The following is a 57,171-nucleotide window of genomic DNA, read 5'->3' as shown; positions in this document are numbered from 1 at the left end:
GCTCTAACCTTCAGAGATTACCCGGGGGATTCAAATAACTTCCCGTGGTCGGGCTTATAAATGGAATCAGGCCTTTACGTTCAACCTGAACAACAAGGACGGTGTGTTTTTTCAGCGACTCAAGTTGTAGTAAAGAATCGCCTCATAAGCAGGATTCAGACTCTTTTCCATACCCTTGATGTCTTTGCGGGAAACGCGTATCTGCTGCACGTCGGCGTACCAGATCGCAGGCGCGTCCTTGGCCAACAGTTGCTGGGCTTGCACGTACTTTTCAGAGGACTTGGCGCGATCACTGCCCTCTAGCGCCGCCGCGTCCTCGATCAACTGGTCAAAGTCCGGGTTGCTGTAGTGAGACAGATTGAACAGCGTGGTTTTCTCGGTGTGGAACTCACTGAAAAGCCAATCGCTGGGGGTCGGGTACGTTGGCCACCACGCCATGGATTGCATATTCGGTGCAGTTTCCAGCTTCTTCGCCCGATCCCAGATCACCCCCCATTCGCCGGGGCGCAACTCAACTTCTACGCCGACTTGAGCGGCGGTCGCCTGAAAGAGCTCGGCGGCGTTGGCATAAACCCCGCCAATGTATTGCATCGAGATCTTCCAGTCCTTTTCAGGTATCCCGGAGGCCTGCAGTAATTGTCGAGCCTTATCCAGATCGTAAGAAGGCATCGGCACACTGGCGTGCCCCCAGATACTGCTCGGCAGAGGCCCCTTGGGCACGCTGCCGTAACCATGCAGAATATCTTTGGTGACACTTTCATAATCCCAGAGATATTGCAGCGCCTGGCGAAATGCCAAGTTGTCCGTGGGGTATTTCCGGGTATTGAGCAGAAACTGGAAGTTCTTCCAGGAAGGCGCGCTGCTCACGCTGATGGCGGGGTTTTCGCTTAACACTTTGAGTTGATCAAGCGGTACGTCCCAAGCGACGCCAGCCTCGCCGTTTTTGATCATCTGGGTGCGAGTGGAGGCTTCAGAGACGACCTTGACGATGACTCGATCAAACTGTCCCTCTTTCCATCCTCCCCAGTAGTCATTGAAACGCTCAAGCACTACCTGTTGGCCCTGTTCGACCTGCCCGAGTTTATACGGGCCGGTGCCGATAGCGTGGGGAGCCATCATCCAGTCATGCCCGTTATCCACCGCTGCCGGGGCGATGATGTAGGCCGCATACTGCCCAGCCGCGATCAGATTGGCCGGCGTCGGATTCTTGAACTTGAGGACTACCGTATCGTCAGCCAGCGCCTCGACCGTATCCAGACCTTTCCATATAAACGCGGCGCCCTGCTTGAGCTCCCGAACATAATCGATGGATTTTTTCACCGCCGCGGCATTAAAGGCCGAACCGTCATGGAATTTAACGCCATGCCTCAACTTGAAGGTCCAGGTTTTGCCGTTGTCGCTGCTGTCCCAAGCAGTGGCGAGTCCGGGAGCGAACTCCTCAGCACTGCCCGGCGCGTTATAGACCACCAGCGTCTCGTAGATATTACCCAGCAACCGCACTTCTTCGGAAAAAGCCGAAGCCGGATCCCAATCCTTGAAGGAGGCCCGATCAGCGACCACCAGGGTATTGTTTGCCGCACATGCCCAACCACTGGCCAATGATGCAGTGACGGACAGCGCCATCAACCCCGCTATCAAGGTCTTGTTAAATTTCATCGGTGTTCCTCTTATTTTTATGGTGGGCGCAGCAAATCGCGTGTAGTAGCAGGCACGCATTCAACTGGAAGGAGTCGTGGATCTGGCCTCTGGTTGGCATTATTGATCTGCCACACAACCAGCTCAATTTCGCGATTTCGCAAAAAAAAACGCCAAGTGACGCTCGAAAGCGTCACCTGGCGTCTATCCAGAAAAACTAAAACAGCGGTGGGACGAGATTGAACTCACCTTCAGAAGGATGTACCAGCAGTCGCGCTCTGACTTCGACGGGAATCTCAGGCGCATCAATCGCAAAGCAGCTGCAGCTGGTAAGCGCGTTACGCAGATCGATCGACTCGCCCAGATACTCAAAGACGATATGCGCACCAAAAGGACGACGGAAGTTGTCTCCCGAAACGCCGATGACCAAGCCGTTGAGAAAGCGAAAGCGACTACGGTAGGAAGGATAGATCGCCGACCATATGTAGCCCCGGGAAGAGAGATACTCGCGCTCGACGATGTAAATCAGATCCGAGGACGCGAAACAAAAACCACGATATTTGTTGATGCCGAAACTCTTCTGCTGATCGTCGCCCAGCCTCATCCGCTCGTAGGTTTTGCTCAGAATCTTCTCGCCGGAGCGGGTCAGACGGGTGATCGACTTGATCACTTCGCCAGGCGCTGCGGGCGACATCAAATAGACAAAATAGTAGCCCTGGTACTTCGATAGCTCCTGAGCGGAACTCGGGAAAAAATCAGCGGGTATCGCACTTTCTTGCTCTCGCGGCGCTCGTTGGCTGTTGAGCAAAGCGCGGAAGGACTCATGTTCGGAGAATATTTCTTCTTCATCCACCCCGAAAAAAGTGCAGATCTTGCGTAAGGTAAACGACGACGGAGTCGCTTGCGCCCCCAGGTACTTGTTGAACTGCTGGCGATTGATATCAAGCGAGCGGCACACCTTCGCCACCGACTTGTAAAACCCGCACAGAAGACGAAGATTCTGACTGAAGTTGTGCAGCGACTGAGATGAAGCAGAACTGGCCATTGGAGTATTCCTAACGCCACAATTGGCGATGCGTAGACTGATCGTCGCTTGTTATCACGGTTTCAAAAACTGCGGGTGGGTGCGCAGAATCCCGGTATTGCCAACCGGTGATCGATGCGCGCATGGGCCCGACCTTAGCGTTCTGAGGAGGCAATTTTCAACACAGCGGCTAGCCCTGCTCCCGCCGCAGCTCCGCCCATTCGATCAACGCCTGAATCGCCGGCCCGAGTGCATGGCCAATCGGCGTGAGCTGGTATTCCACTTTCGGTGGTACCTGCGGATACACCGTGCGCAGCACGATACCGTCCTTCTCAAGTTGCTTCAGCTGCTGAATCAGCATTTTCTGATTGATCCCTTCAATCAGCTTTTCAAGATCGGAAAAACGCAATGCACCTTTTGCCGCGAACAGCTGGCACAAAATGATGATTTTCCATTTTCCTTCAAGCACCCGCAGCGTCTCAGTCGTCGCCTCAGCCCACTCACGCCGATTTTGCGGATCGCCGCAGTTCCATTCCCGCGCCATTTCTTTCTCTCCAGTGGGTAACCCACCTTTTGGTGTGTACTTACGATTATCTCATGAGCCCTCTAATATCGGTGCAAGACGATCAATTGTAGAGGCTCGACCATGAAAATAGGCATCATTGGAACCGGCAACATTGGCGGCACTATCGCCCGCAAGCTCAGCGCGGCGGGGCATGACATCCGTGTCGCCAATTCTCGCGGTGTCGAAGGTGTTCGTGCGTTCGCCGAAGAGATCGGTGCGCGGCCCACAGACATTCGCGGAGCGGTGGATGGGGTGGATGTGATCGTGCTGTCGATACCGATTCCGGCATTGAGCAAGCTGCCTGCTGACCTGTTCAGCCAAGTACCTGACAGCGTGCCGGTGGTCGATACCAACAATTACTACCCTGGTTTACGTGACCCTCAGATTGATGCGATTGACCAGGGAATGACCGAGAGTGTCTGGGTTGCGCAGCAGATCGGACGGCCGGTGATCAAGGCGTTCAACAATGTGCTGGCCTATACATTGGCAGAGCTGGGTTGTGCGCCGGGCACTGAAGGTCGCCTGGCGGTTGCGGTGGCGGGAGATGATCGCGCGGCCAAAGACACGGTCATGTCTCTGATCAACCAGACGGGCTTCGATCCGGTCGACGCGGGCTCTATTGAAGAATCCTGGCGGCAACAACCGTCCACACCGGGCTACTGCTGTGACTACGCCGCAGAAACCATGCTCAGGGCGCTTTCGTTGGCAGTCAAAGGCCAGGCAGCGGCGAAGCGTAATGAACTGCCACAACACTTCATGAAGCTCGGGCCGAACCCATCCCACGCTGATGTTATCGCCATGAACCGCGCCTTCAACCCGCTGGATTAACCGCCGTCCAACAGGCGTGATTCAGATCATGCCTGTCAGCAGCGCCCGAGCGTGCAGCAATGGCGAGCCATGGTGGAACGCGGCGAGCCGTAATATTGAGGTGAGGAAAAGGCGTTGTTAGCGGCTAATACTGATCACTTAAGTTGTAATGGTCCCCTGTGGTGAGGGGATTTATCCCCGATGGGCTGCGAAGCGGCCCAAAAAAAGTCAAAAGCGGCGACTGCTTCGCAGCCGATCGGGGATAAATCCCCTCGCCACAGGGGTAAGTGAACAGCATTACTGTTACCGGCACGTGCCCGACCGCTAGCTGTTTCTTTCCGCCACTACACCGTTCGTCCATTCCATTGCCCACTCCACTGCCAACGACTGTCTTCCAAGGACACTGCCAAGAGTCCTTATCCCATGCGCCAGCTTCTGCTTCCCCTGACATTGCCGATTACCTGCAGCCTGTTATTGGCCTGCTCCGCTCATGAAACCCGGTCGCCGGTCGAAACGCCTGGCAAGCCCACGTCGGCAACGATGCGAGTGCTGGACGCCGGTGCTGCAACGCTGCAGTCGCGGCCGCCGATCGATGCGCTCAACGCATACCTCGATGGTTTCCATTTCTACAACGGCCATCCGCAGGTTCAGATGGAAGCCCACCACTTCTGCTCCATCCTCAACGACGACGTGATCCAGTGCGTGATTTTCGACGGCAATAGCAAGGACGCCAAACTCATGGGCGTCGAATACATCATTGACGAAAAGTTGTTTGCCACCTTGCCAGCCAAGGAAAAAGCCTTGTGGCACAGCCATGGTTACGAAGTGTCTTCCGGTCAGTTGGTGGCGCCGGGGATTCCCGCGACCGCTGAGCATGCCTTGATGAAACGCCTGGCTCACACCTATGGAAAAACCTGGCACACCTGGCATACCGATCAGGACAAAAGCCTGCCGGTCGGTGTTCCACAGCTGATGATGGGCTTTACCGCTGACGGTCAGGCTGACCCAGCGATGGTCGAACAGCGCAACCGGCGTCTTGACGTCAATCCGCAAGAAAAGAAGGCCCAACGGGCTGACATCGCGATTCCACCGGCAGACCCCGATGCCAATGGCTGGGAGCATGGCAAGGTGATCCAGATCGAGGACCCGACCGGTGCTCATCTGCATCGCCCCGCTACTGCGACGCCAGCGAAAACAAACAGTCGCTCTACCCAATAGCGACGGTCGGGCGTAGCTATCTGGCCCCCTGCTGATACTCACGCGGCGTACAACCCAACTCGCGCCGAAACACCGTGTGCAGATACTGCGCAGATTTGAAGCCGCATGCACGGGCCACGTCGGCAATCGCCGAGTCGCTTTTCTCCAGGCCGCTGGTGGCGGCCGCGAGTTTGAAGCGCAGAATTTCGTCGTGCACGCTGCAGCCGCGCGCCTGACGAAAATGCGCTTCCAGCGAGGAGCGCGAGATACCGACATAAGCCGCGACCTGCGCCGTCTTGATGCCCTGGCAGGCGTATTGGCGGATGAACAGCAGCGCCTGCATGACGTAGGGATTGCCCAAAGGTTGGTGCAGGCTCGACATCTGCACATTGACCGCATCCGGCGCGATCAGGATCTGCTGCCCTGTCGACGGCATGCCGTGCAGCATCTGATGCAGTAAATGCGCAGCGGTACGGCCCATGGTTTCGGTGCCCTGGATCACCGAACTCAACGGCACTCGGGTCAAGCTGCGGGTCAGCGGGTCATTGTCGATGCCGATCAGCGCCACCTGCTCTGGAACGGCGATGCCGGCGGTCAGGCAGGCTTGCAGCAATTGCCGGGCGCGGGCGTCGCTGACAGCGATGATGCCGATCGGCTTGGGCAAGCTGTGCAGCCAGGCGATCAGTTGTTCGACCGCACTGTCCCAAAGCGGCGCGCTGGTGCCCATCCCGCGATAGATTTCCGCGTGCAGGCCGTCACGCTGCATCAATTTGCGAAAGGCCTTTTCCCGCTCCTGCGCCCAGCGATTGGCTTGCGCTTCCGGCAGGCTGAAACAGGCAAAGCGCTGCAGCCCGGCCTCGATCAGGTGGGTGTAAGCCAGGTTGATCAGTGCCGGGTTATCGGTGGCGACGTAAGGGATGGTTTTCGGGTAGGCGCGCTCGTCTTCATAAGAGCCGCCCACCGCCACCACCGGCAGGTTGATCCCGGCCAGCGCCTCGCCAATCAGCGGATCGTCGAAGTCGGCAATGATCCCGTCCCCCTGCCAGCGCTCGATGCCTTTCAGGCGGCAGAGAAAATCCTCTTCGAGAAACAGATCCCAGGAAGCCCGGGTGCTGCTCAGGTAGTTGCCGATGCCGCTGATGATCCCACGGTCATAGATCTTGCTGCCGTTGAACAACAGGGCGATGCGGTGCACAGGCGGTACGGTTTTCATTGTTGTTATGGGTGTCCCGAGGCCTCTTTGGGCAGAGGCGATTGGCACAGACTAGGCGCGCCGGCCGCGAAGCTCAATACGCAAAATCGCACTGCGTGTTGGTGGTTTTCATAATCAGCAGGCCTGACGCCGTTGCTAGTATCGAGACACCGCCAAGAACAACAAGGACAAGGTCCATGCCGTACTTCCCCAAGATCGAGCCGATTCGCTACGAAGGCCCGAACAGTGATTCTGCCCTCGCCTTCCGCCACTACGACGCCAACAAAATCATCCTCGGCAAACCGATGCGCGAACACCTGCGCATGGCCGCCTGCTACTGGCACACGTTTGTCTGGCCGGGTTCCGACGTGTTCGGTGCCGGCACGTTCAAGCGCCCCTGGCAGCACGCCGGCGATCCGCTGGAAGTGGCCATCGGCAAGGCCGACGCGGCCTTTGAATTCTTCAGCAAACTGGGCATCGATTATTACTGCTTTCACGACACGGACGTCGCCCCCGAGGGCAACTCGCTGAAGGAGTATCGGCACAACTTTGCGCAGATGGTCGATCATCTGGAGCGCCACCAGGAAGAAACCGGCGTCAAGCTGCTGTGGGGCACCGCCAACTGCTTCAGTAATCCGCGCTTTGCCGCAGGCGCCGCCACCAACCCCGATCCGGAAATATTCGCCTGCGCCGCTGCCCAGGTGTTCAGCGCGATGAACGCGACGCAGCGCCTCAAAGGCGCCAACTACGTGCTCTGGGGCGGTCGCGAAGGCTACGAAACCCTGCTCAACACCGACCTGAAACGTGAGCGCGAACAGCTTGGCCGTTTCATGCGTATGGTGGTCGAGCACAAGCACAAGATCGGTTTCACCGGCGACTTGCTGATCGAGCCCAAGCCGCAGGAGCCGACCAAACATCAATACGACTATGACAGCGCCACGGTCTTCGGTTTTCTGCAGCAGTTCGGGCTGGAGCGCGAAATCAAGGTCAACATCGAGGCCAACCACGCCACCCTGGCCGGGCACAGCTTTCACCATGAGATCGCCACGGCGGTTTCGCTGGGCATTTTCGGCAGCATCGATGCCAACCGTGGCGATCCGCAAAACGGCTGGGACACCGATCAATTCCCCAACAGCGTCGAAGAAATGACCCTCGCCACCTATGAAATCCTCAAGGCCGGCGGTTTCAGCAATGGCGGTTTCAACTTCGACTCCAAGGTACGCCGGCAGAGCCTCGACGAAGTCGATCTGTTCCATGGCCACGTCGGCGCCATGGACGTGCTCGCCCAAGCGCTGGAACGCGCCGCTGCGATGATCGAGAACGATCAACTGCAAACGCTCAAGGATCAACGTTACGCCGGCTGGCAGCAGCCGTTCGGCAAAGCGCTGCTGGCCGGTGATTTCAACCTGCAGTCCTTGGCCGAGCATGCGTTCGTCAACGAACTCAATCCGCAAGCGGTCAGCGGCCGTCAGGAAATGCTGGAAAATCTGGTGAATCGCTTTATCTATCGCTGATCGGCGATGGCGTCTGCGCGCGTGGCGCTGCTGTGACATTTGCGCGACAAATCTGTCTTCGCCGCGCGCACGGATTCTCTACAGTTCTACCAGCCCGAACGTCAGCGTCAGGCCGTGTCTTTCCAACAAAAATAAAAGGACGCACCACATGAACAACATCAAACGCACGCTCTTGGCCAGCGCCCTGGCGCTGTTGTCCCTGCCGGTCATGGCCGATGCCACCCACCCGAAAATCGGTTTCTCGATTGACGATCTGCGTCTGGAACGCTGGTCGCGTGATCGCGATTACTTCGTGGCGGCAGCGGAAAAAATGGACGCCAAGGTGTTCGTGCAATCGGCGGATGCCAACGAGCAGAAGCAGATTTCGCAGATCGAAAACCTGATTTCCCGTGGCGTCGATGTCATCGTCATCGTGCCGTTCAACGCGACGGTGCTGACCAACGCGGTGGCTGAAGCGAAGAAGGCCGGGATCAAAGTGGTGTCTTATGACCGGCTGATCCTCAACGCCGATATCGACGCCTACATCTCCTTCGATAACGAAAAGGTCGGCGAGATGCAGGCCAGTGGTGTGCTGCAGGCGGCGCCCAAGGGCAATTACTTCCTGCTCGGCGGTGCGCCGACCGACAACAACGCCAAGGTCCTGCGCGAAGGCCAGATGAAAGTCCTGCAGCCAGCCATCGACAAGGGCGATATCAAGATCGTCGGCCAGCAATGGGTCAAGGAATGGAACCCGACCGAAGCGCTGAGCATCGTCGAAAACGCCCTGACCCGTAACGACAACAAAATCGACGGCATCGTCGCCTCCAACGACGCCACGGCGGGCGGTGCGATCCAGGCACTGGCCGCTCAACAGCTGGCCGGCAAGGTGCCGATTTCCGGTCAGGACGCGGATCTTGCCGCGGTCAAACGGGTGATCGCCGGCACACAAACCATGACCGTGTACAAGCCGCTGAAACTGATCGCCTCCGAGGCGGCCAAGCTCTCGGTGCAACTGGCGCGCAACGAAAAACCGGCGTACAGCTCGCAGTACGACAACGGCAGCAAAAAGGTCGACACCATCCTGCTCACCCCGACCCCGTTGACCAAGGACAACATCGATTTGCTGGAGAAGGACGGCTTCTACACCAAGGCGCAGATTGCCGGGCAGTGATCAAAACATAGATCTCTGGTTATGCGAAAACCCTTGTGGGAGCGGGCTTGCTCGCGAAGACGGTGGTTCAGCTTGCATCACTGTTGAATGTGCTGACGCCTTCGCGAGCAAGCTCGCTCCCACAGGTTCGGTGATGTCTGAGCATTGGTTAAAAGAGTCCTACCCATGTCCGACTACTTGCTACAAATGGCAGTGATCACAACGTAGATCTCTGTTTGTGCAAAAAACCTTGTGGGAGCGGGCTTGCTCGCGAAGACGGTGGTTCAGCTTGCATCACTGTTGAATGTGCTGGCGCCTTCGCGAGCAAGCCCGCTCCCACAGGTTCGGTGATGTCTGAGCCCTGGTTATAAGAGTCCTACCCATGTCCGACTACTTGCTACAAATGGCAGTGATCACAACGTAGATCTCTGTTTGTGCAAAAAACCTTGTGGGAGCGGGCTTGCTCGCGAAGACGGTGGTTCAGCTTGCATCACTGTTGAATGTGCTGACGCCTTCGCGAGCAAGCTCGCTCCCACAGGTTCGGTGATGTTCGAGCCCCGGTTATAGGAGCCCTGCCCATGTCCGACTACCTGCTGCAAATGAACGGCATCGTCAAAACCTTTGGCGGTGTCAAAGCCCTCAACGGCATCGACCTCAAGGTCCGGCCCGGCGAGTGCGTGGGCCTGTGCGGTGAGAACGGCGCCGGCAAGTCGACGCTGATGAAAATCCTCTCCGCGGTTTACCCCCACGGCACCTGGGACGGCGAAATTCTCTGGGCCGGCCAGCCGCTGAGGGCGCAGTCGATTAGCGAAACCGAAGCCGCCGGCATCGTCATCATCCATCAGGAACTGACCTTGGTACCCGACCTGTCGGTGGCCGAGAACATTTTCATGGGTTATGAGCTGACGTTGCCCGGCGGACGGATGAATTACCCGGCGATGATCCATCGCGCCGAAGCCTTGATGCGCGAATTGAAAGTCCCGGACATGAACGTCTCGCTGCCGGTTTCGCAGTACGGCGGCGGTTATCAGCAACTGGTGGAAATCGCCAAGGCCCTGAACAAACAGGCGCGTCTGCTGATTCTCGACGAGCCCTCATCAGCCTTGAGCCGTTCGGAAATCGAGGTGCTGCTGGACATCATCCGCGACCTCAAAGCCAAGGGCGTGGCTTGCGTCTATATCTCGCACAAACTCGATGAAGTCGCTGCCGTGTGCGACACCATTTCGGTGATCCGCGATGGCAAACACATCGCCACCACCGCCATGGCGGACATGGACATTACGCAGATCATCACCCAGATGGTCGGGCGCGAAATGAGCAACCTTTACCCCAGCGAACCGCACGCGATTGGCGAAGTAATTTTCGAGGCGCGCCACATCACTTGCTACGACGTCGATAACCCGAAACGCAAACGCGTCGACGATGTTTCCTTCGTGCTCAAACGCGGCGAAATCCTCGGCATCGCCGGGCTGGTCGGTGCCGGGCGCACGGAGCTGGTCACCGCGCTGTTCGGTGCTTATCCCGGGCGCTACGAAGGCGAAGTGTGGCTCGACGGGCAACCGATCGACACGCGCACGCCGCTCAAATCGATCCGCGCCGGCGTGTGCCTGGTGCCGGAAGATCGCAAGCGTCAGGGCATCATTCCGGACCTGGGCGTCGGGCAAAACATCACCCTGGCGGTGCTGGACAACTATTCGAAACTCAGTTGCATCGATGCCGAAGCCGAACTGGGCAGCATCGACCGCGAAGTCTCGCGCCTGCACCTGAAGACCGCGAGTCCGTTCCTGCCGATCACCAGCCTGTCCGGCGGCAATCAGCAGAAAGCCGTGCTGGCGAAAATGCTTTTGACCAAGCCGCGCGTGCTGATTCTCGATGAGCCGACGCGCGGGGTGGATGTCGGCGCCAAATACGAAATCTACAAATTGATGGGCGCGCTGGCGGCCGAAGGCGTGTCGATCATCATGGTTTCCTCCGAGCTGGCTGAAGTGCTCGGCGTCTCCGACCGCGTGCTGGTGATCGGCGAAGGCCAGTTGCGCGGCGACTTCGTCAACGAGCAACTGACCCAGGAGCAAGTCCTTGCCGCCGCCATCAGTCAGCCCGGCAGTCATAACAATAATGATCGGAAAACCGCGTAAATGAATCAGGTCAAACAATTGTTCACCCGCTACAAGATGCTCGCGCTGGTGTTTGCCGTGGTGTTTATCTGGCTGTTCTTCACCTGGCAGACCGAGGGTGGATTTCTCACCCCGCGCAATCTCTCCAATCTGCTGCGGCAGATGTCCATCACCGGAATTCTGGCCTGCGGCATGGTGCTGGTGATTATCAGCGGTGAGATCGATTTATCGGTCGGCTCCCTGCTCGGCCTGCTTGGCGGTCTGGCGGCGATTCTCGACGTGGTTTATCACATACCGCTGTTGGCCAACCTCAGCCTGGTGATCCTGTGCGGGTTGCTGATCGGCCTCGCCAACGGCTACATGGCCGCCTACCTGCGCATTCCCTCGTTTATCGTCGGCCTGGGCGGGATGCTGGCGTTTCGCGGGATTCTGCTCGGCATCACCGGCGGCACCACCATCGCCCCGGTCTCGCCATCCCTCGTCTACATCGGCCAGGGTTATCTGCCCCACGCCATCGGCACCGGCCTCGGTGTGCTGTTGTTCGCGCTGACCGTGTTCCTGACCTGGAAACAACGCCGCAATCGCGCGCTGCATGGGCTCGCCGCGCGGTCGCTGCTGCGTGACGTGATCCGCGTCGTGGCGATCGGCGCGGTGCTTGCCGGTTTCGTCCAGACCCTCAACAGTTATGACGGCATTCCGGTGCCGGTCCTGCTTCTGCTGATGTTGCTGGGGGTGTTCAGCTACGTCGCCAGTCAAACCGTGTTCGGCCGACGCGTGTATGCGGTGGGCAGCAACATGGAAGCAACGCGCTTGTCCGGGATCAACGTGCAGGCGGTCAAGCTGTGGATTTTCGGGATCATGGGCGTGATGTGCGCCCTCGCCGGTGTGGTCAATACCGCACGCCTGGCGGCCGGCTCACCCTCCGCCGGGAGCATGGGCGAACTCGACGCGATTGCCGCCTGCTTCATCGGCGGCACCTCGATGCGCGGCGGCTCCGGCACAGTCTACGGCGCGCTCCTCGGCGCGCTAGTCATCACCAGCCTCGACAACGGCATGTCGATGCTCGACGTCGACAGCTACTGGCAGATGATCGTCAAGGGCAGCATTCTGGTGCTGGCGGTGTGGGTGGATGTGAGTACACGCACAGGGCGCCGCTGAAACGCTGTCAAGCAAGTAGATACGAACTCATAGGGCCAATGTCACCTGGTTGCGGCCCTGATGTTTGCCTTCGTATAACGCCTGGTCTGCGCGATTGAGGGCGCTTTCGAAGGTTTCTCCGTGACGGATTTCGCTCACCGCCAAAGTGGCGGTTACGGTAAGCGGTTGTTCGTTGATTTGTCCGACCCGGTCGCGGATCTGAGCGAGGATTCGCTGAGCCACCGCCTGCCCCTCACGGGCGCTTGTACGGGGCATCAACACCAGAAACTCTTCGCCGCCCCAACGCGAAGCAAAATCGCTGGGGCGTACGCTGCGGTTAATGGTATCGGCCACTTGCTGGAGAATGATGTCGCCCTGATCGTGGCCCATCCGGTCGTTGATCTGTTTGAAATGGTCGATATCCAACAGGATGATCGTTGACGATCCGGACTCGGCCAAGTGCAGCACTTCTTGTAACACGCGCCGTCGGGTGTAGAGGTTGGTCAGGCTGTCGCGATTGGCTGTGTTGAACATTTTCGATTGCATTGAACGCGTGAAGCGCACCGACAACGCCGTGCAATGCAAGAGCACGCCAAGCGCGACCAGCAGATTGAACAGACCCAATGCGTCCAGCAACAGTGGCGTGACGTGGTAGGTGCTGCCGATATGTTCACGCAACGCGAAGCCTGCTGCCGAGACAACGACTATCGCCAGATTGAAAGAAAAGCGCAGCCATCGCGAATTCTGGAAACTGAACGCGACAATCGGCACCAGGCAGTAAAGGTAAAAATAGAAATTGCTCTCCCACCCCAGCAGCCACGTGGCCACCAGGGCATGCAGGACGATTTCCACACTCATCAACAGGCCGGCAAGGCGATAATGCCCGGCACGAATAGCCTTCAGGCACACCACATACAGCAGAACGCTCAGCACATTGATCACTGCAAGCGAAGCGATGTGCAGCAAGCTGCAGATAACAAAAAATACCAGATGGATGGCAAAACCGAGCTGCACTATGGGGACTATGTGTTGCCAGAACTGTGCGGTCGTTTCACGCGTCAGCTGCGCATGGTCGCTTGTCGACAGGTTTTTCATTTGCAGCCTCACGGTGTTGCGTTGCTGGCAGGTGGGCAAAATCCGCGCTGGATTGATGTCCAGCGTATCGGGTGTCATTGGCTTGTATCCCGGATAACAAGGCAGACGCCATGTGACATCAGCCGTACCGAATCTGTCACGTCCCAAATAGCCCTTTCCTTCCCGTTTATTGCCCTTCGTCTCCATGATCTCGTAGCAGCCACCACGAGAGGAGCGCACGTACGCTGTGTCTCGCGTTCATCCTGGTCGTTCGGCAATCGGCAAATGCCTTGACACTTACTGTAGTGGCCGCTATAGAATATACGCAATCTGTAACGACTACTATTTAAATACCTAAAAACGCATTCGCCGATCAAATCCCTGAACAGGAGCTACACCATGAGCAATCCGACCTACGTTCACGACTACAACGCAATCGTAAGCGTGCTGAACCAGTACAACGAAGGTGGCAAGCAGGCGCAAAGCAGCCTGATGAAACCTGCTTTCAGCGAGCAGGCCACCATCTTCGGCGTGGATAACGAAGGACAATTGAGCGGCGGCCCGATCCAGGGGCTGTTCGACACGATCGATAGCGCTTTCCGTCCCTCCCCGGAAGCGAAAGGCGCCATCGTCAACGTCGATATCGTGGGCACTGCAGCAAGCGCGCGTATCGATACCAATGATATTTCCGGCTTCTGCTTCACCGACTTTTTCAACCTGCTCAAGGTTGATGGAAAGTGGACTGTCATCAGCAAGATCTACCACACCCACGTCGCCCCTTGATCCCCCGCCTTGCTCAACGGTGCCAAGCCCAAAGCTAATGCCGCCCGCGAGCACATTTTTTTCACCAGCGAATAGACGACCGGTCTATTTAGCCCGAGATTCAACATGACAGATAATGCTACCCGCACTGACTTATTCACTCCGATCAACCTGGGGGCCATGGAACTTGCCAACCGGATTCTGATGGCCCCTGTCACGCGTAGTCGCTACGGCGAAGATGGCATCCCTAACGAGCTGCACGCAGAGTATTACGCACAGCGTGCCAGCGCCGGTCTGATCATTGCCGAAGCAACCAATATCTCCGCGCAAGGGCGCGGTTACGCGGCAACGCCTGGTATCTGGAGCGAAGAGCAGGTTGCCGGCTGGAAAAAAGTCACGGATGCCGTGCATGCGGCCGGCGGCAAGATCGTCAGTCAGCTATGGCATGTGGGAAGGTTTTCCAGTGTCGAACTGCAACCCGATGGCGCCGCACCGGTTGCACCGTCTGCGATCAAAGCGCAAGGCGACACTTACACCACCAACGGTTTCGTTCCGGTGTCCATGCCACGGGCACTCGAAACCGATGAAATCCCGGGAATCATCGAGCAATACAAACGTGCCGCCGACAATGCCAAACGTGCGGGATTCGACGGCGTAGAGGTGCACTCGGCCAACAGCTATTTACTGGATCAGTTCCTGCGTGACTCGACCAACCATCGCACCGATCAGTATGGCGGTTCAATCGAAAACCGGGCGCGCCTGACACTGGAAGTTACCGAAGCGATCGTCAAGATCTGGGGGAGCCAACGCGTTGGCATTCGTTTGTCGCCAGTGACGCCTGATGCGGGCAACACACCGCCGGACAGTAACGTCATGGCGATGTACGGATACCTGATACAGCAGTTGAACGCATTTGATCTGGCTTATCTGCATTTCGTTGAAGGCGCCACCGCGACCTCGCGGGAAGTGCCAGACGGCGTTGACATGGATGCCCTGAGTGCACAGTTCAACGGCCCCTTCATCGGAAACAATAATTACGACCTGGAAATGGCCATTGAACGTCGCGCCCAAGGCAGGATCGACGCCGTTGCATTCGGGCGTCTGTTTATCTCCAACCCAGACCTGGTTGAGCGCTTTCGGCGAGGCGTCGAACTGACCATCGCCCCTCGCGAGTCCTACTACGGCGGCGGCGCGAAAGGCTATACCGACTGGCCGGTCGGCAACTACTGACTGTCACTTCATAGTTGCAGCAAGCTGGAACCCGTCGAGGCATGAGGTGACGGCCAGCCCGATCAATTGAACTGATATGAACAGGGCGCACTTCCAGCCATGGCGCCCGTCGCATCTTAGAGAAGATCATTTTGTGTATGATTGGCGCAGACACATGTTCCCGGGCACTACTGCCTGGCTAAGGTATTGCGCCCAATGACAACTCCCACGCCAACCTCGGTTTCTCGCGCCAAAGGACGCCCCCGCTCGTTCGACCGTGACCAGGCACTGCTGCAGGCGCTTGCAGTGTTCTGGAAGCGGGGTTACGAGCCGGCCTCTGTCGCAGAACTGTGTTCGGCGATGGGCATCAGCCCTCCCAGCCTTTATGCAGCGTTCGGTAATAAGGCCAAATTATTCCTCGAAGCGGTCACCTATTACGAAGAGACTTTTTGGGATGCCACTTGGGAGCGTATGGGCGACGAGCCGGATATCGTGCGCGCCATCAGCGACTTCTTTCACACTTCGGCGTCGATACTGACAGAGCCCGAGGCGCCATGCGGCTGTATGGTCGTGCTTGCGGCAGTGAATGTTTCTGACGATGCGGAAGAAGTTTCTGCCGCGCTCAAAGCTTTGCGCCAAGAGGGTCGTAACTATTTGCAAGATCGTCTGGATCGCGCAGTGGCGGACGGTCAACTGCGCCACGACACCAATACCCGCCTGCTGGCCTCGGCCTTGAATACGCTTCTCGAAGGTATGTCGCTGCAAGCGCATGACGCGGTCAGCCGGGAAGATCTGCAAGGCATTGGCGCAACAGCCGTAGCGATGTTGACTCCTTCCCTCTCGGCTTGACTGTAATTACTCGCGCATGATCAAAGAACTCAAAACGCTGATAGCAGTGGCAAGTGAAGGCACCTTCGCCGCCGCGGGCAGCAAGATCGGCCTTACCCAAGCGGCCGTCAGCGCACAAATGCAGCGCCTCGAAGCTGAGCTTGGGGTCGAATTATTCGACCGAAAAGGTCGCTCGGCGCAACTCAATCAAATGGGACAGCAGGTGCTAAGGCAGGGCCAGGAACTGGTGCGCCAGTTCAAGAATCTCGGCACCAGCGCGGTAGGCCTTCCAGCCAGTATTCTGGTCACTCTCGGCGCGATTGCGTCGGTACAACGCTCTTACTTGCCGGAGGCTCTTGCGCAATTTCACCATTGCTCTCCGGAATGCCGGACGCGTGTGGTTCCCGGGCTCTCGATGGAATTGGTGAATCAGGTCGACTCAGGTGAAATCGACATGGCCGCAATCATTCGCCCACCCTTTTCGCTGCAAAGCGACCTGCGCTGGACGACGCTGGCGCGTGAACCGTACCGCTTGATCGTACCTGCCGATATGCCGGGTGAGGACTGGGCGGAGCTGGTTTCCACTCAACCGTTCATACGCTACGACCGCTCATCTTTCGGCGGGCGCCAGGTTGACCGGTTCTTGCGCCAGACCCATGTTTCATTACATGAGGTCTGCGAGCTCGATGAACTGGATGCGATCATCAAACTCGTCGCGAACGGCGTTGGTGTAGCACTCGTCCCGGAAACTGCCACGAGCAATGAGTGGCCGCGTGAAGTGCGTGCGATCGACTTGAAAGAACGCACTTTTCACCGTGACATCGGACTGGTTCATCGTACGCGGCGCAGTCTGAGCGAGCCGGTAAAGTTGCTGGCTCAACTCATCATCGAGCAGGCTGCGAAACGGCACTAGCCAGGGTTCTTGGCCAGATAGGCGGATTGCCCACCGCAACGATTCATTATTGATTTATCAGGCAAAAAAAGAGCCTTCGACGCGGTTGGCGTGGAAGGCTCTTATGTCTCACTGGCTAGACGCTCTGCCCGGCAGCTGCACCGTCTTTGCGTACCAAGGGTGCTTTTTCCCACTTGGCAATGACCAGAGGGGCAATTGCATTACCCAGCACGTTCAATGTCGTGGTTCCGCTATCAATGATCCGGAAAATCCCGGCAATCAACGCAACCCCTTCCAGCGGCAGTCCGGCAGACGCCAGGGTCGCCGACAAAATGATAATGGCAAACCCAGGCACACCTGCAGCGCCCTTTGACGTCAGCACCATCGTGACCACCAGCAAAATCTGCTGCGTCAATGACAGATCGATGCCATACAGCTGAGCGATGAAGATCGTTGCCACGCCGAGGAAGATCGAAGCGCCGTCCAGATTGAACGCATACCCCACCGGCACTACGAAGCTGACAATGCGGCGAGGGACGCCATAGGCTTCCAGCTTGGTCATCAACTGCGGCATGACGGCAGCAGAGGCTGCACTGGAGAAAGCCAGAATCAACTCATCGCGAAAGTGTTTGATCAACTTGAAAACATTTTCACCGATCAGATAGCAGACCCCTCCCAACATCGCCAACGCAAAGGTAATCAGCGCCAGATACACAACCCCGATCAACTTGAGCAACGGCAACAAAGAGGCGAATCCAAACGTGGCAACTGTGGCGCCAATCATGCCAAACACACCGATGGGTGCATAAGCCATAACGAAGGACACCACTTTGAACATTGCGTCGGAGAAACCTTGAACCACGGCAATGACCGGTGCGGTCTTCGCTTTAGGCAACGTGTTCAACGCCATTCCGAGCAATACCGCGAAGAACAACACCGACAGCAACTTCGCTTCCGACATCGCCACGATGACGTTATCGGGAACGATATTTTGCAGGATGATCAGCGCGCCTTTCGACGGCTCCATATGCACAGCGGCAGCGCTATGGGATATGCCCGCAATTTCGGTGCCTTTGCCTGGCTCGAAAAGGTTGGCAAAACACAAACCCAGAACAATTGCGAGGCTGGTGATCGCAAAGAAGTAAACCAGTGACTTCGCGCCCATCCGACCGAACGATTTGTTATCACCACCGCCCGCGATACCGAGAATCATGCAACAGAACACAATCGGCACAACCACCATCTTCATCATCTTGATGAAGATATCTCCGAGTGGTTTAAGCACTTCGGTGCTGACCCAAACCTGATTTTCCGGGTGTGTATTGAAATACCAACCCACGAGCACGCCAAGCAATAGCCCGGCAACTATTTGCCAAACCAAAGGGATACGTTTCATGTCTAGCCTTTTATTGGAATGAGAGGGGCTGCTGTAGCGCAGTAGCTAGATTCATGAGCTTCCAGCTCATTTGAGTGTTTCTGGCGCACGTCGAATGTGCGCCAGCTTTACATCACTTGGCGAATAGCTGGCTCATATCCTTGAATGCTTTGAACTCGAGGGCATTGCCGCACGGATCGAACAGGAACATGGTGGCTTGCTCTCCGACCTGTCCCTTGAAGCGAATGTAAGGTTCGATAACAAACCTGGTCGCGCGCGCTTCGAGGCGTTCAGCCAACGCTTCCCATTGTGCCCACTCCAGAATGACGCCGAAGTGCGGAACCGGTACGTCATGGCCATCGACAGGATTGCTGTGAACGCTTTCTTGCGAAGCGGTCTTCGGGTGCTCGTGGATGACCAGTTGATGACCGTAGAAATCGAAATCAACCCACTGAGTGCTGGAACGGCCCTCGGACAGACCGAAAACCTCACCATAAAAGTGACGGGCAGCGGCCAGGTCATATACAGGGATTGCAAGGTGGAAAGGAGAGAGGCTCATCGGAACTCCGAAAACAGTTTTTATTGGTTTGTGAAGCCGGACGTCGCGCTGGATGACCGGCGGTTTTTTTCAAAGCAGAGTCATGCTAAAACGCCTCTGACGTTAAAAAAATCAATATAAATTTTTCACAAACACAATTTTATTTTGTTATTCGCAAGCCTGTTTTGAGTTCTGCGCCGCGCGGTGGCGGCGCGTTGCACTTGATGCGAGCCCAATCCTGGCTTACTCGATCAACGGCACCTTGCTCGCGCGTTCATACGGCCCGTACTCCACCGGCACCCATTCGAAATGCTTGTCCACGGCGCTGATGTGGCCAATACCGGGGAACGGCAAGTGCGCGGCCGCGACCCAGGTCTTGGTGGTGGCAGCGGCAGTGAATACCTGATTGCGGCTCTTGATCGCTTGCTGACTGTTTACGTCGAACCCGATCGACACTTCCGGATGCAGGAACTGCACCGCTAGGTTATGCACCAGGTCACCCATGAACAGAATGCTCTGGCCCTGCGAGGTGAAGCGGTAGGTGGTGCTGCCCGGCGTGTGCCCGGCCTCCAGCGCCGCTTCGGTCACACCCGGCACTGGCAACTGGCCGGGGGCGAAGGTTTTGAAGTGTCCGGCCGCGACGTACGGCGCGGTGGAGTCCTGGGCGATTTTGAAATAACCCTTGGCCGCCTCGGGCGCCTTGGCCAGCGCTTGCGGGTCCAGCCAGTAATCGGCTTCGGCTTTTGCGGCATACACCGTTGCGTTGGCGAAGATCGGTTGTTTGTGATCGTCCACCAAGCCGCAGACATGATCCAGATGCAGGTGGGTCAGCAAAACCACATCGACCTGCTCCGGCTTGTAGCCGGCGGCTCGCATATTGGACGAGAGCTGACCGGCGGTGGCACCGATGCATTGACCCGCGCCGGTGTCGACCAGGATCAGTTGCTTGCCGGTATTGATCAGAAACGCGTTGAACGCGGTTTGCACGCCTGGCGATTCGATCGCACGCCGCGCCAACAGCGCGCGGATCTGATTCTGGCTCATGCCCTGCAACAACTTGGGCGACAGGTCGTTGTAACCGTCGAACAGCGCCGTGACCTCGTAATCACCGACCGCCAACCGATAATAACCGGGCACCTGACTGGCCTGAATCGGCGCCTGGGCCTGAGCGCCGAACGATGCCATGACTAACCCAAGCGCTAATCCGCGCAGCGTGCATGTCTGAGAATGTTGCATGTCTCACCCCTGATCGAGTTGGAAACGCGGCGACTTCTGTCAGCCGCAGTCAATCGATCATGCACGTGTAAGGCATCGCGAAATTGCAGGCTTGTGCTGATTTGCCCCCAGACCGCGTGGGCACGGTTACCCGGCTGTGGCTGACGGCGCCAGAATCTCCCCGAGAAAATCAATGAACACATTGATCCGGCTCGAGCCGCGATGATTGGGCAGGTACAGCGCGTTGATGCAACTGCTGGCACTGCCGGGGTTGGCCTCGTAGTGTTCGAGCAGACGAATCAGGCGGCCGGCGGCCACGTCGTCGCGCACCAGCCAGTCGGCCAGCAGCGCCACCCCGCCGCCACCGATGGCGGCTTCGCGCAGAATGTCAGCGTTGTTGCTTTGCAGGCGTCCCTGAACGTTGAGCTGAATCGCGTCCTCAGCGTCCTGAAAGGTCCAGTGTTGATGACTGCCGCCGTAGTCAAAACGCAGGCATTGGTGCTCCAGCAAATCCTGCGGCTGTGCCGGCGCTGGATGTCGCGCAAGGTAGTCCGGGCTGGCGACTACCCAGCGCTGAAACTGCCCGACGCGTTTGCTGACTACGTCTTCGCTGACCACTGTCGAGCCCAGGCGCACCGAAACGTCGATCTGCTCGCTGAGCAAGTCGCTGACCTGATCGCTGAGGGACAGGCTGATTTCCAGACCTGGGTGACGCTCGAGCAAACGGCTGAGGTGCGGGGCAATGAGGCGCCGGCCGAACTCCACCGGCACGCTGATGCGCAGTCGTCCCTGCGCCTCGCTGCCACGGTCGGCGACCACGGCGTCGGCTTCGTCGATGGCGTCGAGAATGGCCACGGCTTTTTCGAAATAGATCTGCCCGGCGACGGTCACGCTGGTGTTGCGCGTGGTGCGGTTGAGCAGGCTCGCGCCCAGATCGTGTTCCAGCCCCGCCACTTGCCGTGTCACTGAAGACGTCGAGATCCCGAGCTTGCGCGCGGCCGAGGAATAGCCGCCGCAGCGCACGGTTTCAACAAACATTTTCAGGGCCAGCAACTTGTCCATAAGTGAAGTCCGCACGAAGGAAACGGCGTTGATTGTGCAACATCGATCGCCCGTCGTCTTGTATGCCCGTGCTTGAACCAATGGCATTAACAGCGTTGCTTGTCACGCAACGCGCTGTTGCGCGAGCCAGTGATTCTCCGGCGCTCGCGACTTCTCTAGGCTTTAGCTCCTGGCGCGGTGATCTTTGGCGGCGCCCTTCCCAAGTGATTACAAGGAGCGTTTCCATGACTCGTACCTCGTCCGCACGACCACTGCCTGCCCTGTTTCGCGCCCTGCAATGAAGCGCTCATTCCTGCAATCCAGAACACTGTGGATCAGCGTCGCCGTGCTCGCGGTCATCGGACTGATCTGCGCCACGCTGCTGATGTGGCGCCCGGCGATTGCGCCGATCGAACGCCCACTCAGGTTCGATGCCGCACAGGTGCAGCGCGGTGCCCGAGTCGTGGAGGCCGGCGACTGTGCGGTGTGTCATACCCGCCCCGGTGGTGAATATCTGGCCGGCGGGCTGCCGCTGGTGACGCCATTCGGCACGCTGTACAGCACCAATATCACTTCGGATGCGCAAACCGGTATCGGCCAGTGGTCGCTGCCGGCGTTCGAACGGGCGATGCGCCAGGGCATTGCCCGCGACGGGCATTTCCTCTACCCGGCGTTCCCCTACGTGCACTATCGGCGGATGAGCGCCACCGACATCGCCGACGCTTATGCCTACCTGATGAGCGGCCCCGCCGTGCAGGCACCGGCGCGGCAGAACCAGATGAATTTCCCGATGAACATTCGTCCGCTGGTGTCGTTCTGGAATCTGCTGTTTCTGCACGGCGAACCGATCGAGCCTGACGCGCAGCAAAGTGAGACATGGAATCGCGGACGTTATCTGGTTGACGGTCCCGGCCACTGTGCCGGCTGTCACTCGCCGCTGAACCTGATTGGCGCAGAAAAATCGTCGAAGTATCTGCAGGGCGGCAGCGTCGATGGCTGGGACGCGCCTTCGCTGCTCGGTCTGGGACAACGCGCCTTGCCTTGGCACCGCGAGCAGCTGGTGAGTTATCTGCGCGCCGAGGTGGTTGCCGGTCACGGCACGCCGGCCGGGCCAATGCGCCCGGTCAGTCTGAGTCTGGCGCGATTGCCGGCGAGTGAAGCCGAAGCCATCGCCGACTACCTGCTGAGTCTCGACAATCCGCAAACCGTCACCGAAACCACAACCAATCCCGCACCCATCGACCCGGCGACGCAAGCCTCTGGCGTCGTGCTGTTCAGCAGCGCCTGTGCCGGCTGCCATGGCGCTGCCGCACCGATGCGCGAGATCGACGGGCGCCCGTCGCTCAGTCGTACCTCGGCGTTGAACGCCGTCAGTTCACGCAACTTCGTCAAAACCGTGCTTGAAGGACTACCCGCCACGCCCGGTGCACCGGGGCCGGTCATGCCGCCGTTCGCGGCCAGTCTCGACAACACGCAAATCGCCGCGCTCGCCACTTACCTGCGCCAGCGCGCCCGCCCCGATCAACCCTGGGTCGACCTTACTGCCACTCTCGAAGCGTTACGTCAGGAGACGAAATGAGCCAGATCACCCTCAACGTCAACGGCGCCGTCCGGCCGCTGGAACTCGAGCCGGACATGCCGCTGTTGTACGCCCTGCGCAACCACCTGGGCCTGAATGGCGCCAAGTACGGCTGCGGTCTGGGTCAATGCGGCGCCTGCACGGTGATCGTCGACGACCAGCCGGTGTTCGCCTGCCTGACGCCATGCGCCGGGCTCGAAGGCAAAAAAATCCGAACCGTCGAAAGCCTCGGCAGCGCGGAAAATCCCGGTCCGCTGCAAGCCGCATTCATTGAAAAACAGGCGGCCCAGTGCGGCTACTGCATCGCCGGCATGTTGATGCGCGCGCAGTCGCTACTCGAGCGCGATCCGCATCCGGACGAGCAGACCATTCGCGAGCACATGGCTGGCAATCTGTGCCGCTGCGGCACGCACCTGCGCATCATCGACGCCATCAGCGCGGTTGCCGGGCACAGCGGGAGCCGGGCATGAGCACAACGAACGAGTTGAATCCCAGCCGCCGCGCCTTCCTTCGCGGCGGCGCGCTGCTGATGGCCTTCACCCTGATGCCGATGGCGCGCCGGGTTCTCGCCGACAGCGAAGTCGATACCCTCGGCACCGTGGTGCTCGCTCCCGACTTGCCCGGCAGTCTGCGCACCAACCCGTTTCTGGATGCGTGGATTCGCATCGGCGCCGACGGCATCAGCGTGTACACCGGCAAAGTCGAACTGGGGACCGGAGTCAAAACCGCGCTGCTGCAAATCGCCGCCGAACGCTTGCAGGTCGCCCCGTCGGCCATCAACCTGCTCACCGCCGACACCGCGCTGACGCCGAACGAGGGCTACACCGCAGGCAGCCACAGTATTTTCGACAGCGGCACGGCGTTGTTCAACGCTGCCGCGCAGGTGCGCGAGATGTTGCTCGAGGCCGCGGCGCGCAGCTGGCAGGTTGATCCGGCGCTGCTCGGCACGCGTGACGCTACGATCCATGGCCCCGCCGGGCAGCACATGACTTACGCCGAAGCCGTCAGCCATGTCGATGTGCATCTATACGCCAAGGCGCAATCGCCGGTGATGGCGCCGGTGGATTTCAAACTCATCGGGCATTCGCTGCCACGTCTGGACATCCCGGCGAAAGTCAGCGGCGGCGCCGCGTTCGTGCAGGACATGCGCCTACCGGGCATGCTCCACGCCCGAGTGATTCGCCCGCCGCGTCCGGGCTGCACGCTGCAACGCTTCGATGCCGCTGCTATTGAAGCGCTGGCCGGGGTGGTCAAGGTGATCCGTGATGGAAATTATCTGGCGGTGGTCGCCCGTGATGAATGGCAAGCGATCAAGGCCATGCGCCGGGCGACCGAGCTTGCGCAGTGGAGCGGCGGCGATGCGATTCCCGAGGCAACGGAGATTCATGATCTGCTCAGGCGCCTGCCGGCGCGGCGTTATCCGATCAGCAATGACGGCTCGCCCGACAGCGGCGCCGACACACGATTTCGCGCGCGGGTGACCAAGCAATATTTGATGCACGGCTCCATCGGCCCGTCCTGCGCGGTAGCCTGGTTCAAGGATGAAGTGCTGACCGTTTGGACGCACACGCAAGGGGTCTACCCGCTGCGGGCCGGCATTGCGGAGATGCTGCGTCTGCCACCCGAGCGTGTGCGCTGCATTCACACTGAAGGCTCCGGTTGTTACGGGCACAACGGCGCCGACGATGCCGCCGCCGACGCAGCTTTGATCGCTGTGCGCGTGCCCGGCACGCCGGTGCGTGTGCAGTGGATGCGCGAACAGGAAAACCTCTGGGAACCTTACAGCTCGGCGATGGTGGCGGAAGTCGACGCCGGCCTCGCGAACCAGCGTCTGCAGGACTGGCACTACGAACTCTGGACCACCCCGCACAACGAGCGAATCGTCAACGCCGGGCGCCTGCTGCCCGCCCGGCTGCTGGCTAAACCCTTCACCTCGGCGCCGTCGGTGCCGATTGCCCAGCCCGAAGGTGACGGCGATCGCAACGCGGTGCCGCTGTACGAACTGGGCGCCACGCAAATCAACATGAACTTCGTTACCACGATGCCTTTTCGCACCTCGGCAATGCGCTCGCTTGGCGCGCACATCAATATTTTTGCCATTGAAGCGGCGATCGATGAACTGGCCAGGCAAGCCACAATTGACCCGGTGGCGCTGCGTCTGGCGCATCTGACTGACCCGCGCGCCCGTGCGGTGATCGAGCGTGTGCGCGACGCCATCGACTGGCCGCACAAGACTGACGAACCCGGCGCTGGCCTTGGGTTCGCCTTCGCCCGCTACAAAAACATCATGGGTTACTGCGCCATTGCGGTCAGGCTGCGCGTGCATCCGCAGACCGGGGAAGTCCGCGTCGAACATGTGGTCACGGCGGTGGATGTCGGGCAGATCGTCAGTCCGGATGGTCTGCGCAATCAGGTCGAAGGCGGGATTGTGCAGTCGACGAGCTGGACGCTGTACGAAAAAGTCGCCTACGACGCTGGCGGGATTCGCAGTTACGACTGGAGCGGCTATCCGATCTTGCGCTTCACGCAACTGCCGAAAAAAGTCGAAGTGATCCTCCTCGATCAGCCCGGCCAACCGTTTCTGGGCGCCGCCGAAATTGTCCAGGGGCCGATGGCCGCCGCGCTGGGCAACGCCGTCGCCGACGCTACCGGACGGCGCTGGCTGAACCTGCCGCTGACCCGCTCGAATCAACAGATCTGAACGCAGGGGCCGTTGCGCGACGCGCAATGCAGCGTAGCGGCCCCGATGGATTATCACCCCACCCGCCCCCGGTTAAGTTAAGCCCATGACCTGCGCCGCACTGGCGACGCAGCCGAATCTCATTGCTCGAACGCTGGAGTTGCCCATGACCCGCCGCCTGTTCCAACCCATCGCCCTTGGCCCTTACACCCTTGCGCATCGCATTGCGATGGCGCCACTGACGCGTTCGCGCGCCGGCCAGCCGGGGGATGTCCCGACCGCGATGAACGCCGAGTATTACCGCCAGCGCGCCACGGCCGCGTTGATCATCACCGAGGCCACGCAGATCTCCCGTCAGGGTCAGGGTTATGCCTGGACACCGGGCATTTACACCGACGCCCAGGTTCAAGGCTGGCGGCAAGTGAGTGACGCGGTAAAGGACGCCGGCGGCCTGATCTTCATGCAGCTGTGGCATGTCGGCCGCGTGTCGCATCCCAGCTTCCAGCCCGACGCCGGTTTGCCGGTCGCGCCGAGCGCCCTGCCCGTGCCGGGCAAAACCTTCATCGTCGATGAACAGGGAAACGGTGTCTGGGGCGACGTGCCGGTACCACGCGCGCTGGAAACTGCAGAAATCGGCGACATCGTCGCAGACTATCGCCGCGCCGCTCGCAACGCGCTGAACGCCGGCATGCATGGCGTAGAGATTCATGCTGGCAACGGCTACCTGCTCGACCAATTCCTCAACAGCCACAGCAACCAGCGCGAGGACGCCTACGGTGGCAGCGTGGAAAACCGTGCGCGTTTTCTGCTCGAAGTGGTGGCGGCGGTGGCCGAAGAAGTCGGGGCGGAACGGGTCGGCGTGCGCTTGACGCCGATGGGCCGCTTCATGGGCATGGGCGATGACACGCCGCAAGCCACGTTCGGCTATCTGGTCAAGGCGTTGAATCAGTGGAATCTGGCGTACTTGCACCTGGTCGAGCCGGCGATGGTCGGGACGGTCAAGGATGAAAACTTTGACCCGCGCTGGGATGCGATCATCACCCAGCTGCGCCAGACCTGGAACGGCGTGCTGATCCTAGCCGGTGGCTATGACGCAGAGTCCGCTGAACAAGCGTTGCGTTCAGACCGGGCCGACATCATTGCCTTTGGCCGGCCGTTCCTCGCCAACCCGGATCTACCGCGCCGGCTGCACGACGGCCTGACGCTGAACACGCCGGATCCGGCGAGTTTTTTTGGTGGGGATCAGCGGGGGTATATCGATTACCCGGCCCACGCGTGATCGCGCGCGGTCCAGGTCAATGGCTTGAACCGCTCGTTACCGCCGATACGGGGCAACGAGCGGCAGTGCCGGTTCACCGGCGAAACAGACGATTCACCAGCATCAACGCAGCGGCGCCGATGGCCAGTGCAGCAACCGGTCTTTCTTTAACGAAGGTCGACACAGTGTCGAGGGTGTCGCCGTAGGTTTTGGTCAGTTGACCCGCGGCCTGACGACCTGTGCCCTCCGCTTCCAGCGCCGAATCACCGAGCAGTCTGCCGACTGTGCTCTGCGCCTTGCCGGCCAGTTTTTGTGCCACGCCTTCTACTTGTTCACTCTTCATGATTGATCAAACCTCTGTGTGCGAGCGCAAAGCCCAGAACGTCCCTGAGCTGGCAAGTGGAGTACTTGCACGGCGTTAGGGGATCGCGCTCGCGGGTTAGTTCAATTTTCATGAGCGGCGGTGCGAGGCTTTCAGTAACTGAAATCATGGCCCAGTTCTTTCTGCATCCATTCCAGAAACCGTCGGACCCGGGGGAAGTTCGAATGGGCTTTGGGGAACACCAGATGATGCGCGGTGATTGGCGCGCTCAGTTGCGGCGCGACTTCCACCAAGGCGCCGCGCGCCAGATGGTCCTGAGCCAGCAGCGTGCTTTCCAGGGCAAATCCGAGGCCGTGACTGGCAGCTTCGAGCGTCATGTACGAACGGTCGAAACTCAAGGTGTAGGGTTTTTCCGGGCGCGATACGCCGTGCTGGGCAAATAGTTGCGGCCACTTGATCAAGGTCGCTTCGGACAGGATCAACTGGCTGTCCAGCAGATCTGCAGCCGAAGTGATCGGACGTTTCTCCAATAACCGTGGCGAGGCCAGCACCGCGATCCGCTCATTGCGGATCGTGCGCACTTCGTAGCTCGGCCAGTTGGGCATGCCATGGCGGATGTCGACGTCGATCTTGTCGCGGCTGCCCTGCCCCGCATAGCCTTGTCCTGACGCAACTCAGTGCTCCAGCAAGCGCTCCGTCATCGCCATCGAGGTCTGCAACGATTGTCCGGTGCGTTGCAGCTTGTTCAACAGACTCGCGCCTAGCCACAACTGGTAAAGGGTTTCGGCCAGTTGCCGGGCGTCGGTCTTCGGCAGACTTTTATCCAGTTGCCCCTCTTCCAGGCACGTGGTGATGCGCGCGACGATGCGTTCGGCGCCGTCACGCAGGGTCAGGCGCATCGATTCGGAGAGGTCGGCGACTTCTGCGCTCAGCTTCACTACCAGACATTCGTCGCCATGCCCTTCGAGGGTGCAGCGGTTCTGCCAGCCCTGCCAGTAATCCATCAATCGTTCGTAAGCGCTGAGGCCCGGTAGCGTCAGGCGGCGTTCCATGTCGGCGAGATAGCCGACAAAGTAATCCTCCAGCAGCGCCTGGCCGTAGAGCTCCTTGGATTTGAAGTAGTGATAGAACGAGCCCTTGGGCACGCCGGCGGTCTGCAGGATCTCGCTCAGGCCCACGCTGGTGAAGCCCTTTTCGGCCATCATGCGGTGGCCGGTGTCGAGCAGGTGTTGGCGGGTATCGTCGTAGGTCGGTTTCATGGGGCGCAAAATACCAAACAATAGACCAGTCGTATATTTCCAATGAGCAGAAGTTTGCCACAGCAAACGCCCGGAAACACGCCACGAAAAAATTACTAGACGACCGGTCTAATTGGAATCTATGCTGTGCCTCGTCAATCCTTCCAACGGTGTCGAACGCGAACCCATTCGCCGACACCAACCAACCCCAAGGGTGCGCTATGAAAATCTTGATGGTTCTGACTTCCCACGATCAGCTCGGCAACACTGGCAAGAAGACCGGCTTCTGGCTCGAAGAGTTCGCCGCCCCCTACTACGCCTTCAAGGATGCCGGCGCCGAAGTCACGTTGGTTTCCCCTGCTGGCGGCCAGCCACCGCTTGATCCGAAAAGTGATGAACCCGGTGCGCAAACCACTGAAACCGACCGCTTCCGCAAAGACCCTGCCGCCCAACAGGCACTGGCCAACACCGGGCGCCTGGCGGATGTCCGCGCAGACGACTTCGACGCAGTGTTTTATCCAGGCGGCCATGGCCCGCTGTGGGATCTGGCTGAAGACAAGCACTCGATCGCCTTGATCGAAGCCTTCGACCGCAGCAACAAGCCACACGGTTTCGTCTGCCATGCGCCGGGCGTGCTGCGTCATGTCGTGACTGCCGATGGCAAGCCGCTGGTTCAGGGCCGTAAAGTCACCGGTTTCACTAACGCCGAAGAAGCCGCTGTTGGCCTGACGGATGTCGTGCCGTTCCTGATCGAAGACGAATTCCAGCGTCTCGGCGGGCACTACTCCAAGGTCGGCGACTGGCAGGTTCACGTGGTTGCCGACGGGCAACTGGTGACCGGCCAGAACCCGGCCAGTTCGGCAGCGGTGGCTGAACAACTGCTGAAAATGCTCGGCTGATTCATATCGAATCAAGCTCTCGAACACCGTGCGCGGTCTGCACGGTGTTTTTTTTATCCCGCAACTAGTCGACTGGTCTAATAAGCCAGAACAGGAATGTCATGAACAACAGCCCTTTCTTCACCCCGGTCACCCTGGGCCATCACACCTTGAAGAACCGCATCGTCTTGCCGCCCCTCACCCGCCAACGCAGCACCCAGCCGGGCAATATCGCCAACGCGTTGATGGCCGAGTATTACCAGCAGCGCGCCGGTGCCGGTTTGCTGGTGACGGAAGGCACGCAGATCGAGCCGCGCGGTCAGGGCTATGCCTGGACACCGGGCATCCACAGCGCCGAACAGATTGCCGGATGGCGCCTGGTCACCGAGGCCGTACACGCCAAGGGCGGAGTGATTTTCGCGCAGTTGTGGCACGTCGGCCGGGTATCGCACACGGCGCTGCAACCCGAGGGTGCGGCGCCGGTGTCGGCCTCGGCGATTGCTACTGATCGGGTCAGCGTGTTCATCGAAACCGCGCCGGGTGCCGGCGAGCTGGTCCAACCCTCCGCCCCGCGCGCACTGAGCACCGATGAAGTTCAGGAACTGGTTCAGCTGTATATCCAAGCCGCGCGCAATGCCATGGACGCCGGGTTCGACGGCATCGAACTGCACTGCGCCAACGGATATCTGGTGAACCAGTTCATTTCCGCCCACAGCAACGTGCGCACCGATCAGTACGGCGGTTCACTGGACAATCGCCTGCGCTTTCTGCGCGAGGTGGTGATGGGTGTTGCCGAGTGCATCGGCAAGGACAAAGTCGGCGTACGTTTCGCACCGCTGTTCACCACCACCGACGAAGCGCGCACTTACCTCGGCCTGGTCGAGGAAGACCCACACACCACTTACATCGAAGCGATCAAAGTGCTGGAGGCCGTAGGCATTGCCTATCTGTCGATTGCCGAAGCCGATTGGGACAACGCGCCAGAAATGCCGCAGACCTTCCGCCGCGCCGTGCGCGACACTTTCAGCGGCGCGATCATTTACGCCGGGCGCTACACCGCCGAATCCGGCGCGCGGTTGCTCGAATCGGGGCTGGCTGATCTGGTCGCGTTCGGCCGTCCGTTCATGGCCAACCCGGATCTGCCGGCACGTATCGCCAATGGTTGGCCGCTCAATCCTCTGAACCCCGCGACGGTCTATGGTGGTAACGCCGAAGGCTATGTGGATTACCCGGTTTACAGCGAATAAATCCCCCATTCACACCAGCGCTCCCACTCCCTAGGGAGCGCTCCCCTACTTGCCTTCCCCCTTGGCAACCTCCAGCGCTGCGCTGGGAGGTTTGTGCCTCTTGGAAAAAATTTCGCCGATTGATTGTCAGGTAATTTTTTTCAGCCTATCGTGAACAAAACCTATACAACATAAAACGTCGCGTACAACTTTCTGTAGCGACCAAAAGCAAGTCTGAAAGCCTGCTGGCTTGCGCCGAGCGCTCATCAGCCGGCGCCAGACCTGTACAAGGGCCTTTCACCGTACAAGCCCAGGGAGCAAGGTAATGACCCGATTTCTGCTGTTACTGACATTGGTCCTCAGCGTTACGAGCTGCGGCAGCGTGGACGTCAGCCGTTATGCGGACCAGCAACCGGCGTTCGACCTGCAGCGCTTTTTCAGCCAGCCGGTAAAAGCCTGGGGCATGTTCCAGAAACGCAGCGGTGAGGTGGTCAAGCGGTTCGAGGTCAACATCGTCAGCCGTCGCGAGGGCAATAACCTGATTCTCGACGAGCGCTTCCTTTATAGCGACGGCACGCGCCAACGCCGCGTCTGGACCCTCACGCCCGAAGGGCAAGGACGCTGGAGCGGTCGCGCCGATGATGTGGTGGGTGTCGCCCAGGGCCAGCTGGCGGGCAACGCCTTGCACTGGCGTTATCGCCTGAACCTGCCGGTCGATGACTCGACCTACGAAATGAGCATGGACGACTGGATGTACCTGATGGACGAGGACACCCTGATCAATCGCACCAGCATGTCCAAGCTCGGCGTCGAGGTCGGCCAGGTGACCTTGTTCTTCCGCCGTCAGGGCGCTGGCCTGAGCCAATGAATCGCGCTGTGTTTGCCAAACGCCTGCGTGCGCAGGCAAGGAGTGAAGCATGAATCTGCAGACCCTCACCGCACATGCGGCCAACAGCGAAATACGCGAGCTGGAGTTGCTGTCGCTGGAAGGTGGTTTTTACCTGGCGCGCATCCGCCTCGATCACGGCCAGTTCACCTTGCTCGACGAGGCTGCCAAGCCGCTGCACCTGCGCTCGGTCACCCATCTGCGCGACTTGCTGCAGACCGTGCCGCCCTTCCCCTGTGTGCTGGTGCAGCAATGCGTGCACGACGAAATGTGCGGCCGCGACAGCGATCCCGTCGAAGAGCTGCGCATTCCGTTCTCCCTGACCTCACCGTTATGAATTGCCCGATGTCGAGTTTCACTGAATGAACGTGACCCGCCGCTTGTGCCTGGTGCTGGGCGACCAGTTGTCCTTTGATCTGGCTTGCTTAAAGGATCTCGATAACGAGCGCGACTGCGTGCTGTTGGTCGAGGTCATGGAAGAAGCCAGCCATGTGCCGCACCATCCGCAAAAGATCGCGCTGATTTTCAGTGCCATGCGCCATTTCGCCCAGGCCTTGCGCGAGCAAGGCGTTCGGGTCGAATACGTCACCCTGGATGATCCGCACAACAGCGGTTCGGTGCCGGGCGAATTGCAGCGCTGGAAAGCACTGCTGCACGCCAGCGAAGTGCACGTCACCGAGTGCGGCGACTGGCGTCTGGAGCAATCGATCAACGATGCTGCTCTGGCGATTCATTGGCACAGCGATGCGCGTTTTCTCTGCAGTCGGGCGGAATTCGCCGCCTGGGCCGAGGGCAAAAAACAGCTGCGCATGGAGTTCTTCTACCGCGAGATGCGCCGCAAAAGCCGCTTGCTACTCAACGGTGACGGTTCGCCGGTGGGCGGTGCGTGGAATTTCGATGCGCAGAACCGCAAGGCGCTGCCCAAGGGGGTGAAGGCGCCCTACCCGGTTCGCTTCAACAATGACCCGATCACCCTGGAAGTGCTGGCACTGGTCAAGGCACGGTTCAGCAACCATTACGGCGCGCTCGACGACTTCAACTACCCGGTTACCCACGCCGATGCTCAGGCGCTGTGGGCGTACTTTCTCGATTATGGCCTGGCGGGTTTCGGTGATTTTCAGGACGCCATGGCCAGTGACGAACCGTTCCTGTTTCATGCGCGGATCAGCGCTGCGCTGAACATCGGCCTGCTCGATCTGCGGCAGCTGTGCAGCGACGTCGAGTCGGCGTACTGGTCCGGCAGCGTGCCGTTGAACGCCGCCGAAGGCTTCATCCGCCAATTGATCGGCTGGCGCGAATACGTGCGCGGCGTGTACTGGCTGAAAATGCCTGACTACGCGCTGGGCAATTCCTTTGGCAACAGCCGCGCGTTGCCGGAGTTTTACTGGACCGGCGAGACGCAGATGAACTGCATGCGCCAAGCCATCGGCCAGAGTCTGCAGCACGCCTATGCGCATCACATTCAGCGGCTGATGGTCACCGGCAATTTCGCCCTGCTCGCCGGCATCGCGCCGAGCCAGATCTGCGAGTGGTATCTGGCGATCTACATGGACGCATTCGACTGGGTGGAACTGCCCAACACCCTCGGCATGGTCATGCACGCGGACGGCGGCTATCTGGGTTCCAAGCCCTATTGCGCCAGTGGCCAATACATCAATCGCATGTCCGATTACTGCCGCGGCTGCACCTATAAGGTCAGCGAGAGCACGGCGGACAATGCCTGCCCGTTCAACGCGTTGTACTGGCATTTCCTGATGCGCCACGGCGATTTGCTGCGCGGCAATCAGCGCATGGCAATGATGTACAAGAACCTCGATCGCATGCCCGAGGCCAAACAACAAGCGCTGTGGCAACGCGGACAAACGCTGTTGGCCAGGCTCGATAGCGGCCAGGCGATCTGATATTCGGCATCAACCGGGCGCGGACGGTGAAACTTAACGCTGGCCCGCCCTGTCAACGGATCAACGGTGTAACGGCAACCGCGGTGCACGACTGCCCGATGCACAGGCGCGTTACGCAACCCACTCCCGAAAATCAGACAAGCAGGTGTAATGGACAGCCTCAAACATCTTGATCGCGGGGCGCTTGAGTCAGAGGTCAGGCGATTGCGCGCGGCGCTTGAGAATGCCCAGGTCGCCACGCGGACGATCGATATCGAGCGTGACATGGCGGCGCAGCTGCAAGCCAGTCGGGATGCGCTTGCCCGCAGCGAGGCGCGTTTCAGCACCATTCTGGAAACCATCGAGTCGGCGTTTGCCATCGTCAAAGTCAAATTCGATGCCGACGACCAGCCCGTCGACTATTACTTCGTCGAAGCCAACCCGGCGTTCGAACAGCAGTGCGGGGTCAACCTGCGCGGCAAATGGGTGACCGAGTTTGCGCCCAATCTGGAACGCTTCTGGTTCGAAACCTATGGTCACGTGGCCAGGACCGGCGAACCGGCGAATTTCGAGAATTACGCCAACACCTTCGAACGCTGGTTCGACGTACGCGCGGTGCGGGTCGGCGACCCGGCCGACCGGCAGATCGCGATCCTGTTCAACGACGTCACCGAACGCCGCGCCGCACAGGAACGCCTGCGCGCCAGCGAAGCTCTGGCGCGGGAGAACGTCGAACGCGTGCAACTGGCCCTCGCCGCCGGCGCCATTATCGGCACTTGGCATTGGGACCTGCTCACCGACCGCTTTGCCGTGGACGAGGCGTTCGCCCGGGTGTTTGATCTGGCCCCGGAGTTGGGTCGCGAAGGGCTCAGCCTCGAACAAGTGATCACCACCGTGCACCCGGATGACCGCGAAGGCCTGATCACGGCGATCGACGAAGCCATTGGCCGTGGCGGCGCTTACTCGCACCAGTACCGCGTGCGTCGCGCCGACGGCAAATACCGCTGGATCGAGGCCAACGGTCGGGTGGAATGCGCTGACGGCACACCGCTGCGCTTTCCCGGCGTGCTCATCGACGTTGAGGAGCGGCGCAACGTCCAGGCCGAACGGGATCGAGCGCTCGCCGCATTGCGCGCGCTCAACGACACCCTCGAACAACGGGTGTCCGCGCGCACCGCCGAGCTGATGCAAGCCGAGGAAAAACTGCGGCAGTCGCAGAAAATGGAAGCGGTCGGCCAACTGACTGGAGGCCTGGCCCATGACTTCAACAACCTGCTGGCCGGGATTTCCGGCGCGCTGGAGTTGATGGGCGCGCGGATTCAACAGGGGCGCCTGAGCGAAGTCGACAAATACATGGTCACCGCCCAGGGCGCGGTCAAGCGAGCCGCGGCCCTGACCCACCGTTTGCTGGCGTTCTCCCGACGCCAGACCCTTGATCCACGTCCGACCGACGTCAATCTGCTGATGACTGGCATGACTGAACTGATCCAGCGCACCGTGGGCCCGAGTATCCGCCTGGAAACCATTGGCGCACCGCAGCTGTGGCCGACGCTGGTGGACGCCAGTCAACTGGAAAACGCCCTGCTCAATCTGTGCATCAACGCCCGCGACGCGATGCCCGATGGCGGACGCATCACCATCGAAACCACCAACCTGACCATGGACGCCGAGACCGCTCGCGCGCAGGACATGCCCGAGGGCCAGTATCTGTGCCTGAGCGTGACTGATACCGGCACCGGCATGCCGGCCGAAGTGATCGCCAAGGCGTTCGACCCGTTCTTCACCACCAAACCGCTGGGCCAGGGCACCGGGCTGGGGCTGTCGATGATTTACGGTTTCGCCAAACAGTCTGGCGGTCAGGTGCGGGTGCATTCGCAGGTTGGCCAGGGCACGACGATGAGCATCTACCTGCCGCGTCACCTCGGCGAGCCGCTGCCCAGCCACGACGACAAGGACACCGCCCCGACGGCGCTGCCGAAGGCCGGCGAGACGATTCTGGTGGTCGACGACGAACCGACGGTGCGCGCGATGCTGGTCGAAGTGCTCGGCGATCTCGGCTATCGCGTGATCGAGGCGGCCGACAGCGTCGCCGGGCTGAAAGTGTTGCGCTCGCAGGTGCAGATCGACTTGCTGATCACCGATGTCGGCTTGCCGGGCGGCATGAACGGCCGGCAACTGGCCGACGCCGGCCGCGAGATCCGCCCGAACCTGACGACCCTGTTCATCACCGGCTATGCCGAAAACGCAGTGATCGGCGCCGGACAGCTCGGCCCAGGCATGCAGGTGCTGACCAAACCCTTTGCGGTGGACACGTTGGTGGCGCGGGTCAGTGACCTGATGGCGGCCAACCCGGAATAAACAGCCGTTGCGGCGATAAACCCAAGCAGACTGGCTGCGGCCAAGGAGTGATAAATGGTGAATTTTGTGATTTTTCTTATCGCCTGCGGTGCCGCGGCGACCACCGGCGTGATGTTCAAACCCGGGGCCTGGTACCAAGGGCTGAACAAACCCAAATTCACCCCGCCGAACTGGGTGTTCCCGCTGGCCTGGACCACGATTTACCTGCTGTTGGCCTGGGTTGGCTACCGCCTGACCCTGATCGCCGGCAGTCAACAGGTGCTCGCCTTGTGGGCAGCGCAGATCGCCCTGAACACGCTGTGGACGCCGGTGTTCTTCGGCGCAAAACGGATTTTCGCAGCCATGGTGATCCTGGCGCTGCTGTGGCTGGTGGTCGCGGTGATGGTGGTCCTGACGTTGCGCCTGGATGTGATCACTGGGTTGCTGCTGTTTCCTTATCTGGCTTGGTTGTGTGTGGCGGCGGCGTTGAATTTTTCGATTTTGCGTAATAACCGAGGCTGAGCAGGATCAACGTTCAGTGATCTTCAAGGGCCGAAGGGGCGCGGTTTCATCTATGAGAATAGGGACAGCCCCATTCGGCCAATCAGAAACACCAGCAGAATCAGGAAAAAGATTCGAATAAAACCACTTCCATAACGCAAGGCCAAGAACACTCCAGTCAGGGATCCGGCCATATTGCACAGCGCTACGACGCCACCTACAGCCCACAGCACGTTCCCGGTTGGCACAAAAAACATGAGCGCTGCGCTGAAAGTGCCAAGATTAACCAGCTTGGCGGAAGCGGATGCGTTTAGAAAATCAAAACCAAAGTATTTAACGAAGATAAATAACAACAAACTACCGCTGCCCGGACCGAAGACGCCGTCATAAAAACCAATCAATCCACCAAAAAAGATTCCCCACGCAACTTCCTTTGTTCCGCAATGAAAGTCATTGCTGACCATGCCTAAGCGCTTTTCCGCAAAGGTATATATCGCCATGGCGATCAAAATAAAGAAAACAACAAACTCCATTATTTTCTTTGGCACAATTGACACGGAAAACGCGCCCAGAAAAGCAAAAACAAATGCCGAAAGCATTGTCGGAAGCATCAATTTCCAGACAATCCTGATTCTTTTGGTATAGCTGTATATCGAAGAAAGATTACCCGCTAGAACCGCCAGTTTATTGGTCCCGAAAACAGTCGCCAAACTGTACTGAGGCAAGGCATGCAAAAGCGCTGGCAGCTGTACAAGCCCGCCACCACCGACCGCCGCATCGATCAAACCACCGCAGAAAGCAAAAAAGCCCAAGGCGAATAACGCCTGTTCAACATCCATTCAGGAGGTCCTTTCGGAACTGTAACTCTGCGTAAAGCATCACGACGTCCTCTACGCTATTTTTCAGCATTCAGCTTTTGATACATGGCCTCGAAAGCTCTCCCTACACGCTCATTGTAATTGAGCATGATGCCTTTCAGGCGACCGAGCTTAAAGGGCAGGTTCACCGTTCGGCCATACGCTTGAGCAGCGGCCAGAGCGTGCAGGCCGTGTTTGTTTTCAACTTCACCTGAGTGTCCCATCACGTAACCTTTTGCGTTCCGCAGGGTATGAACATTGGTCCTTAATGAAGGATTGATTGCAAGCAGCTTAGCCTCAATGTACTGGGCAATAAAATTATACTCACGACCATTCCAGAGCTCAGAAGCAATGGAGACCATCATGGCGTCCATAATTGAGCTTTTATGCTCAATCGAATTCAGAGCCGATTTATGTTCTGCGACGCCAGTATTATAAAGAAACTCTGAAAACTCATTGCACTCACGAACCTTGTATTGGCTTTCGACCCAAGCAGTCGCACCAAAAGCCGAAGTCATGTAATCGTACATGCCGTCATGCCCCGGATGTCCAAGCCCGAAATCGTCCTTTGCAACCTCATGCATATGCGCCATTACATTGAGATACTCAACGTGTTTTTCAGCAGGTACGGATATGGCGTCTGCTGACAGCCGCATGATTATTTTTGCAGAGACCAAACTGGTGGTTTTATGTGTTTCATTCCACCCATTAAAGAACTTCAGAACAGACGAATCCACGACATCCTTCTGAAGAAACTTTTTAAACGCGTTTTCGGCATGAAGTTGAGCTTCTTGCGTAATGGAATGATTAAGGACTTCTAGCATTGACTCTTGGATTTCAGGAATATGCGTAACATTCGCCAGCACTGACTGTCTGCGTTCTCCTTGCAATATGGCTCGACCAGGTATTTTCAGATTCCTGATATGCTTTGGCAGCCCATCAATAAATACCTCACCAAACTCTTGCATAGTCCTGTAACTGCTAAATTCGTCAAGGCGGCTTTGCAACATAGTCGAACTCATGAGCTTATCCTTTTCCCTAAAGATATATCGAGTTAATTTCCCGATTCAAACTTCCGAAATTAAATCAGGCTTCAAAAGTATGCCAGTTGATGACTTGCAACAAGTGAATTATAATGATCAATTCATTCACTATAAATGAGCAATAGCATGGAGCTTTCTCAACTCATCATGTTCAAGACGGTCGCGGATCACGGAAGTATCATTCGCGCCTCTGAACTACTGCACTGCGTCCCGTCCAATATCACCAATAGAATCAAACTACTGGAAAGCGAACTGGGTGTTTCTCTGTTCATCAGAAAAGGTCGGGGACTGGTTATCAGCCCTTCCGGTAGATTATTTCTTGAATATACAAACAAGATCCTGGCTTTATGCCAGGAATCACAAAGAGCCCTCGATCCTGCGGCGGCGCCATCGGGACTGCTGAAGATCGGGGCCATTGAGTCATCGGCGACCGGCAGATTGCCCAGGCTGCTGTCGAAGTTTCATCAGCTCTACCCGTCTGTAGAAATGCAGTTCAGCACGGGTGACTGGTCGCAGTTGTTAAATGATGTGGCTGAACACAAGCTTGACGGCGCCATCATTGCCGTCAATCAGGACCACCCGGATATTGAGAGTATCGAAATCTACAAAGAGGAGCTGGTATTGATTGCCTCTTCAGCAGCGGGGCAAATACATAAGCCGCAGGACCTGATTGGCACCGCCATTTTCATGTGGCCAGAAGGCTGTCCGTATAGAAAGGCGTTGGAAAACTGGCTGCATGCGCATGGTGTGTCCAGCGCGATAACAAGCATCGCCAGCTACGGCACCATTCTCGGGTGCGTGAGCTCCAAAGCGGGTGTTTCATTAGTGCCCAGAGGGATTTTTGAACAGTTTCGGCGGATCGGTGACATAAACGGCTTTGTATTTGACGACCTGGTTCCCATTCAAAATTATTTTATCGGGAATAAAAACAGTGGGCCTCATCGAGCAAAAGAGAAATTCGCGGCGTTGCTCGTAGAGGAATTCAAGAACGTTTGACGGCATTTTCAAAGTTTTGCGCGTTCAATGACGTCACTCGCTGCCAATCGGGCTCCCATTACCACGTCGGTTGATGGCTGGCATTTTCCAATCTTCGCTTTTTCGATCCCCTCCCTCTTGCAGGCTAGCGCCTGTCAAAAATTCCATTTATTCCAACAGTAACCCGACTTTTTTCCAACCCATAGCCCACCCTCGCCCTCCCGCGGGCGTTCCTGCCTGCTCGCAAACCCGTGCAGACACGGCGATCTATACTCCATTCCAAATTAGTGATTTAACTAGGTAGTTACCTATCTATATACTGCACGCCTCACCTCAATGGGACATTCAACGTGAAGCAGAGTCAACGCCTCTCGGGCATATCTAAATTCATTCTGGTCGGGCTGGGCGTGATCATCGCCCTGCTCGGCTTGGCACTAGCTGCTGGCGGCGTGAAATTGGTCAGTCTGGGAGGGTCGTGGTACTTCCTCGTGGGTGGACTGGTGATGGCCGTTTCCGGTGTGCTGATCGCGCGCTATAGAACTGCCGGTGCCTGGTTGTTCGCCGCGTTTCTGCTGGGCACGGCTATCTGGGCAGTGAGCGATGCCGGGCTGGTGTTCTGGCCGGTGTTCTCGCGTCTGTTCATGTTCAGTGTCGTGGGTCTGGTGGTGACGCTGGTCTACCCGCTGCTCAAGCGCGCCAACGGTGGCGTACCCGGTCGCGGCGCGTATGGCGTTGCGGCGGTATTGGCGGTAGCGCTGGCCGTGGCGGCGGGCAACATGTTTGTTGCGCACCCGACGGTGGCGGCCACCGGTACTGGCCCGGGCCTGACTCCGGTGGAACCGGCCAATGCGCAGAAAGACTGGGCGCACTACGGCAATACCGAGGGCGGCAGTCGCTTCGCTGCACTGGACCAGATCAATCGCAACAACGTCGACAAACTGAAAGTGGCGTGGACCTACCACACCGGTGACGTCGCCGAGAGCGATGGCAACGGTGCCGAGGACCAACTGACTCCGCTGCAGATCGGCAACAAGGTGTTCATCTGCACCCCGCACAACAACCTGATCGCGCTGGATGCCGACACCGGCAAAGAGCTGTGGAAGAACGCGATCAACGCCAAGTCGAAAGTCTGGCAGCGTTGCCGTGGCATGGCCTATTTCGATGCCACCAAGGCCATCGCTCAGCCGGCCAATTCGAGCATCATCGAAACCAAACCTGCGCCGGCCGCCAACTGCCAGCGCCGTCTGCTGACCAACACCATCGATGCGCGGCTGATCGCGGTCGATGCCGACACCGGCGAGTTCTGCCAGGGTTTCGGCAACAACGGTCAGGTTGATCTGAAGGCCGGTCTCGGCGATGTGCCGGACAGCTACTACCAGCTCTCCTCCGCGCCGCTGATGGCCGGTACCACCGTGGTGGTGGGCGGTCGTGTCGCCGACAACGTGCAGACCGACATGCCGGGCGGTGTGATCCGTGGTTTCGACGTGATCACCGGCGCCATGCGCTGGGCCTTCGACCCGGGCAACCCGCAGGACAAAAAGGCCCCGGCCGATGGCAGCACTTATGTGCGCAGCACGCCGAACAGCTGGGCGCCGATGTCCTACGACCCGGCGACCAACACCGTGTTCCTGCCGATGGGCAGTTCCTCCACCGACATCTATGGCGTTGAACGCAGCAAACTTGATCACACCTACGGCGCTTCGATCCTCGCGCTGGACGCCACAACCGGCGATGAGCGCTGGGTCTACCAGACCGTGCACAACGACCTGTGGGACTTCGACCTGCCGATGCAGCCGAGCCTGATCGACTTCGACAAGGACGGCAAAACCATTCCGGCGCTGGTCATCGGCACCAAGGCCGGGCAGATCTATGTTCTCGACCGTGCCACCGGCAAACCGCTGACGGAAGTGAAGGAAGTCCCGGTCAAAGCCGCGAACATCCCGAACGAACCGTACTCGCCGACCCAGCCGAAATCGCTGGGCATGCCGCAGATCGGCGCGCAACACCTGACCGAAGCCGACATGTGGGGCGCCACGCCGTACGATCAGCTGCTGTGCCGGATAGATTTCAAATCGATGCGTTACGACGGCCTGTACACCGCGCCGGGCACCGACAAATCGTTGAGCTTCCCGGGTTCGCTGGGTGGCATGAACTGGGGCAGCATTTCCACTGACCCGGTGCACGGTTTCATTTTCGTCAACGACATGCGCCTGGGTCTGTGGATTCAGATGATCCCGTCGCAGAACAAGGCCCAGGCCTCCTCTGGTGGCGAAGCGTTGAACACCGGCATGGGCGCGGTGCCGCTCAAAGGCACGCCATATGCGGTGAACAAGAACCGCTTCCTGTCGGTCGCCGGCATTCCGTGCCAGGCGCCGCCGTTCGGCACCCTGACCGCGATCGACATGAAGACCCAGAAAATCGCCTGGCAGGTGCCGGTCGGCACTGTTGAGGACACCGGTCCGCTGGGCATCCGCATGCACCTGCCGATCAAGATCGGTCTGCCGACCCTCGGCGGCACCCTGTCGACTCAGGGTGGCCTGATCTTCATCGCCGGCACTCAGGACTTCTACCTGCGCGCATTCAACAGCGGCAACGGCGAAGAAGTCTGGAAAGCACGTCTGCCGGTTGGCAGCCAGGGCGGCCCGATGACTTATGTGTCGCCGAAGACCGGCAAGCAGTACATCGTCGTCACCGCCGGTGGCGCCCGTCAGTCGACCGATCGCGGCGACTACGTGATGGCCTACGCCTTGCCATAAGCCTGTGTGTCCGTGGCGAACACGGGCACTTTTATTTGAGCGCGGCACCTGAGGGTGCCGCGCTGCTTTCCGATTTCGCTAAAGCTTTGCCCAGGAAAATCTCCATGTTTCGTTTTAACCAATCCGCGTGGGTCAACGCTGTGCTGTTGGGCCTGACGTGCAGCGCCGCCCTGCCCGCCCTCGCCGACACCGACTCGAACCTCTTCACCCGCAACACCCTGTCCGGTGACTGGGGAGGCCTGCGTCAGCAAATGGACGCCGACGGCATCAAATTCAGCGGCGATTACACCGGCGAAATGGCCTACAACGCCGACGGCGGCCTGCACCGCTCGGCGCGTTACTCGCAGAACATCAAGCTCGGCGTGCAGTTCGACCTGAGCAAGTTGTACAGCGTGGACAACGCCGGCAAGGTGCAGCTGACCATCAACGATCGCCGCGGCAACAGCGCCTCCGAAGATCTGGTCGGCAACCGTCTGCCGATCCAGGAAAACTACGGCGGCCTCTACACCCGCCTGACGGAACTCAGTTACGAGCGCAGCCTGTTCACCCCGGCGCTCAACGTGAAACTGGGTTACATGGCCATGGGCAACGACCTCGGCGGCCTCGACAGCGGCATTCTGTGCAACTTCATGAACGCCGGTTTCTGCGGCCATCCGCTGAACATGTCGGGCGGCAGCGGCTGGACCAACTACCCCAACGCCCATTTGGGTGTGCGGGTGAAGTACGACCTGTCGCCGTCCTGGCAACTGCGCGTCGCCGCGTTTAACGTCGACCCGGAAAGCAACGGCAACTCCAGCCGCGCCTGGCACCTGGGGCCGAAACACACCACCGGCACCGTGGTGCCGATTGAGCTGGTGTACAAACACGCGGGCCCGTTACCCGGCGAATACAAGCTTGGTTATTACTACGACAGCTCCGACGTGAAACGCATCGGCAGCGACAAGGAAGTCTCCGGCCGTGGCGGTCACTACCTGCTGATCGACCAGGCGCTTTGGAGTTCGGCAGCGTCCGAAGGCCGCAGTCTGCACGCTTTCGGCCAGTACTCGGCAGCCAGCGCAGCGGCCTCGCCGTTCAGCAAGTGGTACGGCACCGGTCTGGTGCTGTACAAACCGTTCGACGGTCGCCCGCGTGACACCGTTGCCCTCGGCTACGGCCGCGCCGTGCCCAACCCGCGCAGCCGCGACGTGCAACAGGACGCGGCCATGGCCAACGGCACGCAGTTTCCCAGTCTGGACAGTGGCGAACAGTTGATCGAACTCGGCTACGGCTATCAGGCCACGCCGTGGCTGACGCTGCGTCCGAACCTGCAATACATCATCGAGCCGGGCGCGTTTTCCGGGCAGGACATCGATAACGCGCTGGTGTTTGGTTTGCAGGTAAAAGCTGCGCTTTGAGCCTTGATTCGAGGCCCTGGCTGACGTCAATCAGCCCGGCACATCGCCGTAATGCTGTTCACTTAACTCTGTGGCGAGGGGATTTATCCCCGATGGGCTGCGAAGCGGCCCTAAAACTGTCAAAAGCGGCGACTGCTTCGCAGTCGATCGGGGATAAATCCCCTCGCCACAAGATTCCATACAACTTAAGTGAACAGCATCAGGCACATCGCCGGTTTTTTTGTGCCTCGATCATCTCGCCCCGGCGGCCTCGCTCATCAGGTGTTCAGGGCGGACTGCGGCGTATCGGGATTGAGTTGCCGACGGCGGAATTGACCGGGAGGCTGGCCGTGGATCTGCCGAAAACGCCGAGAAAAGTACGCTTCGTCCGCGAAGCCACACAACCTCGCGACCTCGCCCACCGGGCGTGTGCCATTGAGCAGGTAATTACGCGCCGTGTGCATTCGGCGTTCGAGCACCAGCTCAGTGAAGGTCTTGCCGATTTCCTTGCGCAACCAATGCGTCAGATAGGTGGGTGACAGATAAGTCGCGGCCGCGACCTTGATCAGGTTGAGATCAGGATCGGCAATGTTCTTGCGCAGATACTCGAACATACGCCCCAACGCATCGCGTCGACTGTTTTCCGCCGCGTTTTCCTCTGCCAGACGCTTGAGAGGCTCGGCATACAGAAAACAGACGCTGCCAATCAGCTGCAATAGCAAGCCCTTGAGCATTTCGCGCGTACCAAACTGACGGTTTTCGTCCAGCGCGCGCATTTGTTCGATCAAGCGACACACATTGGCGAAATCCTCGTCCTCCAGAATGAAGTCCAGATGCTCCTGAAAGCGGAACGGCGACAACTCGGGCGCGAGAAGAATCGACACCTCCTCCAGGTCCATCGGGTCGCACTGCAAATGCGGCATCAGGAAGGTCTGGGAAAAGTTGATCACCATGAAGTTGCTGTCCGCCGGATGCGGTATCACATGCACCCGATGCGGCAGGATAAACGCCAGCGTGTTGCGCGGAAACGGGCGTACCGCGTTGCCAATGTGCTGCACCGTGTCGCCGCCGAGGTTGATCTGAATCTGGAAGTATTCATGCCGATGCGGGGCGGTCTCGGCGCGTCGGCCTTTTTTGTCGCGAATGTAAAAGTCGGTCAGTTCACTGCGTTGCTGCATGACATAAGTGGGGACACGGCTGGGTGACGACATTTCTGGAGATTCCTCGACAGGTACGTTGGCAGGTGGTCCTGGCGTTGCCGGGCAAGTGGCGAGGTTATCTTGCAGCCTCAGGCTCGAGCCTACAAGCAGTCATACGATGTCTTTGCGGATATGCCATTTTCTCAGCCGTGTGCGCCGTTGCGGGTTGTCCAAAAAAACCATCTCCACCGAATTCATCTTTTTCCTATAAAAACAAATAGCTAACTGATTACCAGGCTTTGATAGCGAAGATTTTTATCTTGCCAAGCTTTTGGACAGGTTTGCCCAACCGGCTTTTCAACAAAAAAACGATCTAACACCCCGATTGATTTAGCGATGTTGTACGACCACTGTAATTAACCATGCAGCCCGACCTCTATCAAAAACAATCAAAGGTGCGCACGTCATGACTCTGCATTCAATCCCCGCTGACCCTCCCGAACTCTCGCCTGTAGCACTTGGCGCGCGACGAACCTGAACGTCTGCGGCTGACGCTCCCGGTCCTTTCCCGGCATTCGATGGCTCGCTCCGCACTGTTGCGCGATTGACGTCGGCTGCGCGCAGACATCTCGACATTTCTAACAATAAGACGAGGCTCACTCATGTCGAATATTCACACCTCCCGGACCACTGCGACGCCGTTGCTCCCCGGCGCGCGCGACAGCGTGCAGGCACAGCGACTGCCGTCGCGGCGGCGCTGGTTCATGCTCTCTCTGCTGCTGATTGCCACGATCATCAACTACATCGACAGGGTAAACATCTCGATTGCAGCACCGTTCATGGCCAAGGACCTGGGCCTGGACAAGATCGAAATGGGCCTGATTTTTTCGGCCTTCGCCTGGACCTACGCGCTGGCTCTGGTACCCGCCGGGTTTATTGCCGACCGCTTCGGATCGCGTTTCACCTACGGTGTCTCGTTGATCAGTTGGTCGGCAGTCACCGTCTGTCAGGGATTTGCCAGCGGATTCGCCTCATTGTTCGGTCTGCGGCTGGCCGTCGGCGCCATGGAGGCTCCGGCGTTTCCCGCCAACAGTCGTGCAGTCACTGTGTGGTTTCCAGCACGGGAGCGCGGTCTGGCCAGCAGCATTTATGTGTGCGGCCAGTACCTCGGCACCGCGCTGTTTACCGGCGCACTGCTGTGGCTGGCCACGACCTTTGACTGGCGCCATGTTTTCTACAGCACGGGTGCGCTCGGCATCATTTTCGGTGTGCTGTGGCTTTATCTGTATCGCGATCCATTGAACTGCAAGAAAGTCAGTCAAGAAGAGCTGACCTACATCGAAGCGGGCGGCGGACTGGTCAAGAGCAGTCAGGAACGCACCCGCTTCAACTGGCGACAAATCCGCGAATTGTTCGGCTACCGGCAGATCTGGGCGATTTGCATTGGCAAGTTTGCCAGCACTTCGGCCCTGTACTTCTTCCTCACCTGGTTCCCGACTTACCTGATCGAAGAACGCAAACTCACGATGATCAAGGCCGGGATCTTTGCCGTGATGCCATTCGTGGGCGCGACCGTTGGCATCCTCCTCGCCGGCATCGTTTCCGATCTGCTGATCCGTCGCGGTTATTCGATGTCGTTCGCGCGCAAATTGCCGCTGGTGATCGGCTCGATGCTGGGCATGTCCATCGTGCTGGTGAATTTCACCGACTCCAACACGATCTGCATTGCCATTTTGACCGTGGCGTTCTTCGCCCAAGGCATCGCTTCATCGTCATGGGCTGCGGTGTCGGAAGTGGCGCCCAAGGAACTCATCGGACTGACCGGCGGCATCACCAGTCTGGCCGCGAATATCGGCGGCATCGTCACGCCGATCGTCATCGGCGCGATTGTCCACGCCACCGGTTCGTTCGCCTGGGCCTTCTGGTTCATTGGCGGCGTGGCGCTGATCGGCACCCTCTCCTACTCGCTCCTGCTCGGCCGTTTGTACCGCATCGAACTGAAGGCGGGCTGAGTCGCACACCACCGATTTCTCCAACAAGAGGCGGCTTTCGTCCAACTTCGCCAACGAACGCCGCCATACGCTGAAGCTTCTGACAGGACGTTGAACAGGATGAACATGACCGAGTATGTTTTTACCCCGGATCTGCCCGTGACTTTACCGGTGGTCGGCAGTGAGCAGCGCTTTCCCGTCGGCCGGGTGTTTTGCGTCGGCCGAAACTACCCTTGGCCAGACACTCAGGGGCAATCACGCCAGCCGCCGGTATTTTTCATGAAACCGGCAAGCAACGTCGTGGACGCCGTGGGTGAAGTGCCATTCCCGCCGCTGACCGAAGAGTTCGCCCATGAAATCGAACTGGTCGTGGCCATCGGCGAAGGTGGCGCCGACATTCCGGAAAACGCCGCGCTGGCCTATGTCTGGGGCTACGCCGCCGGCCTCGACCTGACCCGGCGCGACGTGCAGCGCCATGCCAAAAGCAATGGCATGCCGTGGGAAGGTGCCAAGGTGTTCGACGGCGCCGCACCGATGACCGCCATCGTCCCCGTCAATCGCGCAGGCCATCCTGACGGTGAGTTGTGGCTGAGTGTCAACGGACACGAGCGCCAGCGCGAAAGTCTCGAAAACCAGATCTGGTCGGTCAGTGAAGTGATCAGCCGCATCTCCCGCTCAGTGCCGCTCAGGGCTGGCGATCTGATCATGACCGGCAGCCCGGCAGGCGTCGATGTATTGCAACCGGGCGACGTCATCCACGCCGGCATCGACGGCATCGGCCAACTGCAAATGCGCGTCGGCCCACGGACTTGATCCCCAACCACGCCCACCGCGATTCGTAGACAGGAGAACAATAAGATGTCGAGCGCTCAACCTATGAAAGTAGCCCTGGTGACCGGTGCCGGTAGCGGAATCGGCCGCAGTGTGGCTCTCGGTCTGATGGCCGACGGTTACACGCTGGTCCTCGCCGGACGCCGACCCGAACCGTTGCAGGAACTGGTCGAGACGGCGGCACTGCAGGGGCACCCGGCGTTGGCGGTGCCCACCGATGTGCGCGACCCAGCGAGTGTCGACGGGCTGTTCGCAACCATTGCCGAAGTCTATGGACGGCTGGATGTCGTCTTCAACAATGCCGGGGTGAATGCCCCTGCCGTACCGCTGGATGAATTGACCTTCGAGCAATGGCGCAACGTGATCGACACCAACCTCAACGGGGTTTTCCTCTGCGCCCGTGGTGCGTTCGGGCTGATGCGTCGGCAACACCCTCAGGGCGGCCGGATCATCAATAACGGCTCGATCTCGGCGCACACGCCACGGCCTTTCAGCAGCGCTTACACCGCCAGCAAACACGCGGTGCTCGGGTTGACGAAATCGCTGGCGCTGGACGGTCGGGACTTCAACATCGCCTGCAGCCAGATCGATATCGGCAACGCGCTGACCGAAATGTCGGTACGCATGACCAAAGGCGTGCGCCAGGCCAACGGCACGATCACCGTGGAGCCGATGGTCGACGTCAAGCATGTCGCTGATGCCGTGCGCTATATCGCCGCCCTGCCGCTGTCGGCCAACGTCCTGAACATGACAGTCATGGCCACCGCCATGCCTTTTGCCGGTCGTGGTTAAGCCGGCCTTTTATTGCGTAATCGAGGTTTACATGAAGCCAGAAATCTTGCAGCTCAGCCCGATCCTGATTCCGGAAATCAACGCCCGTCTCAGCGAACTGTTCACCATCAGACGCTATTTCGAACAGGCTGACAAAGCCGCGTATTTGCGCGAGCACGGGGCCAATATCCGTGGGGTGATCACCGGTGGTCACACCGGGATCAGCCAGGCGCTGATGGCGCAGCTGCCGCAACTGGAAGTGGTGGCGGTCAATGGCGTCGGCACCGATGCGGTAGACCTGGCCTACGCCCGGGATCGCGGCATCCGGGTGACGGCGACCATTGGCGCGCTGACCGAAGACGTGGCCGATCTGGCGATCGGCTTGTTGATCGCGGTCTGTCGCGGTCTGTGCACCAGCGACCGCTATGTGCGTTCCGGCCAGTGGCCGCAGAGCCCGACCCCGCTGGCTCCGCTGCCTCTGGCGCGGCAGGTTTCCGGTATGCGCATCGGTATCGTCGGCATGGGTCGCGTCGGTCGCGCGGTGGCGGTGCGGGCTGCTGCGTTCGGTTGCCCGATCAGCTACACCGACCTGCAACCGATGAGCGATGTCAGCCACACCTTCGTCGCCGACCTCAAGCAACTGGCCCGCGACAGCGATGCCTTGATACTGGCGGCCGCTGCCGATAAAGCCGAAGCGATAATCGATGCGCAGGTGTTGCAAGCGCTGGGCAGCGGTGGCTACCTGGTCAACGTGGCACGGGGCAAACTGGTCAACGAAGCGGATCTGGTGGCAGCGCTCACGGCCGGCGAGATTGCCGGCGCGGCACTGGATGTTTTTGTCGACGAACCGAATGTGCCCGAGCCGCTGTTTACCGATGAACGCGTGGTGTTGCAGCCGCATCGCGCCAGCGCTACGTTGCAGACCCGTACGCGGATGGGCGAGATGGTCGTCGCCAGTCTGCTCGACAGCTTTGCCGGTAAAACGCCTCAAGGATGCGTCACCGGCTAGCCGCTTCAGACCTCTCCTCGTTCACACACATCATCTGCGCAGACAGCAGGCCGCTCAGCGCGGCCTGTGTTGCCCTTTTCCGGCGTATGCGGCCAGCCATCGAACCTTTACCGCGCAAACAGCGTCCGAGCTAAGACGTCAACGCTTACCGCTCGCTGCGAGGTTTCCGTTTGAAAGCTGCTATCGCCAAAAAATACCGTCTGATCGTCAAAACCATGGGCTATGTCGGCTGGTCGCTGTTCTGGCTGTTGCTCTGGGACATCGCGGTCACCGTCGACTTCATGCTGTTTCTCAACGCCAAGATCAATCTGCCGCTGATGCCGCTGACCTTGCTCGGTTCGGCGCTGGTGGTGTTGATCAGTTTCCGTAACAGCAGCGCCTACGCCCGTTGGTGGGAAGCGCGCACGCTGTGGGGCACGATGATCAACAGTTCGCGCAGCTTCGCCCGGCAGGTGCTGACGCTGCTCGATGACGGCGAGCATGAAGTGAATCCGGTTAAAGCGACGCTGTTGCGCCGCCATGTGGCGTACGTCAATTGCCTTGCGGCGCATCTGCAAGGTCAGCCGTGTCCCGAGGAAGTCCGCGCGTTCATTCCCGCGGATGAATTTGCCCGCAGCGGCACCACCAACAACTTTGCCAACGACATCCTCACCGGTTCCGCGGCGCTGCTGGCCCGCGAATACAAGGCCGGGCGCCTGGACAGCATTCGCCTGGCGCGGCTGGAGTCGACCATGGTCGATCTGTCCAACAGCCAGGGCGGCATGGAGCGGATCGCCAATACACCGCTGCCCTATCCTTATGTGTATTTCCCGCGCCTGTTTATTTCGCTGTTCTGTCTGATCGTTCCCGTGGGACTGGTAGAGTCGCTGGGCTGGTTCACCCCGCTCGCCTCGACGGTGGTGGGCTTCATGCTGCTGGCGATCGAACGTATCGGCACCGATCTGCAAAGCCCGTTTCGCCACAGCGAGCATCAGATTCAGATGGAAGCCTTGTGCGAAACCATCGAGAAAAACCTGCAGTCGATGCAGCGTGATTCGCTGGGGGATGTGCACCGGGTGGAAGAGCCGGCCTGAAGGCGTAGTGCTGTAGGGCCGCTTCGCAGCCCATCGGGGATGAATCCCCTCGCCACAGGTTTTGTGTCTGGGCGGGACATGCGGGATGCCAGGGCATAACGCCCTGGCGAGTCGCAGCGATCACTTTTTCTTCTTTGCCGGTTTGTCGGCCTTCTTCGAATCCTTGGCCTTTTCCGGCTTGCTGTCGGCCTTTTTTGCCGCCTTCTTCGGTTCGGCGTCCTTCTTTTTGTCCTTCTTGTCTTTCTTGTCCGAAGACTTCGAAAGCGCCGAGGCTGCCGCCGATTTCTTTTCCGGCGAGGACTTTTTGTCTTTCAAGTCCTTGCTGGCTTTCGAAGCGTCGCCCTTGTTTTTCTTCTCGTCTTTAGCCACGTTGACCACCTCTCGAGATATGCCGGAATTGGCACTGCGCCTGTGCGATTGATCACAGGCTGATCATTAGGCGTGGGCGTCGGAGCACCGTTCCAATTATTTGTCGCCAGTGCGAGGCCCACTTCAGGAAGCTGCACGAGCAAGCCAGGTTCTGTGAATTTTTCTGGATTCATGCCCCCTAAATTTGGGCAGTCGACAAATTCACCACGAACGGGATGCCCGCCATGTCGCACAACGAGACGAATCCGGATTGCCGCCAGGCAACCGCCGAAACGAAAGCAGAAACCCAAGACCTGCTCAACCGATTACTCATGGCCCACGGTCCCGGTGGCCAGGAAGACGAGGTGCGCGCGATATGCCAGGAGCATCTCTCGCGCTACTGCGATGAAACCTGGACCGACCCGGCAGGTAACGTGATTGGCCTGCTCAAGGGCCGGGGTTCTGATACTCACACCGGTTCAGCAATCCGGATCATGGGCCACATGGACGAAATCGCCATGGTGGTCAAACGCGTGGAACCGGACGGCACGCTGCGGGTGGTGGCGCTGGGTGGCGCAAATCCGGTGAACTTCGGTGTGTGCCCGGTCGATATTCTTGGCGATAACGACGTGCTGCCGGGGGTTCTGTCGTTCGGCTCGATGCATGTCACCGAAGGCTCGCCTCAAGGCAAAGACGTCATGAGCGGGTCCGTGCATTGGCAGGATGTCCATATCATCACTCGCAAAGACCCGCAGACCCTGCAAGCGCTGGGCGTGCGCCCGGGTAGTCGCGTGGTCTTGAGCCAGCATTGGCGAACGCCGTTTCGTGTCGGAGACGCGACAGCGGCGCATTTTCTCGACGACCGCGCGCCGGTGACGGCGATGTTGCAAGCGGTCGCGCAACTGAGCGCGCGTCGCGAGGACCTGTCTTGCGATGCGTATTTTGTGTTTACCACGCTTGAAGAAGAGAACAACGCGGGCGCGATTTATGCCGCGTCGCATTTGCCTGGAGACACCACGATCGCCGTCGAGGTCGGACCGGTCATGAGTGAGTACGGCACGGTTTTGAGTGTGAACCCGATCATCAATACCGGTGATCTGAAGGGTTATTACTCGCGTGAGGTGGTGATGGCATTGGCCGAGGCAGCCAAGCGCTGTCAGCTTGATCCGCAGTTTGCGCTGCTGGTGGATTTTGCATCTGACGCCAGTGCGGCCATGGGTATGGGCTGCAGCGCGAAGGCCGGATGCCTGGCGATACCGACGGAAAACACTCACGGATTCGAACTGGTCGTTGATGGCGCCATCGATGCCTGCGCGGCGACGCTGGTGGAGTTTCTTTCGTCAACATAGGCAAGCCGGGCGTGACCCGCCGGTTTCAAACCAGACCCAAAAGTGTCCAGATGTCGATATCAGACACGGTCATGGCGCAATCAGGCTATTGAGTTCTCTCCAGAGCCGGGTAAGGTGACGCGTCTTCCTGGCAAATCAACCCCTTGAAGATCAGGGAGTTGAGAACAATTGCGGCGGTTGTACGAGCCTCTTTCGGGAGTTTCAGCGGGCAATGCTGGTAATGCTTCGCCCGGTCAACCTGCTTGAATGTCGATCAGCAGAGAACAAGAAAACCAATGATCAGCCCGAACTCCAAGGATTCGAGTAGCCAATTGGCGCAGGGCTTCAAGCCTCGTCACGTCACGATGCTGTCCATTGCCGGGATTATCGGCGCCGGTCTGTTTGTCGGCTCCGGCCATGCGATTGCCGCAGCAGGCCCGGCGGTGCTGCTGGCCTATCTGTTTTCAGGTTTGCTGGTGGTGCTGGTCATGCGCATGCTCGGCGAGATGGCGGTGGCCAATCCGGACACCGGTTCGTTCTCGACCTATGCCGACCAGGCCATTGGCCGCTGGGCCGGATTTACCATCGGTTGGCTGTATTGGTGGTTCTGGGTGCTGGTGATTCCCATCGAGGCGCTGGCCGCCGGACACGTGCTGAACCAGTGGTTCCCGCAAGTCGATGCCTGGCTGTTCGCGTTGGCTTCGATCATTGCACTGGTGGTGACCAACCTGTTCAGTGTGTCCAAGTACGGCGAATTCGAGTTCTGGTTCGCCATGGCCAAGGTTGTGGCGATCATCGGCTTTATCAGCGTCGGGTTTGCCGTGTTGCTGGGCTGGGTCCCGCACCGCGAGGTCAGCGGTTTGAGCAGCCTGATGGCCGAGCACGGCGGCTTTGCGCCCAACGGGCTGTCCGCCGTCGTCGGCGCTTTCATCACCATCATGTTCAGTTTCATCGGTACCGAAGCGGTGACCATCGCGGCTGCCGAGTCGAACAACCCGGCGCAGAACATCGCCAAGGCCACCCGCTCGGTGATCTGGCGCATCGGCGTGTTCTATCTGCTGTCGATCTTCGTCGTTATCTCGGTGGTGCCGTGGAACGACCCGCTGCTGGCGTCGGTGGGTTCCTATCAGCGCGCCCTGGAAATCATGAATATTCCAAACGCCAAGTTCATGGTCGACGTGGTCGTGCTGATCGCCGTGGCCAGCTGCATGAACTCCTCAATCTACATTGCCTCGCGCATGCTGTATTCGCTGGGGCGTCGCGGCGATGCACCGCAAGCGCTGAAGGCCACCTCCGCTGCCGGTGTGCCACGCGCCGCGGTAATCGCCAGCACCGTACTGGGCGCAGCGCTCACCGTGTGGAGCTACTTCATGCCCGCCGGATTGTTTGAATTTCTACTGGCCAGCTCCGGGGCGATTGCCCTGCTGGTGTACCTGGCGATCGCGGTGTCGCAGTTGCGCATGCGGCGGATCTTGCGTCAGCGCAAGGTCGAACTGACCTTCCGGATGTGGCTGTTTCCCTGGCTGACGTGGCTGGTGATCGTGTTCATCTGCGCTGCGCTGGCGGTGATGATGATCACCCCGGAGCATCGCACTGAAGTCACCACCACCATCACGCTGGCGCTGGCGATTTCCTTTATCGGACTGCTGACCTCGCGTCATCCTGAGCCGGCCGCGCGGGTGACCTCGACTGGTTAAGCGCTGGCGCTGAATGGGCTTCGCGCTGTCATTCCGTCAGCGCCAGCGCCATTGCGGGTCTGCCAGATGCGTGGCGAAAAAATCCGACAGCGCCTTGATCTTCACCGGACGCGTGCGGGCCGACGGTGTCACGAAATACAGCCCGCCACGCAACATGTGCCAGCCGGGCAACAACTCGACCAGACGCCCGTCTGCCAGATATTCGCTGGCGATGAACTCCGGGAGTTCGGCCACGGCCAGTCCTTCGAGCAAGGTCGGCAACAACGCCTCGGCATTGGTCACTCGAAGCGGGCCAGTCGGCACCACATCTTCTTCGCTGCCGTCATCGTGGGTAAAGCGCCACACCTGGCCGCGCGCGCGGTAGGCGTAAGGCAGGCAAGTGCGCGTCGCCAGCTCACGGGGATGGGCGGGATGGCCGTGTTTTTCCAGGTACGCCGGTGAAGCGACGAGGAACTGCGTCACCGCACAGATGCGCCGCGCCACCAGCGACGAGTCAGGCAGCACGGCGATGCGCAAGGCTGCGTCGAAGCCCTCCGCAATCAGATCGACCGAGGCGTCGGACAGGTGCAGGTCGATCGACAGTTCCGGGTACTGCCGCATCAGTTGCGGCATCAACGGCGCCACCCAGCGCAGACCAAAAGACATCGGTACCGCCAGCCGCACCTGGCCACGGGGTTGCACGGATAATTCCTGCGCCTCGCTCTCAACCTCTTCGGCCTGCCGATAAATCTCCCCCGCCTTCGCCGCCATGCTCGCGCCGAACTCCGTCAGCGCCAGTTGCCTTGAAGTGCGGTTGAACAGTCGGCCACCCAGACGTTCTTCGAGGCGCGCCACGGCACGCGACACGGTGGGCACAGAGACGCCCGTCACCCGCGCCGCAGCGGCGAACGAGCCCTCCTCTGCAACCTTGGCGAACATCGCCAAACCTTCGAAATCCGGCAGTTTGCTCATTTCATTTCTGCAACGATTGATTTCAGACAATTCTATTTTGAAAGCCACAGTCCGTCGATAAGCTTCTCCTCACCGAAACTCAACCGCTCACAACCCTTGAGCAAGTCTGGAGAAACAGCATGGCTAACAAACTTGAAGGCAAAATCGCACTGGTCACCGGCGGCACCACCGGCATCGGTCTGGCCACCGCCAAACGCTTCGCGGCAGAAGGCGCCCACGTCTACATCACCGGCCGCCGTCAGGCCGAACTCGACGCCGCCGTCGCAGCAGTCGGCAACGCCACCGGCGTGCGGGTCGACTCGACCAAGCTGAACGAACTCGACGCCCTGTACAGCCAGATCGGCGAAACCCACGGGCGCATCGACGTGCTGTTCGCCAACGCCGGTGGCGGCTCGATGGTGCCGTTTGGCGAGATCAGCGAACAGCATTACGACGACACCTTCGACCGCAACGTCAAAGGCGTGCTGTTCACTGTACAAAAAGCCTTGCCGCTGCTGGCTCAGAAAGCCTCGGTGATTCTGACCGGTTCCACCGCAGGCAGCGCAGGCACCGCGGCGTTCAGTGTGTACGCCGCATCGAAAGCCGCCGTGCGCTCGTTCGCTCGCAACTGGATTCTCGACCTGAAGGATCGTCAGGTGCGGATCAACACCATCAGCCCCGGCGCCACCCGCACGCCCGGCCTGGTCGATCTGGCCGGCCCGGATGCGGCGCAGCAACAAGGCTTGCTCGACTATCTGGCATCACAGATCCCCATGGGCCGCGTCGGTGAAGCCGAAGAGATCGCCAGCGCTGCGCTGTTTCTGGCCTCGGATGACGCGAGTTTTGTCAACGGGATTGAGCTGTTTGTCGATGGCGGGCAGCAGCAGGTTTGATCGTTAAGGACGGGCGGCGTCTGGCGCCGCCCAACTTTCTATCGAAAATCCGTCCGAGGAAAACTGGAACATCTGTTCAGTAGGCTGTTTCACTCTTAGTCGCCAGCCACTCGCCTCTCGTCATCTCCCATATCTCAACCCGCAGCGGCCCGGAAACAAACTCTCCGTCCCGCGTCCCGACCATACGCATGCCTTCACGTTGCGAAACCTTGCGCGACGCGTGATTGGTGGCGGCCTTGGGCACCTGCATGACCGGGCGCAGCAATGTCTCGAACCAATAGGCATTGACCACCTTGCAGGCCTCGCGCATGTAACCATTGCCCTGATACGGCGGGGCGAGCCAGAAGCCTCTGTGGTTACCCGGCTGGTCGTACAGACTGATGCTGCCAATACAGCCCTCGGGGTCTGCGCGCAATCGAATCATCCAGTGCCACTCACGCCCTGCGGCCATACCAGGCAAGGCGATATCACGCACATAAACCAGCCCGCCATCCGCTGGATACGGCCACGGCACGCGGCTGTCCAGATACCGGACGATTTCCCACTGCGGGAATAACTGCTGCACCGCCGGTGCGTCGGCTAGTTGAAGCGGTGTCAGAGTCAGGCGGTTGGTGTGGAGCGTGGGGAGGCAGTCCATGGCGGGGAGTCCTTTGCCTGCAGAGGAGTGATTGGCACTTTCTCAAACCATTGGCGTGCGTGTCGAGGGTGCGCTTCTGGAGAAGAGCTGCCGTTTGCGAGTGACTGCTTCCGGCCAGAAGTCGCCACTCAAATACATCACTGATCGGCTGTTTTGCAGGACGTGGCGGTCACCGATGTTCCGCTGCCAACATTGACCTGAACTGAGAAATGATCTCTGAAGGTAGCCCGAACACTGCACAGGTGAAATTGACGGGTGCAGTGCCTGGAGCGGTTATGATGCGGCCTGCAACCAATATGGCGACAACGAACATACATCAAAAAACAGTCACTCCCTCCCGAAACATCCACGGAGATTTTCCTCATGAAAACCGCTCTGATCTCCGACACTCACAATCTCCTCCGCCCCGAAGCCATCGGTGCGCTCCAAGGCTGTGAGGTGATCATCCACGCCGGCGACATCGGCAATCCGGACATCCTCACCCAATTGGCCAAAATTGCCCCGGTCCACGCCGTGCGCGGCAACAATGATCTCAGCAGCCCATGGGCCAAAGACCTCCCCGACCTGCTGACCTGCACCCTCAACGGCTGGCACACCCTCCTTGTCCACGACATCGCCGACGTCCCCGCCGATCTGGATCCTGACATAAAGCTCATCATCACCGGCCATTCCCACAAACCTCGCATCGAATGGCGCGGCGATCGTCTATACGTGAACCCCGGTAGCGCCGGCCCTCGGCGTTTCAAATTGCCGGTCACGCTGGCGATTCTCGAGATACAACCCGCCAGCATCGAGCCGCGCCTGATTTCCCTACTGGATCCCCCCGCCTGAAACCTCGACGGTTCCCCCGATCCAGACAGGGAATCCACGCACAATCTGCACCGCCACTAGCTACCGCAGCGTTTTGCCGGAGGCAATGTTCAACACCTTGGCGCCAGCCGGTCTCGAAGCAGTCAGGGAAAAGAAGGGAATGATTTATTTCTCAAAGCGAATGAGCGTTGGCCGAAGCTGCTGGGATGACTGGCAGCTTTCGGCCAGAAGCGGACATCCGAACTCGAGACAATACGATGAATAAAAAAGCGAGAATGACTGCATTTCTGCTCAGTAAAGTAGCAGCCCAAACTGTGCTTGCCGGACGTTTGACCCTGATCGCATGATCCGAATCCCCGATTGTCATTCGATCGTTGAAGTACTTCGCCTGATCAAACACGGTGGACCTGAATGGGCACATCGTTACGTCACTATGTACTTTTCCGGTCCATCAAATGCTTGGGCTCTGGTGTACTCGCTTCAGGATACCAGCGCCCCGTATTTTGACTTTATGTACACCTGCATAGAGCCGCCTCAAGAGGCCCTGGCCGCACTGCTAGGGAAACATCCACAGTGCTCTGTCATCGACTGGTCACCCGGACGCCTGGCCTGCATCGAAGCTCCGGGGGGGATGTTGATACTCTTGCTGAAATAATCCGGGATGTAACTGAAGCTGC

At 59.2% G+C, this 57,171-nt stretch carries 50 protein-coding genes and 2 pseudogenes; 34 read left to right on the top strand and 18 right to left on the bottom strand.

The features are described 5' to 3' along the window. Nucleotides 1-111: 111 nt before the first annotated feature. From ACXR0M_RS16165 to ACXR0M_RS16155, 3 genes are all read right to left on the bottom strand, one after another. Nucleotides 112-1,656: an ABC transporter substrate-binding protein gene (locus ACXR0M_RS16165; protein WP_458832803.1), complete on the bottom strand. Its 1,545-nt coding sequence runs from the start codon at nucleotides 1,654-1,656 to the stop codon at nucleotides 112-114. 196 nt (nucleotides 1,657-1,852) lie between these two features. Then, nucleotides 1,853-2,680 (bottom strand): helix-turn-helix domain-containing protein, encoded by an 828-nt coding sequence (locus ACXR0M_RS16160; RefSeq protein WP_458832802.1) that lies wholly within the window; start codon nucleotides 2,678-2,680, stop codon nucleotides 1,853-1,855. A 169-nt stretch (nucleotides 2,681-2,849) separates the two neighbouring features. Beyond that, a complete protein-coding gene (locus ACXR0M_RS16155; RefSeq protein ID WP_458832801.1) occupies nucleotides 2,850-3,203 on the bottom strand; it encodes a winged helix-turn-helix transcriptional regulator in 354 nt (117 codons plus the stop codon). A 102-nt stretch (nucleotides 3,204-3,305) separates the two neighbouring features. Between ACXR0M_RS16155 and ACXR0M_RS16150 the strand changes: the two genes are divergently transcribed. Next, nucleotides 3,306-4,052: an NADPH-dependent F420 reductase gene (locus tag ACXR0M_RS16150; protein ID WP_458832800.1), complete on the top strand. Its 747-nt coding sequence runs from the start codon at nucleotides 3,306-3,308 to the stop codon at nucleotides 4,050-4,052. A 402-nt stretch (nucleotides 4,053-4,454) separates the two neighbouring features. Beyond that, a complete protein-coding gene (locus tag ACXR0M_RS16145; RefSeq protein ID WP_458832799.1) occupies nucleotides 4,455-5,249 on the top strand; it encodes an OBAP family protein in 795 nt (264 codons plus the stop codon). Between the two features lie 16 nt (nucleotides 5,250-5,265). On the opposite strand, the gene ACXR0M_RS16140 is transcribed toward ACXR0M_RS16145, so the two are convergent. After that, a complete protein-coding gene (locus tag ACXR0M_RS16140) occupies nucleotides 5,266-6,441 on the bottom strand; it encodes a XylR family transcriptional regulator (RefSeq protein ID WP_458832798.1) in 1,176 nt (391 codons plus the stop codon). Between the two features lie 176 nt (nucleotides 6,442-6,617). Between ACXR0M_RS16140 and xylA the strand changes: the two genes are divergently transcribed. From xylA to ACXR0M_RS16120, 4 genes are all read left to right on the top strand, one after another. After that, a complete protein-coding gene (xylA, locus tag ACXR0M_RS16135; protein WP_458832797.1) occupies nucleotides 6,618-7,934 on the top strand; it encodes a xylose isomerase in 1,317 nt (438 codons plus the stop codon). Nucleotides 7,935-8,082: 148 nt separating this feature from the next. After that, nucleotides 8,083-9,084, top strand: coding sequence for a D-xylose ABC transporter substrate-binding protein (gene xylF / locus ACXR0M_RS16130; protein ID WP_458832796.1), 1,002 nt, complete (start codon nucleotides 8,083-8,085; stop codon nucleotides 9,082-9,084). A 557-nt stretch (nucleotides 9,085-9,641) separates the two neighbouring features. Further along, nucleotides 9,642-11,198 (top strand): D-xylose ABC transporter ATP-binding protein, encoded by a 1,557-nt coding sequence (xylG, locus tag ACXR0M_RS16125; protein ID WP_458832795.1) that lies wholly within the window; start codon nucleotides 9,642-9,644, stop codon nucleotides 11,196-11,198. Further along, on the top strand, nucleotides 11,199-12,335 hold the full coding sequence (locus tag ACXR0M_RS16120) for a sugar ABC transporter permease (RefSeq protein ID WP_458832794.1): 1,137 nt from the start codon (nucleotides 11,199-11,201) through the stop codon (nucleotides 12,333-12,335). A 27-nt stretch (nucleotides 12,336-12,362) separates the two neighbouring features. Here the strand turns inward: ACXR0M_RS16120 and ACXR0M_RS16115 are convergent, their stop codons facing one another. Then, entirely contained in the window at nucleotides 12,363-13,487 is a 1,125-nt protein-coding gene (locus tag ACXR0M_RS16115) for a GGDEF domain-containing protein (protein WP_458832793.1), read from the bottom strand. Nucleotides 13,488-13,787: 300 nt separating this feature from the next. Here ACXR0M_RS16115 and ACXR0M_RS16110 point away from each other — a divergent pair, with 300 nt between their 5' ends. The 4 genes from ACXR0M_RS16110 to ACXR0M_RS16095 all read left to right on the top strand — a co-directional run bounded on the left by ACXR0M_RS16110 (nucleotide 13,788) and on the right by ACXR0M_RS16095 (nucleotide 17,100). Next, nucleotides 13,788-14,171, top strand: a complete 384-nt coding sequence (locus ACXR0M_RS16110) for a nuclear transport factor 2 family protein (protein WP_458832792.1) — start codon at nucleotides 13,788-13,790, stop codon at nucleotides 14,169-14,171. Nucleotides 14,172-14,276: 105 nt separating this feature from the next. Beyond that, nucleotides 14,277-15,380, top strand: a complete 1,104-nt coding sequence (locus tag ACXR0M_RS16105; RefSeq protein ID WP_458832791.1) for an alkene reductase — start codon at nucleotides 14,277-14,279, stop codon at nucleotides 15,378-15,380. 195 nt (nucleotides 15,381-15,575) lie between these two features. Then, nucleotides 15,576-16,208: a TetR/AcrR family transcriptional regulator gene (locus tag ACXR0M_RS16100; protein WP_458832790.1), complete on the top strand. Its 633-nt coding sequence runs from the start codon at nucleotides 15,576-15,578 to the stop codon at nucleotides 16,206-16,208. Between the two features lie 16 nt (nucleotides 16,209-16,224). Next, nucleotides 16,225-17,100: a LysR family transcriptional regulator gene (locus ACXR0M_RS16095; RefSeq protein WP_458832789.1), complete on the top strand. Its 876-nt coding sequence runs from the start codon at nucleotides 16,225-16,227 to the stop codon at nucleotides 17,098-17,100. A gap of 115 nt (nucleotides 17,101-17,215) precedes the next feature. On the opposite strand, the gene ACXR0M_RS16090 is transcribed toward ACXR0M_RS16095, so the two are convergent. From ACXR0M_RS16090 to ACXR0M_RS16075, 4 genes are all read right to left on the bottom strand, one after another. Next, nucleotides 17,216-18,475 carry a cation:dicarboxylate symporter family transporter gene (locus ACXR0M_RS16090; protein ID WP_458832788.1) on the bottom strand — a complete coding sequence of 420 codons (1,260 nt, stop codon included), beginning with the start codon at nucleotides 18,473-18,475 and terminating at the stop codon, nucleotides 17,216-17,218. A gap of 112 nt (nucleotides 18,476-18,587) precedes the next feature. Further along, nucleotides 18,588-19,013 carry a VOC family protein gene (locus tag ACXR0M_RS16085; protein ID WP_458832787.1) on the bottom strand — a complete coding sequence of 142 codons (426 nt, stop codon included), beginning with the start codon at nucleotides 19,011-19,013 and terminating at the stop codon, nucleotides 18,588-18,590. 222 nt (nucleotides 19,014-19,235) lie between these two features. Next, nucleotides 19,236-20,228 carry an MBL fold metallo-hydrolase gene (locus ACXR0M_RS16080; protein WP_458832786.1) on the bottom strand — a complete coding sequence of 331 codons (993 nt, stop codon included), beginning with the start codon at nucleotides 20,226-20,228 and terminating at the stop codon, nucleotides 19,236-19,238. A 126-nt stretch (nucleotides 20,229-20,354) separates the two neighbouring features. Continuing rightward, on the bottom strand, nucleotides 20,355-21,269 hold the full coding sequence (locus ACXR0M_RS16075; protein ID WP_458832785.1) for a LysR family transcriptional regulator: 915 nt from the start codon (nucleotides 21,267-21,269) through the stop codon (nucleotides 20,355-20,357). 292 nt (nucleotides 21,270-21,561) lie between these two features. Between ACXR0M_RS16075 and ACXR0M_RS16070 the strand changes: the two genes are divergently transcribed. From ACXR0M_RS16070 to ACXR0M_RS16055, 4 genes are all read left to right on the top strand, one after another. Next, a complete protein-coding gene (locus ACXR0M_RS16070) occupies nucleotides 21,562-22,827 on the top strand; it encodes a c-type cytochrome (RefSeq protein WP_458832976.1) in 1,266 nt (421 codons plus the stop codon). Next, nucleotides 22,824-23,297: a (2Fe-2S)-binding protein gene (locus tag ACXR0M_RS16065; protein WP_458832784.1), complete on the top strand. Its 474-nt coding sequence runs from the start codon at nucleotides 22,824-22,826 to the stop codon at nucleotides 23,295-23,297. Before ACXR0M_RS16070 ends, ACXR0M_RS16065 begins: the two co-directional genes overlap by 4 nt. Continuing rightward, nucleotides 23,294-25,528, top strand: coding sequence for a xanthine dehydrogenase family protein molybdopterin-binding subunit (locus ACXR0M_RS16060; RefSeq protein ID WP_458832783.1), 2,235 nt, complete (start codon nucleotides 23,294-23,296; stop codon nucleotides 25,526-25,528). The genes ACXR0M_RS16065 and ACXR0M_RS16060 overlap by 4 nt, the downstream gene beginning before the upstream one ends. 145 nt (nucleotides 25,529-25,673) lie before the next feature. After that, nucleotides 25,674-26,786 (top strand): alkene reductase, encoded by a 1,113-nt coding sequence (locus ACXR0M_RS16055; RefSeq protein ID WP_458832782.1) that lies wholly within the window; start codon nucleotides 25,674-25,676, stop codon nucleotides 26,784-26,786. Between the two features lie 73 nt (nucleotides 26,787-26,859). On the opposite strand, the gene ACXR0M_RS16050 is transcribed toward ACXR0M_RS16055, so the two are convergent. From ACXR0M_RS16050 to ACXR0M_RS16040, 3 genes and pseudogenes are all read right to left on the bottom strand, one after another. Continuing rightward, the gene (locus ACXR0M_RS16050; protein WP_458832781.1) at nucleotides 26,860-27,108 is read right to left on the bottom strand and encodes a CsbD family protein; all 249 of its coding nucleotides are present in this window, start codon (nucleotides 27,106-27,108) and stop codon (nucleotides 26,860-26,862) included. Nucleotides 27,109-27,239: 131 nt separating this feature from the next. Continuing rightward, a pseudogene (locus ACXR0M_RS16045) lies at nucleotides 27,240-27,728 on the bottom strand (LysR substrate-binding domain-containing protein); the annotation flags it as partial. 33 nt (nucleotides 27,729-27,761) lie between these two features. Continuing rightward, nucleotides 27,762-28,346, bottom strand: a complete 585-nt coding sequence (locus tag ACXR0M_RS16040) for a TetR/AcrR family transcriptional regulator (RefSeq protein WP_458832780.1) — start codon at nucleotides 28,344-28,346, stop codon at nucleotides 27,762-27,764. 200 nt (nucleotides 28,347-28,546) lie between these two features. On the opposite strand from ACXR0M_RS16040, the gene ACXR0M_RS16035 reads away from it, so the two are divergent. From ACXR0M_RS16035 to tspO, 7 genes are all read left to right on the top strand, one after another. Beyond that, entirely contained in the window at nucleotides 28,547-29,224 is a 678-nt protein-coding gene (locus ACXR0M_RS16035; RefSeq protein WP_458832779.1) for a type 1 glutamine amidotransferase domain-containing protein, read from the top strand. A gap of 101 nt (nucleotides 29,225-29,325) precedes the next feature. Beyond that, a complete protein-coding gene (locus ACXR0M_RS16030) occupies nucleotides 29,326-30,450 on the top strand; it encodes an alkene reductase (protein WP_458832778.1) in 1,125 nt (374 codons plus the stop codon). 304 nt (nucleotides 30,451-30,754) lie between these two features. Next, nucleotides 30,755-31,297: a DUF3833 domain-containing protein gene (locus tag ACXR0M_RS16025; protein ID WP_458832777.1), complete on the top strand. Its 543-nt coding sequence runs from the start codon at nucleotides 30,755-30,757 to the stop codon at nucleotides 31,295-31,297. A gap of 49 nt (nucleotides 31,298-31,346) precedes the next feature. Further along, nucleotides 31,347-31,652 (top strand): DUF6482 family protein, encoded by a 306-nt coding sequence (locus ACXR0M_RS16020; protein WP_458832776.1) that lies wholly within the window; start codon nucleotides 31,347-31,349, stop codon nucleotides 31,650-31,652. A gap of 25 nt (nucleotides 31,653-31,677) precedes the next feature. Next, entirely contained in the window at nucleotides 31,678-33,216 is a 1,539-nt protein-coding gene (locus ACXR0M_RS16015) for a cryptochrome/photolyase family protein (protein WP_458832775.1), read from the top strand. Between the two features lie 150 nt (nucleotides 33,217-33,366). Next, the gene (locus tag ACXR0M_RS16010; protein WP_458832774.1) at nucleotides 33,367-35,553 is read left to right on the top strand and encodes an ATP-binding protein; all 2,187 of its coding nucleotides are present in this window, start codon (nucleotides 33,367-33,369) and stop codon (nucleotides 35,551-35,553) included. Nucleotides 35,554-35,610: 57 nt separating this feature from the next. Continuing rightward, nucleotides 35,611-36,054 carry a tryptophan-rich sensory protein TspO gene (gene tspO / locus ACXR0M_RS16005; protein WP_458832975.1) on the top strand — a complete coding sequence of 148 codons (444 nt, stop codon included), beginning with the start codon at nucleotides 35,611-35,613 and terminating at the stop codon, nucleotides 36,052-36,054. A gap of 50 nt (nucleotides 36,055-36,104) precedes the next feature. On the opposite strand, the gene ACXR0M_RS16000 is transcribed toward tspO, so the two are convergent. After that, nucleotides 36,105-36,872, bottom strand: a complete 768-nt coding sequence (locus ACXR0M_RS16000) for a sulfite exporter TauE/SafE family protein (protein ID WP_458832773.1) — start codon at nucleotides 36,870-36,872, stop codon at nucleotides 36,105-36,107. Nucleotides 36,873-36,928: 56 nt separating this feature from the next. Continuing rightward, a complete protein-coding gene (locus ACXR0M_RS15995; RefSeq protein ID WP_458832772.1) occupies nucleotides 36,929-37,912 on the bottom strand; it encodes a hypothetical protein in 984 nt (327 codons plus the stop codon). Between the two features lie 147 nt (nucleotides 37,913-38,059). Here ACXR0M_RS15995 and ACXR0M_RS15990 point away from each other — a divergent pair, with 147 nt between their 5' ends. The 3 genes from ACXR0M_RS15990 (at nucleotide 38,060) to ACXR0M_RS15980 (ending at nucleotide 43,058) form a co-directional block, all read left to right on the top strand. Next, on the top strand, nucleotides 38,060-38,929 hold the full coding sequence (locus ACXR0M_RS15990) for a LysR family transcriptional regulator (RefSeq protein WP_458832771.1): 870 nt from the start codon (nucleotides 38,060-38,062) through the stop codon (nucleotides 38,927-38,929). Nucleotides 38,930-39,258: 329 nt separating this feature from the next. Then, a complete protein-coding gene (locus tag ACXR0M_RS15985; RefSeq protein WP_458832770.1) occupies nucleotides 39,259-41,664 on the top strand; it encodes a glucose/quinate/shikimate family membrane-bound PQQ-dependent dehydrogenase in 2,406 nt (801 codons plus the stop codon). 104 nt (nucleotides 41,665-41,768) lie between these two features. Further along, nucleotides 41,769-43,058, top strand: coding sequence for a carbohydrate porin (locus ACXR0M_RS15980; RefSeq protein WP_458832769.1), 1,290 nt, complete (start codon nucleotides 41,769-41,771; stop codon nucleotides 43,056-43,058). 257 nt (nucleotides 43,059-43,315) lie between these two features. On the opposite strand, the gene ACXR0M_RS15975 is transcribed toward ACXR0M_RS15980, so the two are convergent. Then, a complete protein-coding gene (locus tag ACXR0M_RS15975) occupies nucleotides 43,316-44,248 on the bottom strand; it encodes a helix-turn-helix transcriptional regulator (protein WP_458832768.1) in 933 nt (310 codons plus the stop codon). A 590-nt stretch (nucleotides 44,249-44,838) separates the two neighbouring features. Between ACXR0M_RS15975 and ACXR0M_RS15970 the strand changes: the two genes are divergently transcribed. From ACXR0M_RS15970 to gabP, 8 genes are all read left to right on the top strand, one after another. After that, nucleotides 44,839-46,188: an MFS transporter gene (locus ACXR0M_RS15970; RefSeq protein WP_458832767.1), complete on the top strand. Its 1,350-nt coding sequence runs from the start codon at nucleotides 44,839-44,841 to the stop codon at nucleotides 46,186-46,188. Between the two features lie 99 nt (nucleotides 46,189-46,287). After that, the gene (locus tag ACXR0M_RS15965; protein WP_458832766.1) at nucleotides 46,288-46,980 is read left to right on the top strand and encodes a fumarylacetoacetate hydrolase family protein; all 693 of its coding nucleotides are present in this window, start codon (nucleotides 46,288-46,290) and stop codon (nucleotides 46,978-46,980) included. Between the two features lie 45 nt (nucleotides 46,981-47,025). Further along, the gene (locus tag ACXR0M_RS15960; protein WP_458832765.1) at nucleotides 47,026-47,790 is read left to right on the top strand and encodes an SDR family oxidoreductase; all 765 of its coding nucleotides are present in this window, start codon (nucleotides 47,026-47,028) and stop codon (nucleotides 47,788-47,790) included. Nucleotides 47,791-47,821: 31 nt separating this feature from the next. Continuing rightward, nucleotides 47,822-48,778, top strand: coding sequence for a 2-hydroxyacid dehydrogenase (locus ACXR0M_RS15955; RefSeq protein ID WP_458832764.1), 957 nt, complete (start codon nucleotides 47,822-47,824; stop codon nucleotides 48,776-48,778). A 170-nt stretch (nucleotides 48,779-48,948) separates the two neighbouring features. After that, the gene (locus ACXR0M_RS15950; protein ID WP_458832763.1) at nucleotides 48,949-49,851 is read left to right on the top strand and encodes a bestrophin family protein; all 903 of its coding nucleotides are present in this window, start codon (nucleotides 48,949-48,951) and stop codon (nucleotides 49,849-49,851) included. An 85-nt stretch (nucleotides 49,852-49,936) separates the two neighbouring features. Further along, entirely contained in the window at nucleotides 49,937-50,272 is a 336-nt protein-coding gene (locus tag ACXR0M_RS15945) for a hypothetical protein (protein ID WP_458832762.1), read from the top strand. A gap of 259 nt (nucleotides 50,273-50,531) precedes the next feature. After that, the gene (locus tag ACXR0M_RS15940; protein ID WP_458832974.1) at nucleotides 50,532-51,548 is read left to right on the top strand and encodes a zinc-binding metallopeptidase family protein; all 1,017 of its coding nucleotides are present in this window, start codon (nucleotides 50,532-50,534) and stop codon (nucleotides 51,546-51,548) included. Between the two features lie 275 nt (nucleotides 51,549-51,823). Then, nucleotides 51,824-53,224, top strand: coding sequence for a GABA permease (gabP, locus tag ACXR0M_RS15935; RefSeq protein ID WP_458832761.1), 1,401 nt, complete (start codon nucleotides 51,824-51,826; stop codon nucleotides 53,222-53,224). A gap of 36 nt (nucleotides 53,225-53,260) precedes the next feature. On the opposite strand, the gene ACXR0M_RS15930 is transcribed toward gabP, so the two are convergent. Then, nucleotides 53,261-54,175 (bottom strand): LysR family transcriptional regulator, encoded by a 915-nt coding sequence (locus tag ACXR0M_RS15930; protein ID WP_458832760.1) that lies wholly within the window; start codon nucleotides 54,173-54,175, stop codon nucleotides 53,261-53,263. A gap of 119 nt (nucleotides 54,176-54,294) precedes the next feature. Between ACXR0M_RS15930 and ACXR0M_RS15925 the strand changes: the two genes are divergently transcribed. Further along, nucleotides 54,295-55,047, top strand: coding sequence for an SDR family NAD(P)-dependent oxidoreductase (locus ACXR0M_RS15925; RefSeq protein ID WP_458832759.1), 753 nt, complete (start codon nucleotides 54,295-54,297; stop codon nucleotides 55,045-55,047). Between the two features lie 76 nt (nucleotides 55,048-55,123). Here ACXR0M_RS15925 and ACXR0M_RS15920 read toward each other — a convergent pair whose 3' ends face one another. Both ACXR0M_RS15920 and ACXR0M_RS15915 read right to left on the bottom strand, forming a co-directional pair. Continuing rightward, nucleotides 55,124-55,684, bottom strand: coding sequence for a GNAT family N-acetyltransferase (locus ACXR0M_RS15920; RefSeq protein ID WP_458832758.1), 561 nt, complete (start codon nucleotides 55,682-55,684; stop codon nucleotides 55,124-55,126). 169 nt (nucleotides 55,685-55,853) lie between these two features. Beyond that, nucleotides 55,854-55,979: pseudogene (locus tag ACXR0M_RS15915) on the bottom strand (glutamine amidotransferase); the annotation flags it as partial. A gap of 68 nt (nucleotides 55,980-56,047) precedes the next feature. Here ACXR0M_RS15915 and ACXR0M_RS15910 point away from each other — a divergent pair. Continuing rightward, a complete protein-coding gene (locus tag ACXR0M_RS15910) occupies nucleotides 56,048-56,515 on the top strand; it encodes a metallophosphoesterase family protein (protein ID WP_458832757.1) in 468 nt (155 codons plus the stop codon). Nucleotides 56,516-57,171 lie beyond the last annotated feature (656 nt).

The organism is Pseudomonas sp. Eth.TT006 (assembly GCF_054456575.1).
This window is presented reverse-complemented; position numbering and strand designations above follow the sequence as displayed.

What these genes read in the sequence shown, in the direction of transcription:
- ACXR0M_RS16165 (WP_458832803.1), bottom strand. Translation starts at nt 1,656, where the DNA reads ATGAAATTTAACAAGACCTTGATAGCGGGGTTGATGGCGCTGTCCGTC.
- ACXR0M_RS16160 (WP_458832802.1), bottom strand. Translation starts at nt 2,680, where the DNA reads ATGGCCAGTTCTGCTTCATCTCAGTCGCTGCACAACTTCAGTCAGAAT.
- ACXR0M_RS16155 (WP_458832801.1), bottom strand. Translation starts at nt 3,203, where the DNA reads ATGGCGCGGGAATGGAACTGCGGCGATCCGCAAAATCGGCGTGAGTGG.
- ACXR0M_RS16150 (WP_458832800.1), top strand. Translation starts at nt 3,306, where the DNA reads ATGAAAATAGGCATCATTGGAACCGGCAACATTGGCGGCACTATCGCC.
- ACXR0M_RS16145 (WP_458832799.1), top strand. Translation starts at nt 4,455, where the DNA reads ATGCGCCAGCTTCTGCTTCCCCTGACATTGCCGATTACCTGCAGCCTG.
- ACXR0M_RS16140 (WP_458832798.1), bottom strand. Translation starts at nt 6,441, where the DNA reads ATGAAAACCGTACCGCCTGTGCACCGCATCGCCCTGTTGTTCAACGGC.
- xylA (WP_458832797.1), top strand. Translation starts at nt 6,618, where the DNA reads ATGCCGTACTTCCCCAAGATCGAGCCGATTCGCTACGAAGGCCCGAAC.
- xylF (WP_458832796.1), top strand. Translation starts at nt 8,083, where the DNA reads ATGAACAACATCAAACGCACGCTCTTGGCCAGCGCCCTGGCGCTGTTG.
- xylG (WP_458832795.1), top strand. Translation starts at nt 9,642, where the DNA reads ATGTCCGACTACCTGCTGCAAATGAACGGCATCGTCAAAACCTTTGGC.
- ACXR0M_RS16120 (WP_458832794.1), top strand. Translation starts at nt 11,199, where the DNA reads ATGAATCAGGTCAAACAATTGTTCACCCGCTACAAGATGCTCGCGCTG.
- ACXR0M_RS16115 (WP_458832793.1), bottom strand. Translation starts at nt 13,487, where the DNA reads ATGACACCCGATACGCTGGACATCAATCCAGCGCGGATTTTGCCCACC.
- ACXR0M_RS16110 (WP_458832792.1), top strand. Translation starts at nt 13,788, where the DNA reads ATGAGCAATCCGACCTACGTTCACGACTACAACGCAATCGTAAGCGTG.
- ACXR0M_RS16105 (WP_458832791.1), top strand. Translation starts at nt 14,277, where the DNA reads ATGACAGATAATGCTACCCGCACTGACTTATTCACTCCGATCAACCTG.
- ACXR0M_RS16100 (WP_458832790.1), top strand. Translation starts at nt 15,576, where the DNA reads ATGACAACTCCCACGCCAACCTCGGTTTCTCGCGCCAAAGGACGCCCC.
- ACXR0M_RS16095 (WP_458832789.1), top strand. Translation starts at nt 16,225, where the DNA reads ATGATCAAAGAACTCAAAACGCTGATAGCAGTGGCAAGTGAAGGCACC.
- ACXR0M_RS16090 (WP_458832788.1), bottom strand. Translation starts at nt 18,475, where the DNA reads ATGAAACGTATCCCTTTGGTTTGGCAAATAGTTGCCGGGCTATTGCTT.
- ACXR0M_RS16085 (WP_458832787.1), bottom strand. Translation starts at nt 19,013, where the DNA reads ATGAGCCTCTCTCCTTTCCACCTTGCAATCCCTGTATATGACCTGGCC.
- ACXR0M_RS16080 (WP_458832786.1), bottom strand. Translation starts at nt 20,228, where the DNA reads ATGCAACATTCTCAGACATGCACGCTGCGCGGATTAGCGCTTGGGTTA.
- ACXR0M_RS16075 (WP_458832785.1), bottom strand. Translation starts at nt 21,269, where the DNA reads ATGGACAAGTTGCTGGCCCTGAAAATGTTTGTTGAAACCGTGCGCTGC.
- ACXR0M_RS16065 (WP_458832784.1), top strand. Translation starts at nt 22,824, where the DNA reads ATGAGCCAGATCACCCTCAACGTCAACGGCGCCGTCCGGCCGCTGGAA.
- ACXR0M_RS16060 (WP_458832783.1), top strand. Translation starts at nt 23,294, where the DNA reads ATGAGCACAACGAACGAGTTGAATCCCAGCCGCCGCGCCTTCCTTCGC.
- ACXR0M_RS16055 (WP_458832782.1), top strand. Translation starts at nt 25,674, where the DNA reads ATGACCCGCCGCCTGTTCCAACCCATCGCCCTTGGCCCTTACACCCTT.
- ACXR0M_RS16050 (WP_458832781.1), bottom strand. Translation starts at nt 27,108, where the DNA reads ATGAAGAGTGAACAAGTAGAAGGCGTGGCACAAAAACTGGCCGGCAAG.
- ACXR0M_RS16040 (WP_458832780.1), bottom strand. Translation starts at nt 28,346, where the DNA reads ATGAAACCGACCTACGACGATACCCGCCAACACCTGCTCGACACCGGC.
- ACXR0M_RS16035 (WP_458832779.1), top strand. Translation starts at nt 28,547, where the DNA reads ATGAAAATCTTGATGGTTCTGACTTCCCACGATCAGCTCGGCAACACT.
- ACXR0M_RS16030 (WP_458832778.1), top strand. Translation starts at nt 29,326, where the DNA reads ATGAACAACAGCCCTTTCTTCACCCCGGTCACCCTGGGCCATCACACC.
- ACXR0M_RS16025 (WP_458832777.1), top strand. Translation starts at nt 30,755, where the DNA reads ATGACCCGATTTCTGCTGTTACTGACATTGGTCCTCAGCGTTACGAGC.
- ACXR0M_RS16020 (WP_458832776.1), top strand. Translation starts at nt 31,347, where the DNA reads ATGAATCTGCAGACCCTCACCGCACATGCGGCCAACAGCGAAATACGC.
- ACXR0M_RS16015 (WP_458832775.1), top strand. Translation starts at nt 31,678, where the DNA reads ATGAACGTGACCCGCCGCTTGTGCCTGGTGCTGGGCGACCAGTTGTCC.
- ACXR0M_RS16010 (WP_458832774.1), top strand. Translation starts at nt 33,367, where the DNA reads ATGGACAGCCTCAAACATCTTGATCGCGGGGCGCTTGAGTCAGAGGTC.
- ACXR0M_RS16000 (WP_458832773.1), bottom strand. Translation starts at nt 36,872, where the DNA reads ATGGATGTTGAACAGGCGTTATTCGCCTTGGGCTTTTTTGCTTTCTGC.
- ACXR0M_RS15995 (WP_458832772.1), bottom strand. Translation starts at nt 37,912, where the DNA reads ATGAGTTCGACTATGTTGCAAAGCCGCCTTGACGAATTTAGCAGTTAC.
- ACXR0M_RS15990 (WP_458832771.1), top strand. Translation starts at nt 38,060, where the DNA reads ATGGAGCTTTCTCAACTCATCATGTTCAAGACGGTCGCGGATCACGGA.
- ACXR0M_RS15980 (WP_458832769.1), top strand. Translation starts at nt 41,769, where the DNA reads ATGTTTCGTTTTAACCAATCCGCGTGGGTCAACGCTGTGCTGTTGGGC.
- ACXR0M_RS15975 (WP_458832768.1), bottom strand. Translation starts at nt 44,248, where the DNA reads ATGTCGTCACCCAGCCGTGTCCCCACTTATGTCATGCAGCAACGCAGT.
- ACXR0M_RS15970 (WP_458832767.1), top strand. Translation starts at nt 44,839, where the DNA reads ATGTCGAATATTCACACCTCCCGGACCACTGCGACGCCGTTGCTCCCC.
- ACXR0M_RS15965 (WP_458832766.1), top strand. Translation starts at nt 46,288, where the DNA reads ATGAACATGACCGAGTATGTTTTTACCCCGGATCTGCCCGTGACTTTA.
- ACXR0M_RS15960 (WP_458832765.1), top strand. Translation starts at nt 47,026, where the DNA reads ATGTCGAGCGCTCAACCTATGAAAGTAGCCCTGGTGACCGGTGCCGGT.
- ACXR0M_RS15955 (WP_458832764.1), top strand. Translation starts at nt 47,822, where the DNA reads ATGAAGCCAGAAATCTTGCAGCTCAGCCCGATCCTGATTCCGGAAATC.
- ACXR0M_RS15945 (WP_458832762.1), top strand. Translation starts at nt 49,937, where the DNA reads ATGCCAGGGCATAACGCCCTGGCGAGTCGCAGCGATCACTTTTTCTTC.
- ACXR0M_RS15940 (WP_458832974.1), top strand. Translation starts at nt 50,532, where the DNA reads ATGGCCCACGGTCCCGGTGGCCAGGAAGACGAGGTGCGCGCGATATGC.
- gabP (WP_458832761.1), top strand. Translation starts at nt 51,824, where the DNA reads ATGATCAGCCCGAACTCCAAGGATTCGAGTAGCCAATTGGCGCAGGGC.
- ACXR0M_RS15930 (WP_458832760.1), bottom strand. Translation starts at nt 54,175, where the DNA reads ATGAGCAAACTGCCGGATTTCGAAGGTTTGGCGATGTTCGCCAAGGTT.
- ACXR0M_RS15925 (WP_458832759.1), top strand. Translation starts at nt 54,295, where the DNA reads ATGGCTAACAAACTTGAAGGCAAAATCGCACTGGTCACCGGCGGCACC.
- ACXR0M_RS15920 (WP_458832758.1), bottom strand. Translation starts at nt 55,684, where the DNA reads ATGGACTGCCTCCCCACGCTCCACACCAACCGCCTGACTCTGACACCG.
- ACXR0M_RS15910 (WP_458832757.1), top strand. Translation starts at nt 56,048, where the DNA reads ATGAAAACCGCTCTGATCTCCGACACTCACAATCTCCTCCGCCCCGAA.